The following is a 54,696-nucleotide window of genomic DNA, read 5'->3' on the forward strand; positions in this document are numbered from 1 at the left end:
CGTCTCGCCGTCGGTGAGCAGGAAGTTGAGGCGCGAGCCGGGCGCGGCCGCTTCGACGGCGGCGATCAGCTCCGCCACCGCCCGCAGCGGGTCCTCGCCCGCGGCGAGCCGGGCGCGCAGCAGTGCCCAGAGCACCGCCGAATCCGTCGGTGCCTCCAGGGTCAGCAGCTCCGTGATCGGCAGGGTCTTGGCCAGTTCGGCCAGCGAATCCGGGTAGCCGCGGACGACGCCGTTGTGGCTGAACAGCCACGGCCCGGCGGTGAACGGCGCCGCGGCCGCTTCGGTCACCGGCATGCCGGTGGTGCCGTTGCGGACCGCGGCGACGAACGCACCCGAGGTGACCGCCGCGGCCAGCGGCGGCAGCGTCTCGTCCGTCCACAGTGGAGTCGAGCGGCGGTGGCGCAGCGGCGGCGAGCCCGGGCCGGGGTACCACCCCAGCCCGAACCCGTCCGCGTTCACGGAGCCGCCGCCGCGCATGTCCGCCGGCGCGTAGGACTGCACCAGCAGCGAATGCGGGGCGCGGAAGAGCACCTCGGCGGGCGAGACCGGCTCGCCGAGGTAGCCGATGTGGCGGCACATGCGCCTAGCCCACCTCGCCGGGTGCCGCGTCGCGGGCGGTGCGGAAGCCGGCGAAGATCTGCCGCCGGATCGGGTAGTCCCAGTTGCGGAACGTGCCGCGGATCGCCGCCGAGTCGGTGCCGAACGAGCCGCCGCGCAGCACCTTGTACTCCGGCCCGAAGAACACCTCCGAGTACTCCCGGTACGGGAAGGGCGCGAAGCCCGGGTAGCCGTGGAAGTCGGTGCTCGTCCACTCCCAGACGTCGCCGATGAGCTGGTGCACGCCCGTCGGCGACGCGCCGGCCGGGTACGCGCCCGCCGGCGCCGGCCGCAGGTGCCGCTGGCCGAGGTTGGCGTGCTCGGCGCCCGGTTCCTCGTCACCCCAGGGGAACCGGCGCGACCGGCCGGTGGCCGGGTCGAACCGCGCGGCCTTCTCCCACTCCGCTTCGGTCGGCAGCCGCCGCCCGGCCCAGGCCGCGAAGGCCTCGGCTTCGTGGTAGGAGACGTGCACGACCGGCTCAGCGGCGGTGATCCGCTCGTACGCGCCGAAGCGGGTCCGCCACCAGCCGTCCTGTTCCCGCTTCCAGAACCGCGGGGCGGTGATGCCGTTCCCGGTCCGGTACGCCCAGCCCGCCGGGCTCCACCAGCGCTCGTCGTCGTAGCCGCCGCTGTCGAGGAACTCGGCGTACGCCCCGCAGGTGACCGGGACTGTGTCCAGCCAGAACGCGTCGACGGCGACCTCGTGCGCCGGGCGCTCGTTGTCCAGCGCCCACGGCTCGGCCGACGTGCCCATCGTGAACGCGCCGCCCGGCACCAGCACCTCGGCGGGCAACGCCCCGGCGCGGGCGGCGGGCGGCTCCGGCGCGTGCAGCACCGGGTCGCCCTGGCGCAGCTGGTGGGTGGCCAGCATGGTCTCGTCGTGCTGCTGCTCGTGCTGGGTGATCATGCCGAACGCGAACGCCCGCTCGGTCAGCCTGCTCCCCTGCAGCGGCACGCGCTCCAGCACGTCGAACGCCTTCTCGCGGACCTGCTTCACGTAGGCGCGCGCCTCGGCCGGCCCGAGCAGCGGCAGCTCCGGGCGGTCGGCCCTGGCGTGCTGGAAGGCGTCGTAGATGTCGTCGATGTCCGGGCGGAGCGGCTCCCGGCCGCCGACGTCGCGGACCAGCCACAGCTCCTCCTGCACGCCGATGTGCGCCAGGTCCCAGACCAGCGGCGACATCAGCTTCGAGTGCTGGCGGACCAGGTCTTCGTCGTCGACCGCGTCGGTCAGCGCCACGCTGCGCGCCCGCGCCCTCGTCAGTGCTTCGGCGGCACGGGCGCGCAGGTCCTGCGCGCTCAGGTCGTCCAGTGCTTCTGCCTCTGTGCTCATGCTTCACTCCTCGATCGGGACACGCGCCCCTGCACGCTCTCGCTGATCTCGGTGATCGATTCGTCCGCCAGCCCGGTCTCGCCCAGCTCGGCGCAGCCGAGGTCGGCCAGCGCGGCCGCCACGGCGGCCAGCCCCGGATCGTCCATCCCGCACCGCGCCGCGGTGCTCCACCGGCCCGCCACCGGGGCGCACAGGTCGAGCACCTTGTCCACAGTGGACGGGCGGGCCAGCAGCGCCGTGACGAGCGCGACCGGCGGCAGCCACGCGTCCGGCGGCTGCGCGTCGAGGTACCGGATCTCCAGGTACCCCTGCGGGCGGACCGGGGTGAACATCGTCGTGAGGTGGTAGTCGAGGTCCGCCGATGTCGGCTTCGGCAGCAGGGCGGCCGCGCCCCTGCCGTCGATCCAGTCGGCGAACGTCAGCCCCTCCGGGGCGTCCCACGGCCGGTCGCCGCGGGGCAGCACCAGCAACGGCGTGTCCATCAGCCGGGCGGCCCACTCCGCCGCGGGTTCACCGCCGACCCTTTCGGTGCGCGACCGGGCCGCTTCGGTGTCGTGCACCGCCAGCCAGCGGGCCGAGGCGAACCCCGTGTCGCGCCCGGCGTGGACCCGGGAGTTGGCGAAGAGGGCCAGCAGCGGCGGGCCCATGGCGTGGGCGGCCGCCCAGCGGAAGGCGTGCTGGTCGGCCTCCCCCGCGTCGACGCACACCTGCAGGCCCGCGGTGCTGCACATCATCGCGATGCCGCCGGGGCCGATCCCCGCGAACCGGCGTTCCATCGCCGCGTAGCGCGGCGTGCGCAGGAGCCTGCGCGGCGCGCGGTGCGCGTCGATGCCGGTTTCGCCGAGTTCGAGCCCGTGCCGGGCGAGGAGGGTGCGCAGGTGGCGCAGATCGGCCGAGACGACCGCGTCGAGCTCGCGGAGCGTGGCCTGGGGAGGGGTGGAGATTTCGACTTGGCAGCCGGGTTCGAGGCTGACCGGGCTGCCGGCCGGGAGGGGCGTGGCGGGGCTGTCGGGACGCAGTGTCCGCGGGGTGTGGGCGCCCAGCGCCGTGGCCAGTTCGTCGGGGTCGAGGGGTCTTGCCGGGTCGTCGGCGTGGTGCACGGTGAACTCCAGCTCCACGCCGGTCAGGCGGGGTGGCCCGTGCTTGAAGCACACCGATGCCACGTACGCCTCCCCGGCCGCGCGGTCCGCGAGGACCCGCGCGGTCTGGTTCGACGCACTACCCGACTTCTCGGGAAAATCGTGCACCGTAGACGCTTCTGTCATGTCCGTTTCCTAGTCCCGTGTGGTGGAACTTCTTGACTTCGGACGCTACACGCGGGGTACGACAAATTCAGGGCTCGTCTTGCCCCGCAAGACGGCATCACCACTCCGTAAGAACTCCCGGATCAGGGCAAAGCGGACTCGGTGCCCAGTCCCAATTCGGCCGCCGAAGCGCGCACGGCCTCGATCACCAGGTGCAACGCGGGCCGCCGGAACGCGGTCCGCCGGTAGGCGATCGACACCGTCCGGAGCAACGGCGTGGTGAGGGTGACGACGTCGATCCCCGGCGGCCGCAGCAGGCGCAGGCCGAGGTCCGAGACCAGCGTGATGCCCAGGCCGGCGCCCACCATCGCCATCGCCGTCGACTGCTCCTCGACCTCGTGGTTGATCTTCGGGGCGAACCCGTGCCGCTGGCAGGCGGTGCGCATCGCGCGGCCGAAGTGCGACTTGGCGCTGGCGAGGATCCACGGGTGCTCGGCGAGGTCGTCCAGCGACGCCGACCCCGAGGGCACCGCCCCCCGCGGCACCGCGGCGTGCAGGCGTTCCACGGCCACGACCGCGCGCTCCAGCCCGGCGTCCCACGCCATCGGCGAGTCCGAGTAGTCGATGACGAACGACAGGTCGAGGCTGCCGTCCCGGACCGCCTCGGCGGTGTCCTCCGGCGCCAGCTCGCGGGTACGGACCTCGATCCCGGGGTGATCGCCGGCCAGCGCGGTCAGCGCCGTCGGGAGCAGGCCGGAGGCCACCGACGCCCACACCCCGGCGGTCAGCCGGACCGTGCGGGCCTCCTGCGCCTCCTCAAGTGCCAAGGTCGCGCGCTCCACCGAGCCGAGGATCTCTTCCGCGTGCTCCGTGAGCAGGGTGCCCAGCTCGGTCAGCTGGACCCGGCGGCCGAGCCGTTCGAACAGCTTCGCGCCCACGTCGCGTTCCAGCTGCGCGAGCTGCTGCGATACCGCCGAAGCGGTGTAGTGCAGCGCGGCGGCCGCCGCCGTCACGGTTCCCCGGCGGTGCAGCTCGCGAAGCATCCTCAAGCGGTGCAACGAAAGCTCCATACACAAAACCTAAACGAGATCGTGCAGGTTCGTTAAATGGACGCGGCCGCCACCCGGAGCGCACTCTCGTGGAGGCGGCCAGGACGGCCGCCCCGGACCCCCTGGAGGTGAGTGGCCTGATGACCCCGCGCAACGCCGAACCGCTGATGCGGCTCACGTGGACCGATTCCGTCACCGGCGCGCACGGCTACCTGGTCGTGCACAGCTTGGTCTCGGGGGTCGCCACCGGCGGCACCCGGATGCGGGCGGGCTGCACGATGACCGAGGTGGAGGACCTCGCCCGGGGCATGGCCAACAAGACCGCCACCTTCAACCTGCCGGTCGGCGGGGCCAAGGGCGGCATCGACTTCGACCCGAAGGACCCGCGCGCGTTCGGCGTCCTCAAGCGGTTCTGCTCGTTCCTGCGGCCGTGGCTGGACGCCCACTGGGTGACGGCGGAGGACCTCGGCGTCCCGCAGCACCTGATCGACGAGGTGTTCGCCGAGCTCGGGCTGGAGCAGTCGTACCACGCCGCGATCCGCCGTTCGGCCGACCCGGCTCGTACCCTGCGCCGGGTCCAGGCGGGCCTCAACGCGCCGGTGCCCGGCGGGCTGCTGCTCGGCGACGTCGTCGGCGGCTACGGCGTGGCGCAGTCGTGCCTCGGCGTCGCGGCGGCCTGGGACTGGGACGTCCGCGAGACGACGGTGGCGATCCAGGGCATCGGCACGATGGGCGGCGGCGCGGCCTGGTACCTGCACGAAGCGGGGATGAAGGTGGTCGCGGTGGCCGACGCCGCGGGCACGCTGTACGACCCGGTCGGGCTCGACGTCCCGGCGCTGCTGGACCTGCGCGACCGCTTCGGCGAGGTCGACCGGTCGCGGCTGCCGGCCGGGGTGCGTTCGCTCCCCCGCGAGACGATCGTCGGTATCGACGCGGACATCTTCGTGCCGGCCGCGATCTCCTACGCGCTGCGCCCGGACAACGAGAACCTGGTCAAGGCTTCGGTGGTCGTCGAGGCGGCCAACGCGGCGACGACGCCGGAAGCGGAAGCGGCGCTCTCCGCGCGGGGTGTCGCGGTGGTGCCGGACTTCGTGGCGAACGCGGGCGCGGCGGCCTGGGCGTGGTGGCTGCTGCTGGGCGAGGTCGGCGCCGACCCGGCCGACTCGTTCCTGCGGCTGCGCACCGAGATGCAGGCGAAGGTCGCGCTGCTGCTGGCCGAGTGGCGGATGGACCGGCTGCCGCTGCGCATCACCGGGCTCCGGCTGGCCGAGGCCAACCGGAGCGAGCGCACCGAAGCGGCGCTCGCCCCGGAGGGTGAGCCGCAGCTGCTCATCCCCTAACGGCTCGCGAAGCGGTCGGTCGCGCCGATCAGGACCTCCTGCATCGACGCGGCCGACACCGTGTGCCCGACGTCGTCCAGCAGCACCAGCTCGCTGCCCGGCCAGGCGTGGTGCAGCAGCCACGGCGTCCCCACGAGGTTGTTCGTGTCCAGCACGCCCTGGGCCAGCACGGCGGGGATGCCCGCGAGCTTGCCGGCGTCGCGCAGGATCTCGCCGTCGGGCAGGAACGCGCGGTTGCTGAAGTAGTGCGTGACGAGCCGGGCGAAGCACAACCGGTACGCCGGGTCCTCGAAGACGTCGTGCGGCGGCACGCCGGGGAGCATGGCGTCTTCCCAGGCGCACCAGCCGTCGGCCGCCTTGTGGTGGATCGCCGGGTCCGGGTCCATGAGCAGCCGGTGGTAGGCGGCGGACAGGTCGCCGTCGCGCTCGCTTTCGGGGACTCCCTGCCGGAACTTCGCGAACCCCTCCGGGAAGTACGCGCCGAGCCCGCGGATGAGCATTTCGATCTCGACGTGGCGGTCGGTCGCCAGGCCCATCAGGACGATCTCGCTGACCCGGCCGGTGTGGCGCAGGGCGTAGACCAGGCTGAGCACCGACCCCCAGGAACCGCCGAACAGCAGCCACTTCTCGATGCCGAGGTGCTCGCGAAGGCGTTCGAAGTCGGCCACCAGGTGGTCGGTGGTGTTGGCGGACAGGTCGGCGACGGGGTCGCCGGCGTACGGGGTGCTGCGCCCGCAGCCGCGCTGGTCGGCCAGGACGATGCGGTAGCGCGCCGGGTCGAAGAACCGCCGGACGTTCGCCGAGCAGCCGGAACCGGGCCCGCCGTGCACGACGAGCGCCGGCTTCCCGGCCGGGTTGCCGCAGGTCTCCCAGTAGATCTGGTGCCCGTCGCCGACGTCGAGCCTGCCGTGTTCGTACGGTTCGATCTCGGGGTACAGCATCGGCGCGTCCTTTCACCCGGAATGCAACAGCGCTGTCACATTAGCTCCGGAGAACGATCCGCGCGCGGTCTTTTCCGGGTCAGCTCAGGGTGCCGGCCAGCTCGTCGAGCGTCTCGGCCAGTTCGCGCGGGCCCGCCGGGCCGATGTGGATGACGGCGTCGTCGCCCGACCCGGTCGTGTAGCTGAGGTAGCGGCCCCAGTCCGTGTCGGCGTAGTGCAGCGGCTGCTGCAGGCAGGTGTGGCGGCCGACGTCGTCGCGCCGGCCGACGTAGAGCTCCCCGCTGCCCGACACCGGCCGCTGCACGAGGCTGACGACGTCGGCGACGGCCGGGGGCAGCGGGTAGGCCTCCTGGCCGCGGCGGGCCGCTTCGGCCAGGTCCGCGACCCGGACGGTGCGCGGGTGCCCGCCACCGGGTCCGACCGGCGGCAGCTGCTCGACGAGGGACTCGGCGAGCCGGTTCCGGTCGATCTCCTGCACACCGACGTGCGCGCCGTCGGAGACCGCGAGGATCGCCTGCAGCCCTTTCGCGGCGGCGAGCACGCCGTAGGTCTGTCCTTCGACGCCGACCCAGCCGTAGCACTCCCGCGCGGGGCTGACCAGCAGCGGGAGCCAGTCCAGGAAGTCGACGGTGACCCGGCCGCGGACGTCGACGAGCCCGGCTTCCGCCAGCGCGGCGTCGATCCGCTTGCCCGCCTCGTCGCGCTCCTCGTCCGACAGCCAGATCGGCTCCGGCCGCAGGGTGATGTGCAGCTGGCCCGCCTGTTCGCGCTCGGCCAGCGCGGCCAGCGCCTCGACCGGAACGTCCACCCGGCCTGTTGCCACGTCCACCCGCCTACTCGCCGATGACCGGCGGACTGGTCCGCTGGTCGGTCCCGAAGATCGCGTCCGGGTCCGCTTCGATCAGGAAGTCCGGCCGCTGGTGCTCATCGTCTTCCTCACCCTCGCCGCGCCGGCCCCCGGGGCCCATCGGCCCCATCTGCCCGCCCCGGCCGGCGGCCGACCGCGCGGCAGCGGCCTCCGCCGCGGCCGCGTTGCCGAGGCTGCCCATGCCGGAACCGCGCCCGCTGCCGAGCCCGCGCTCCCCCGCGGCCCCGCTCCCGCTGCCCCCGGAGGTGCCGCTCCCGCCACCGACGGGACGCCCGTTCGAGTCGAGCAGCCGGCTCCCGGCGTTGCCACTGGTCGGCCCGCGTCCGCCGGTGCTCGAATTGGGGTCGTTGCCGAAGGTGTTCGAGTAGTTCTGCCCCCCACCGGTGTTGGTCGGGTAGAAGTCGATCCCCCCGGTCCCGGGCGGCGTACCCCCGGGCCGTTCGGTCGTCTGCCCGGGCCGTGTGGTGGTCGTGGTCGGCCGGCCGGTGCCGGTGGTGTGGGTGTCGTCGCCGGGCGTGTCGGTGGTGCCGGGCCGATCGGTACCCCCGGGCCGGTCCGTGCCACCCGGGCGATCGGTGCCCCCGGGCCGGTCGGTGCCGCCCGGCTGGTCGGGTCCCCCGGTGCGCCCGGGGTCGACGCTGCTGGTGGAGGTGTGGTCGGTGCTCCCGTCGCCGGGATCGCCGCCCCCGCCTTCGGGGTACCACTTGTTCTTGTCGGTCGGCTCGACGATCCGGCCGGGCCCGTTCGGGGTGTTCACGGCGATGGCGGCCCCGTCGGACTCGAGGACGCCGTAGTCGGTGGGCAGCGCGGAACGCGTGCTGTCGGTGACGTTGCTGTACTGGTCCATCACGCGGACGTTGGTTTCGTTGGCCGCGTTGTACTTCGCGATCCCGGTCTGGTAGTCGTCGATGTCGTCCGCGGCCATGAAGGGACCGGCCACCGGGATGGCGGCCTTGAGCCCGGTGGTCCAGGGGTTCGGCTTCTCCGGCTTCGGCGGGATCTCCACGACGGCGTTGTTCGACTCCTGGAACACCGCCGCCTGGGTGTCCACCGAGGCGCGGGTCGCGTCGAGCGGCGCGGCGCTGTCGTGGAAGGCCCGTTCCATCGGGCCGGCACCCGCGTTCGCGGCGTCGGCCGCGTCCCCGGTCCACGCGTTCACCATCCGGGTTTGCAGCGCCTTGATGCTCGCGCCGCGCTCGGCGTAGGCGTCGGACAGCTGCGCGACGGACTCGGCCATCCGCTGCAGCCCGGACGTGTCGCCCTGTCTGAAGTTGTCGTAGATCTGCTTGCCGTCCACCCGTCATGCCCCCTTGAGTGTCTTGATGACGCTCGACGCCACCTGCGTGGCCGCGGCGCAGGAATCGTCCTGCCCCTGGTACCCCTGCGCGTACACGTCGAACGTGAGGTCGTCCGCGATGCCGACGCCGAGCCCGCACGAGCCCATCGAGCGCTCGTCCTGGGCGTCGAAGTAGACGGCCGGATAGCCCTCGACCTCCGGAGCGCGCTCGAGGAACCTGATGTACTTCCCCTGGCGGTAGCCCGCGTAGATGCCGGCCAGGCCGCCGGCGCCCTTGTCCCGGCTCCCGGTGCCCAGCGAGACGGAAAGACCGATGCCTTCGCCGCGCAGCTTCCACAGGCAGGACGGACCCGCCTCGGTGAGGACCGTGTCACCCTGCGCCTTGTATTCGCCCGCGTCGGTGTACCGCAACGAGCTCAGCACGTCCTTCGGGACGATCGCGCAGGTGTCGCCGACGTACTTGCCCGCGTCGAGCGGAGCGGCGACCTTCGGCACTTCGGGATCGGCCGGCGTGCTGCCGGTCGCCGCCGAGTCGGTGGTCGACGGGGACGCGGTACCGCCGGTCGTCGTGGTGCAAGCTGCCGCCGAGACGGCAACCAGGACGGCGATCAGACAGAGTTTGCTTCGGGACAAGTTCGGCTCGCCTATGCCTTGAAGGTGTCGGACAGGCTCTGGTCGGTGACCACGGTCTTCGACTGGGCTTCCTTGAGCTTCTTGATGTACTCCTGCGCGTACTTGCGCATGGAATCGTTCTGCCGCTGGAGCGCGAGGACCGAGTCGCCCGTGGTGGTCGCGTAGCTGCCGCTGGCCGGGTCCTGGCCGGGCGCCAGTTCGCCCGCGCGGACGATCTGGTGGATCTTGTCCCCGTCCTCGACGATCTTGTCCAAGACGTCTTCCCACTGGCCGATCAGCGACTTCAGCTCTTCGGGGTCCATCTCGAACCGGCCGCCCCCGCCGCCTCCGCCGCCGTACACGCGGCCGGGGGTGTCGAAGACGTCGCCCCACAGCGCCTGTGCCGCCTGTCCGGCTTCGCCGATGATCACGACCCGCACCTTCCCCTCAGTTCACCCATGGTGATGTGGCAAAGACTAGCCAACCGTCTCACTCCGTGTCAGCGAATCGCCGCAACGTTCAGACGATGAGGGGCGGGATCCGGTTCCCCGCGCACTCCGGGTCACAGTACGTACGTACGGATTGCGAAACTCCGGTCCCCGGTGCCAGGATTTCAGGATGCCACGCGTAAGCCAGGATCACCTCGACGCACGCCGGCGCCAGATCCTCGACGGCTCGCGCGTCTGCTTCGCGCGCTACGGCTACGAAGGTGCCACAGTCCGGCGCCTGGAGGAAGCCACCGGGCTGTCGCGCGGGGCCATCTTCCACCACTTCCGCGACAAGGAGTCGCTCTTCCTCGCCCTCGCCGAGGACGACGCCGTCCGGATGGCCGACGTCGTCGCCGAGCAGGGGCTGGTGCAGGTGATGCGCGACCTGCTCGCCGGGGGTGACCACCCGGCCGACTGGCTCGGGACGCGGCTCGAGGTGAGCCGGCGGCTGCGCACCGATCCCGAGTTCCGCGGCCGCTGGGCCGAACGGTCCGAGCAGCTCACCACCGCCACCCGGCTGCGGCTGCGGCGCCAGCGCGAAGCCGGGAAGCTGCGCGACGACGTCGACGTCGACGTCCTCACCGCGTTCCTCGAGCTCGTCCTCGAGGGGCTCGTCTCCCACCTGGCCATGGGCCTGCCCGCCGCCGGCCTCGGGCCGGTGCTCGACCTCGTCGAGGAGACCGTGCGGCGGCACCGGCAGACGACCGCATGAGCTGTCCGACACACCGGTATTCCCAGCGGTGACCGCGAAGGACACGTTAAGATTGCGCCCATATCCGCAGTACACGCCGATTTCTTGCTAGGAGTGACCGTTTCGTGCGCGCAGCGCAGTCACCCGGTGACAGTACCGGGCCGGGTGACCGACCCGGCTGTCCGATAGGTTCTCCCCCCGCCACCCGGGCGGGTGCGGAATGATCCAGATCCTCTTCGCCGTGCTCGGCGTCCTCCTCTTCGTGCTGCTGACCGTGGGCACCGGGCTCGCCGTCGCGGCCGAGTTCTCGCTGACCGCGCTGGAGCGCAGCACCGTCGACGCCAACGTGCGCCAGGTCGGCGACCGCCGGGCCCTGACCGTCCAGAAGGCGCACCGGACGCTCTCGTTCCAGCTCTCCGGCGCCCAGGTCGCGATCACGCTCACCACGCTGATCACCGGTTACCTGGCCGAGCCGCTGATCGGCGAGCTCGTCCGGCCGCTGCTCACCGGCATCGGGCTCCCCGAGGCGTTCGCCGGGGGTGCGTCGATCGTGCTCGCCCTCGTCATCGCGACGTCGCTGTCGATGATCCTCGGCGAGATGGTGCCGAAGAACCTCGCGATCGCGCGGCCGCTGCCGACCGCGCGCGCCGTCGCCGGCTACCACTCGCGGTTCTCCGCGCTGTTCCGCTGGCTCATCACGCTGATGAACAACAGCGCGAACTTCCTGGTCCGCAAGTTCGGCGTCGAACCGCAGGAGGAACTGCGGTCCGCGCGCTCGCCGCAGGAGCTGGGCTCGATCGTGCGGTCCAGCGCCGAGAGCGGCACGCTCGACACGACCACCGCGGAGCTGCTGGACCGCTCGCTGCGGTTCGGCGAACGCACCGCGGAGGAGCTCATGACACCTCGCGTGCAGCTCGAATCGCTCGGCGTCGACGACACCGTCGAGGACCTCATCGAGCTCTCGCGCCGCACCGGCTTCTCGCGGTTCCCGGTGCACGCCGAGGACCTCGACGACGTCCGCGGCGCCGTGCACGTCAAGCAGGCCTTCGCCGTCTTGGCCGCGGACCGGGCCGCCGTGCCGATCGGCTCGGTGATGCGGCCGGTGCCGACCGTGCCCGAGTCCCTGCCCGGCGACGACCTGCTCAACCGCCTGCGCGACTCCCGCTTCCAGCTGGCGATCGTCGTCGACGAGTACGGCGGCACGGCCGGGCTGGTCACCCTGGAGGACGTCGTCGAGGAGATCATCGGCGACGTCCGCGACGAGCACGACGACCGCGAAGCGCCCGCGTCGCAGCAGGTCGGCAGCGACAGCTGGCTGGTGTCCGGCCAGCTGCGCCCGGACGAGGTCACCGACGTGACCGGGTTCCGGATGCCCGACGGCGACTACGAAACCATCGCCGGGCTGATCCTCGAGCGGCTGGGCAAGATCCCCGCCGAGGGGGACGCCGCCGACGTCGACGGCTGGCGGCTCACCGTCACCACCATGGACAAGCGCCGGATCGCCGAGGTCGAAGTGGCCCCGGTCCGCGTCCCCGCGGAATCCCCGGTCGCCGAGGTGGTCTCGTGAACGACTGGCTGAACATCGCCCTCGTCGTGGTCCTGCTGCTGGCCAACGCCTTCTTCGTCGGCGCGGAGTTCACGTTGATCTCCTCGCGGCGGGACCGGCTCGAAGCGCTCCTGGAGCAGGGCAAGACGCGCGCGAAGATCGTCATCAACGCGAGCAAGCACGTCTCGCTGATGCTGGCCGGCGCGCAGCTGGGCATCACCATCTGCTCGCTGCTGCTCGGCCGCCTCGGCGAGCCCGCGATCGCGCACCGGCTCTCGGCGTTCTTCGACCTGCTGGGCCTGCCCGAGGCGCTGCTGCACGCGGTCTCGTTCGCCATCGCGCTGGCGTTCATCACCGTGCTGCACGTGCTGATCGGCGAGATGGTGCCGAAGAACCTCGCCATCGCCGAGCCGGAGCGGCTCGCGCTGTGGCTGGTCCCGGTGCACGTCGCCTGGGTGAAGCTCGCCAACCCGTTCATCTGGCTGCTGAACTTCGTCGCGAACTCGCTCCTGCGCGCGGTGAAGGTCGAGCCGAAGGACGAGCTGGAGACGGCCTACACCTCCGACGAGCTGGCCGAGCTGCTCAGCGAGTCGCGCCGGGAAGGGCTGCTCGACCAGTCCGAGCACCGGCGGCTCGCGCAGACGCTGTCTTCGGTGCAGAAGACCGTCGCCGACGTGCTGGTGCCCACCGCCGAGCTGACGACGCTGCCGTGCGGGCCGACGCTCGGCGACGTCGAGCTGGCGGTGTCCTCGACCGGCTTCTCGCGGTTCCCGGTCTGCACGGACGACGGGCGCCTCACCGGCTACATCCACGTCAAGGACGTCCTCGACCTGGCCGGGCAGGACCCGGCGACGATCGTGCCGTCCGGCAAGACGCGCCAGCTCACCGAGCTGCGCGCGGACGCTCGCCTCGACGTCGCCCTTTCGGCGATGCGCAAGGAAGGCAGCCACCTGGCGCGGGCCCTCGACACGAGCGGCAACGCCGTCGGCGTCGTCGCGCTCGAGGACCTCGTGGAGGAGTACGTGGGCACCGTCCGCGACGGCACGCACGTGGGCGCATGACCGACGTCGAGGTGCTCGCCGAACCGGTCTGGCTGGCCCGGGAGGCGGCGCACGTCGAGCGGATGCGGCGGTGGACCGGTCCGCACCAGGAGCGCCGGGCGCGCGGCGAGAAGCACCCGGTGCTGGACTTCCTGTTCACCTACTACTCGTACCGGCCGTCCCACCTGCAGCGGTGGCAGCCCGGGCCCGGCGTCGCGCTCGCCGGGCCCGCGGCGGAGCGCTTCCTGGACCGCAAGGGCTACGTCGCCACGGACGACGGCGTCGTCCTCGATCCCGCGGGCTTCACCCCGGGGAAGGCCCGGACGGCGGAGTTCGTCCTCGCCCTGCTGACCGCGACGGCGTCCCGCGCGCCGCGGCTGAGCTGCTTCGGCCTGCACGAGTGGGCGATGGTCTACCGCGAGCCCGCCGACTCGGTGCGGCACGACCAGGTACCGCTGCGCCTGGGGTCGGCCGGTACCGACGCCGTCGTGGAGTCGCTGGACATCCGCTGCGGGCACTTCGACGCGTTCCGCTTCTTCACCGGCCCCGCGCGGCCGCGGAACGAGCTGACGCCGTCGAGGGAGACGCAGATCTCCCTGGAACAGCCCGGGTGCCTGCACGCGAACATGGACCTGTTCAAATGGGCTTACAAGCTGGACCCGTTCGTGCCGGCCGAGCTGGTGGCGGACTGCTTCGAGCTGGCGGTGGCGATCCGCACGCTCGACATGCGGGCGAGCCCGTACGACCTGGCCGCGCTCGGCTATCCGCCGGTGCGCATCGAGACGGCCGAAGGGCGGGCCGAATACGCCCGCGCGCAGGCCGGGTTCGCGCGCCGGGCAGCACCGGTGCGTCAGCGCCTGATTGCGCATTGCAATCGCCTGGTCAGGTGAGTACCCGCAGCGCGTGCAACTGTGAGTCAGATTATTCTCTCTCCGATACTCACCTGTTAGGGTGATAACGGTTTGGTTGCATCGCAGCGCGTGCTTGTCATGCGCTCACCCCCGAAAGGATGACGATGGGGCGACACTACCGGGAAGAGGAGCCGGTGCCGCACCCTCAGGACCGCACTTCGCGCCCGGGGACTCCCCGCGGTGAGAGCTCCGGTTCACACCCGGTCGAGGGCCGCAGCGAGGCTTCGGGCGCCGTCCGGAAGCCCAAGCGCAGCTCCATCTCGGAGGCGTTCGGGATCGCGGGCCGCCCCACCGGATCGCGGGCTCCCGGCCGCGGCGAAGCTTCCGGCGCGTACCCCGTCGCGGGGCGCGGCGAGTACCCGGCCGTGGGCCGTGCCGAGACCTCCGGTTCCCACCCCGTCGCCCGCCCGCCCGCCGGGCGCGGCGAAACCAGTGGCGCCTATCCGGCCGTGGGCCGCGGTGAAGCCTCGGGTTCGTACCCGGCCGCCGGCCGCAACGCCCCCTCCGGCGCCTACCCCGCCGCCGGGCGCGACGACGTCACCGACGTGTACCCGGCCACCGGGCGTGGCGAGCGATCCGGCGCGTACCCGGTCGTCGGCCGCGACGAACACACCGGTTCCCGCCCCGCCACCGGCCGGGGTGAAACCAGCGGCGCCTACCCCACCGCCAGCCGCGACGAACACTCCGATTCCCGCCCCGCCACCGGCCGGGGTGAAACCAGCGGCGCCTACCCCACCGCCAGCCGCGACGAACACCCCGGTTCCCGCCCCGCCACCGGCCGCGGCGAAGCCAGCGGCGCCTACCCCGCCGTCGCCCGGCGTGGCGAAGCGTCCGGCAACTACCCGATCACCGCGCGGCGCGAACCGGCGTCCCGCCGCGGCGAAGCTTCCGGCGCCTACCCGGTGGCCGGCCTCGGCGAAGCGGGCAGCGCCGCCGCCGATGAGGCCAAGTCGGCCGGCCCCCGCACCGCGCGGCGCGGTGAGTCCCGTGCGGCCCGGCGTGCCGAAAGCGCCGCCGAGCGGACCGAGGTCATCACCCGCCCCGACGAAGGCGACTACCCCACCCCCGCACGGATCGAGGCGTCCGACTCCTCCCGGACCCTCACCCGCGGCACCCGCGCCAAGCGGCGCGCCGAAAGCACCGAGACCAGCGAAAACACCGCCCCGCCCCGCCGCAGCGAGGGGACCGGCTCGCACCGGACCATCGGCAAGGGCGAGGCGACCGGCTCGCACCGGATCGTCGGCAAGAAGGCCCCGCGCCGCCGGATCGCGACCTGGCCGATCGCCTGCCTGGTGCTCGCCGCCCTGATCGGGCTCGGCATCGTCGGGTGGAACTGGGCCGACAGCGAGCTGAACAACCGGGCCGAGGCGCAGGCCGCCAGCTGCTCCGGGGGCACCTCGCACATGCGGATCGTCGTCACCCCGAGCGCGCAGAAGCCGCTGACCGCCGCCGCCGACCGGTGGAACCAGGCCGCCACCGTCGTGCACGGGCAGTGCGTGCACGTGATGATCGAGGCCAAGCCGTCTTCGCAGGTCCTCGACGCGCTGGTCGGCCGGGCCAACCTCGACTCCATCGGCGGGCTCCCGGCCGCCTGGCTGCCCGAATCGTCGTACTGGGTGAGCGAGCTGACCACCAAGAAGCCCGAGATGATCGGCTCGGCGGCGCAGTCGGTGGCCAACGCCCGCTCGGCGGACTACCCGTTCATCGGTCTCTCCGGACAGGGCATCGACGACACCGTCCTGCGCGCCGCCCAGACCTTCCGCGAGTACCTCGAGCAGCCCGCTCAGCAGGCCGACTTCGCCGCCGCCGGGATCAAGTCCGCCTAGACGCGCGTGCCGTTGTCGAGCTCGGCGACGACGGCCAGGTCGTCGTCGGCCAGCTCGAAGTCGAAGATCCCGAACTGCTCGCGGGTCCGCGTGGTGGTGGCCGAGGCCGCCACCGCGACCGTGCCGGCCTGCAGGTGCCAGCGGAGCACGATCTGCGCCGGCGTCTTGCCGTACTTCGCGGCGAGCGCGGTGACCGTCTCGTCGGCCAGGAGACCGGCGTTCGCGGCCGGGCTCGACGCGGCCGTCACGATGCCCCGCTCGGCGTGGAACTCCCGCAGCGGCAGCTGCTGCAGCCACGGGTGCAGCTCGACCTGGTTGACGGCGGGGACCGACCCGGTCGCGTCGATCAGCCGGCGCAGCTCGGCGACGCCGAACCCGGCCACGCCCAGCGCCCGGACGCGGCCGTCGGCGCGCAACCGGCTCAGCGCGCGCCAGGTGTCGGGGAAGGCGCCCTTCGTGCCGTCGAGCAGACACAGGTCGACCTGCTCGAGCTGCAGCTCGGCCAGCGCCTGGTCGGCGGCGCGGCGGGCGGCGTCGTAGCCCTGCGCGGGCACTTTGACGCTGACGAACAGTTCTTCGCGGGGCACGTCCGCCGCGGCGAGGGCGGTGCCCACCGCCGGCTCGGTGCCGGGCGCGGTGTCGATGCCGCGGTAGCCGGTGTCGAGGGCGATGCGGACGGCCCGGCCGGTTTCGGCCGCAGACAACCCCGCGACACCGAACAGCAGCTGGGGGATGCGGACTCCGTCGGACAGGGCGAGCGAAGGCGGGACGGCCATCAACCGGTGATCCTCACTTCGGATGCTGCGCGGGTGCGGCCCATCATCCCACCGACGCGGCCCGCTCGCGCAGGTGTGCCGCCGTCGCCGGGTCGGCCGGGTAGAACGACTCGATCACCAGTTCCGCCACGGTGACGTCCAGCGGGGTGCCGAACGTGGCCACCGTGCTGAAGAACGTCAGGTCGGTGCCTTCGTGGCGGAACTTCAGCGGCACGAAGATGTCACCCGGTCCAGGGACCTCCACCTCGGGCACCGGCTGGTCGCACGGGTACTCGCGCAGCTCCGCCAGGAGGTCGGCGAGCCCGGCGTCCGCGGTCTGCCCGACCTGGCGCCGCAGCCGGCCCAGCAGGTGCGCCCGCCACTCCCCCAGGTTCAGGATGTGCGGGGCCATGCCTTCGGGGTGCAGGGTCGCGCGCAACACGTTGGTGGTCAGCTCGGGCGCGATGCCGGCGACGAAGAGCCCGATGCTGGCGTTGGCGTCGACGAGGTCCCAGTTCCGGTCGACGACGGCGGCCGGGTACGGCTCGTGCCCGGCGAGCAGCTGCCGGACGGCCTGGCGGACGGCGCTCATCCCGGGGTCCCCCAAGGCGTTCTCGGTGTAGGCGGGCGCGTACCCGGCGGCGAGGAGCAGCCGGTTGCGCTCGCGCAGCGGGACTTCGAGGTGCTCACCGAGCCGCAGCACCATGTCCCGGCTCGGCTTGGACCGGCCGGTCTCCACGAAGCTGAGGTGGCGGGTGGAGACGTCCGCCGAGATCGCCAGGTCGAGCTGGCTGATCCGGCGCCGGTCACGCCATTCCCGCAGCAGCTCACCCACCGGCCGCTGCCGCGCGGCCGCCTGCACCGTAGTCGTCACGCGAGCGACGCTACGACGATCGCGGGGTGGCTGCCATTACTTCGGGGGTAATGGCAGCCGCGCGCCGGGACGGCACCAGCCGGTGAGCCGGTCCATCAGGTCGAGGACCTCGTCCTCGGCCGGATCATCGGTTCCTTCCGGAGCTGCGGCGCAGATGGCGTCACGGGCGCCGTAGCAGGCCCGCATCAGGCCGGCGGGCGTCACGCCTCGCTCGAACCCGGCAGTGGCGAGCTTTCTTCCACGCGGCGAAGTTTCGCGGAACCGGGCCGGAGAACGCCAGCGCATTACCTCCCGCGTAATCGACGGGCCGCCGTCGCGCCGCCAGAGTGGGTCCCAGCGCAGGACGACGAAGACCGTTGTCCCCCAACGAAAGGAACCAACCATGAGCGACGTTCGCGGCCTCGTCGAGCAGTACATCGCCGTCTGGAACGAGACCGACGGGGACAAGCGGCGCGCCCTCATCGCCGACGTCTTCACCGAAGGGGCCGGCTACACCGACCCGCTCGGGGCCGTCGCCGGGCACGACGGGATCGACCAGTTCGTCGGCGGGGCGCAGCAGCAGTTCGCCGGGCTCACCTTCAGCCTGCCCGCCGACCCGGACGCCCACCACGACCTCGCGCGGTTCCAGTGGTACCTCGGCACCCCCGGGGCCGAGCCGGTCGCCATCGGGTTCGACGTCGTCGAGCTGGAAGGCGGGAAGATCGCGAAGGTGCACGGCTTCCTCGACAAGCTCCCCGGCTGACCGGACGGCGTGCGGGCTCCCGGGCAGGGGAGCCCGCACGCGGTGCCGCTACCTCTTCAGCGCGCCCCGCCAGCGCACGGTCGGGCGCAGCTTCTCCGGGTTCACCCGGTGCTTGTTCGCGCCGACGATGTCGAACATCGACTCGATGAGCGTGTCGGACAGCAGGTGCGGCTCCAGGCCCAGCCCGACCAGCCCGGTGTGCTTCACGTTGTAGTAGTGCTCCGGCGCCTCGGTGCGGGGATTCTCCAGCTGCTCGATCTGCACCGGGCCGGGGAACCGGTCGGCGACGAGCTCGGCGATGGCGGCCACCGACAGGCTCTCGGTCATCTGGTTGAACACCCGGAACTCCCCCGCCTCGGCGGGGTGCTCGACGGCGAGGCGGATGCACTCGACGGTGTCGCGGATGTCGATCAGGCCGCGGGTCTGCGCGCCCTTGCCGTACACGGTCAGCGGCTGGCCCAGCACGGCCTGGATGACGAACCGGTTCAGCACCGTGCCGAACACCGCGTCGTAGTCGAACCGGGTGGCCAGCCGCGCGTCCAGCGCCGTCTGCGGCGTCTGCTGCCCGTACACGACGCCCTGGTTGAGGTCCGTGGCCCGCAGCCCCCAGGCCCGGCACGTGAATTCGATGTTGTGCGAATCGTGCACCTTGGTCAGGTGGTAGAACGATCCCGGCCGTTTCGGGAACAGCACGCGGTCTTTGCGCCCGTTGTGCTCGAGGTCGAGCCAGCCCTCTTCGATGTCGACGTTCGGCGTGCCGTATTCGCCCATCGTGCCCAGTTTGACCAGGTGGATCGCGGGGTTGAGCTCCGCGATCGCGTAGAGCAGGTTCAGCGTCCCGACGACATTGTTGTGCTGGGTGTACACCGCGTGTTCGCGGTCGATCATCGAATACGGCGCCGACCGTTGCTCGGCATAGTGGACGATGGCGTCGGGCTCGAACTCGCGCACCGCGCCGAACAGGAATTCCGCGTCCAGCAGGTCGCCTTCGTAGCTGGTGATCGCGTGTCCCGACACTTCGTGCCAGGCGGCGATCCGGTCCTTCAGCGATTCGATCGGGACCAGGCTTTCGACGCCGAGTTCGTCGTCGTAGCCGCGCCGGGCGAAATTGTCGAGAACCGCCACCTCGTGGCCTTTGTCCGATAAGTGCAGCGCGGTCGGCCAGCCCAGATATCCGTCACCGCCGAGAACCAGCACCCGCATTGTGCCGCCTTTCCTGCTCGTTCAAGAACCCGACGCTATCGATCAGGTGCTGATGAGCACCTGGCAAAGAGCTGTGAATCTCCTATGCGTAGGGGGGTCGGACGGCGGCGCGACCGGCACCCGGGGAGGATGGGGACATGACGACCGTAACCAACGGCGTGCGGCCCCGCACGGCGGAGAAGACCCGCCGCCGCGGCTGGGCCCGGCTGGCCCGCGCCGCCGCGACGTCGGTCGCCGCCACGGTGCTCAGCCAGGTCGTCCTGCTCGCCGTCCTCGCCACCGGCGGTGCCGCCGCGCTCGCCGGTGCGCTGGCGTGGGCGGCCGGGGCGGTGCTGAACTTCCTGGTCACCCGCCGCTGGGTGTGGGGCCGCACCGGGCGGCCGCGCGTCCGGCGGGAACTGCTGCCCTACCTGGCCGTCATCGGTCTCGGCGGCCTCGCCTCGATCGGGCTGACGACGCTGGCCGGTTCGCTGCTGGCGCGGGCGGACGTGCCGCACTTCTGGTGGGTCGTGCTCGTCGACGGCGCGTACGTGGGCAGCTACGCGGTGGTGTTCGTCCTCAAGTTCACCCTGCTCGACCGCGTCGTGTTCGGCCGCGGCGCAGCACGTACCCCCGCCACCACGTCCCGGTCATGACGCGGGCGTAGTTCGCGCCGTAGACCAGGCTGCCGCCCTTCTTGCTCTTGCCCGCCTTGCGCAGCCGCATGCTCATCGGCAGCTCGGTGACCCGGGCGCCGCGCGCGGTGACGCCGAGCAGCAGCTCCGACGACTGGTACTGGGGCTCGTTGAGCGGCACCGAGCAGGCCAGCTCGGCCGGCATCGCGCGGAAGCCGAAGGACGTGTCGGTGATCCGCCGCGCGGTCAGCACCGACGCCAGCGCGGCGAACACCCGCACGCCGAGCCACCGGACGCGGCTGTCGGCCTCCTCGTGCCCGAGCCGCCGGGACCCGGTGACGAAGTCCGCCGTGCCCTCGACGACCGGGCGAGCCAGCGCTTCCAGCTCGCTGTTGTCGTACTGCCCGTCGGCGTCGGTCGTGACGATGTACTCGGCGCCGCACTCCGCCGCCAGGTGGTAACCCAGGCGCAGCGCGGCGCCCTGGCCGCGGTTGCGCGGCGCCACGCACACGTACGCGCCGCGCGCCTCGGCGATCGCGGCCGTGTCGTCGGTCCCGCCGTCGACGACGACGAGGACGTCCACCGGCATCCCGAGGCACCGGTCCGGCATCTTCTCCAGGACCTCGCCGATGCCGCCGGCCTCGTTGTAGGCGGCGATGACGACGGTCAGCGGAGCCAGCGCCAGCTCCGGGTGGCGGCGGTGGAACTCGGCCAGCGCCCCGGCGTCGACGTCGTCGGGGAAGGCGGCGAGGCGCCTCCGGCCGGCCGAGGTCAGTGTCGTGAAGCCGAGCGCGCCGGCCACCGGGAACAGCACCAGCGCCGGGATCTGGTAGCGCCAGGAGAACTGGAACACCGCCGAGGCGAAGAGCAGCACCAGCCCGCTCGACGCCGCCAGCAGCGCGCCCGCCCGGGCCCGGTCCAGGGGCTTCTTGCGCCGGAAAACGGTCAGCAGGCCGAGCAGCGCGCCGATGCCGAGCACTCCACCGGAGACGTACCCGCCGCCCAGCTGGTAGTCGCGCAGGACCTTCGCCAGCGGCTGGTCGACGCTCGCGACGACGCCGTCGTTCTGCCGGGTGACCAGGTCGATCAGCGACTGGTCGGCCCACTGCGGGTAGGTCGGCTGGAACTGCCACCGGTCGAGCGGCACGTCGGCCGGGTCCTGTTCGCGGCTCCAGGCGAAGCTCTTGGCGAAGTCGCCCAGGATCGCCGCGGCGACGTCGCCGGGCTGCTCCTCCAGGACGTCGATCGCGAACTCGTGGGCCAGCGCGGCCTTGTCGGCGCCCGGCGGGAGCGGGCCCGGCCAGTTCGGGTCGAGGTCGGCGTGCGTGTAGTTGTCCACCAGCCGGGTCTCGCGCGGCTCGGCCGGGCAGAAGACCTGCAGCGTCGGGCCGAGGTGGAGGTTCGCGCAGTCGGCGACGGCGGCGGTGCGGCCGTAGAGCATGTTGCCCGACGGGCCGGTCAGCCCCCACTTCCCGGTCTCCGAGTGCACCCGCGCCGAGTACGGCACGAGCACCGCCAGCAGGCCGAGCAGCCCGATGCCGGCCCGGCGCCAGCCCGCCCAGTGCCGCCACGCTCCCCCGGCGACGACCAGGAACACCAGCAGCGGCAGGGCGAGGGAGATGCCGATCAGCCGCGTCAGCACGCCGAACCCGAGCAGCAATCCCGCCGCGCCGGCGCGTTTCCAGCCCGGCGCACCCCGGCCGAGCAGCAGCCACAGGAGCCCGAGGAGCACCGCCTCGAAGACGACCTCGGACATGATGTTCTGCTCGATCTGCAGCTGGTAAGCGTCGAGCAGCACCGGCACCGCGGCGAGCGCCGCGACCCACGGGCGGCCGCCGAGCCGCAGCACCAGCGCGTAGGCGCCGATCGCGATCAGGATCCCGCCGGCGTGCTGGACCGCCGCCACCCACGCCAGGCCGCCGACGGCCAGCAGCGGCCGCAGCACGAGGTCGTAGCCGATCGGGTTCAGCTGGTCCGCGCGCAGGGCGTGCAGGTTGTCGAGGTAGCGGAACGAATCGATGTACAGCAGCGCGGGCCGGTAGGCGAGCCAGGTCAGCACCCGGAGGGCGATCGCCGGGACGAGGAGCAGGAGCAGCAGCCAGTGGCGGCGCAGGAACGCCGTCACGGTGTCGCGTTCGGACGGTCGAGCCCGGAGAAGTACTTCCACGCCGTGGCCAGCCCGTCGACCAGCGAGACCTCCGGGCGGTACCCGATGGTCCCCGCGCTCGCCGAGACGTCGACGACCACCGCGGGCATCTCCCCCGCCGGCGCGTCGACGTGCTCGACGGGCAGCTCGGCGCCGGTCACCTCGCGGACGGCGTCGACCATCTCCAGCACCGACACCGAGCGCCCGGCGCCGACGATCGCGCGGCCGGTGTGGCCGCTGTCGAGGGCCGAGAGGATCGCGCGGACGACGTCGTCGACGTGCACGAGGTCGCGGCGCTGGCGGCCGTCGCCGTAGACCTTGACGCCGGTGCCGGACAACGCGGCGCGCATCATGCGCGGCACGAAACTGTCCTTGTGGGACATTCCCGGGCCGTAGACGTTGGTGAACCGCAACGCGCACGTCGTCATGCCGTACGCGCCGGCGTAGCCCGAGAGCAGCATTTCGCACGCCGCCTTGGTCGCGCCGTACGGCGTCAGCGGCCGCAGCGGGAGGTCCGGGGTGATCGTCGCGGTGCCGACGTCGCCGATCACCGCGTTGGTGGAGGCGAGCAGGAACTTCGGCACCTCGCGGCGGCGGGCGAGCTCGAGCAGTTCCTGGGTGACCAGGACGTTGTCGGCGAAGGTGTCCTCGGGCAGCTCGACGGACTTCAGCACCGACGTCAGCGCGGCCAGGTGCACGATCCCCGCGGTCTCCGTGGTCACGGCCTCCTCGCGGACGGCGGCCTCGCGGAGGTCGCCGGTCACCACGCGGACCCCGTCGAGGTCATCGGGGAAGGGCACCCGGTCCACGACGGTGACCGGGACGCCCCGGTCGAGGAGGGCGCGCACGACGGCCCGGCCGATGAAGCCGCTGCCGCCGGTCACGACCACGGACGTCCGATCAGGACCGTGCGCACTCGCCATGGCGGCCAACCTACCTCCCGTTCCTGTGCGGGCCCCGTGGACCCGCGTACGCAGAAGTGCGTATGGCCGCTCCCCCGGCCGGCTTGGTGTCCTTGAGCGGTCACACAGCAATGGGGAGGAAGACCAACCATGAAACGACTCTTCACCGTTCCGGCACTGCTCCTGGCATCGCTCGCGGGAGCGCTGACCCTGTCGGCCGCGCCCGCCCAGGCGGCGACGACCGACGTCGGCGTCATCCCGTCGGGCCGGTCGTGCCCGGTCGGGACCGAGGCGATCGTCATCCGGATGGACGACGAGGACTCGGGCAACGCCAACTCGCGCGGCGGCTTCATCGGGGCGGTCAGCAGCACGAGCAACACGGAGATGTTCTTCTGCCGGGTCAACGGCGCCGCGTTCCGCGGCGTCACGCAGTCCGGCTCGTTCCGGCCCTACTCGGTGCTCAAGCTGGGCGCGAACTGCCCGAACGGCTCGCAGGAGTTCTCGCGCCGGTTCGACAACGAGGACGACAGCAACAACAACTCGTTCTCGGGCAACATCTTCCCGAACGTGAGCGACAGCAACACGCTGCTGCGGTTCTGCCTGTTCGCACCGGGGGTGGCCACGACGACGGCGTTCCCGAACGTCGGCTTCGGCTACCTCGTGTTCTCCGGGGTCGACTCGTCGGGCTTCTTCCACACCGACGACGAGGACGACAGCAACAACAACTCCTACAGCGCGCCGGCCGGGATCAGCAGCATCGCGCAGTCGATGGTGAGCGCTGGGGCGAACACCACGCTGAACGTCCGGATCGCCCGATAACACCGGTTCGTATCTCCCTCGGCTCGCCCGGGTCTTTCTTGACCGGACGAGCCGAGGGGGATTCCGGGTGAGCAGTGAACTGACGGCGCGGTGCCTGCACCGCACCCTCGAGGTGGTGCGCGAGCTGAAGGCGGCGGGCCCCGGCGAAGGCCTGGCCGCGCTGGGCCGCCTGGTCGGCTGCGACGTCGTCTCGTGCACGAGCACCGAGCACACGACCCGCCGCCTGACCGGCACGGTGACCGACCGGCCGGAGCACAACCTGATGCGCCACGCGGAGTTCCGGGCGCTGGCGCACCAGCACCCGGGGTTCGCGGCGTACCGCTCGGGGGCATTGCGGCTCGGCACGGCGGCCGCGTTGACCGACCTGGCCGACCTCCGGACGCTGCGCGGCCTGCCGTTCTACACCGACTTCTACCGGCCGCGCGGGACCGTCGACCAGCTGCTGTGCGTGGTCCAGGTCGACGATCGGCACGGGCGCGTCCTGACGCTCAGCCGGTCGCGGCCCGGGTTCTCCGCCCGCGACCACGACCTGGTCGAGCTGCTCACGCCCCACCTGGCCCAGGCGTTCGCCCGGCACGAGCGCCCGGCGGTCCGGCCGGTCCCCGGCACGGCTCCGGAGCTGACCGCCCGCGAACAGCAGGTGGCCGATCTGGTCGCGCGGGCCGCCACGGACCGCGAGATCGCCCGCCGCCTCGGCATCAGCCCGCGGACGGTCCAGAAGCACCTGCAGCGGATCTACCGCAAGCTCGACGTCACCAGCCGCACCGAACTGCTGCTCCACGTCACTGGTGAAAAGTCGTGAAGGCCTCCGGCGGTGGGCAGGAGCAGATCAGGGTGCGGTCGCCGGACGCACCGTCGATGCGGCGGACCGGGGGCCAGATCTTCGCCGCGGTGCGGCCGGCGGGGAACACCGCCGTCTCCCGGCTGTACGGGCGGTTCCAGTCGCCGGCCAGGCAGCCCGCGGTGTGCGGGGCCAGCCGCAACGGGGACTCCGCCAGCGGCCACTCCCCCGACCCGACGCGGTCGATCTCCGCGCGGATCGCGACCATCGCCGCGCAGAAGCGGTCCAGCTCCGCCAGGTCCTCGCTCTCGGTCGGCTCGACCATCAGCGTGCCCGCGACCGGGAACGACATCGTCGGCGCGTGCAGCCCGTAGTCCGCCAGCCGCTTCGCGACGTCGTCCACGGTCACGCCCGTCGCCTTCGTCAGCGGCCGCAGGTCCAGGATGCACTCGTGCGCCACGAAACCCGACCGGCCGGTATACAGCACCGGGTAGTGCTCGCCGAGGCGCCGGGCGACGTAGTTGGCGTTGGCCACCGCCACGAGCGTCGCCCGGCGCAGGCCGACGGCGCCCATCATCCGGACGTACGCCCACGAGATCGGCAGGATCGACGCGCTGCCCCAGGGCGCCGCGCTGACCGGGCCGACGCCGGTCGCGGGACCGACCGCCGGCTGCAGCGGGTGGTTCGGCAGGAACGGCGCCAGGTGCGCGCGCACCCCGATCGGGCCGACGCCGGGACCGCCGCCACCGTGCGGGATGCAGAACGTCTTGTGCAGGTTGAGGTGCGAGACGTCGGCGCCGAACCGGCCGTACTGGGCGACGCCGATCAGCGCGTTGAGGTTGGCGCCGTCGACGTAGACCTGCCCGCCCGCGTCGTGCACCGCCGCGCAGACCTCGCCGACGGTGTCCTCGTACACCCCGTGCGTCGACGGGTAGGTCAGCATGATCGCGGCCAGGTCGCCGCGGTGCTCGTCCACAGTGGACCGCAGGTGCGCGAGGTCGATGTTCCCGGTGTCGCCGCAGCGGACGACGACCACCCGCATGCCCGCCATCACCGCGCTCGCCGCGTTCGTGCCGTGCGCGCTGGCCGGGATCAGGCAGACGTCCCGCGCGTCCTCGCCGCGCGAACGGTGGTAGGCGCGGATCGCCAGCAGGCCCGCGAACTCACCCTGGCTGCCGGCGTTCGGCTGCAGGGAAACCGCGTCGTAGCCGGTGATCCGCGCGAGCCAGTCGGTCAGGTCGGCCACGACTTCGAGGAGCCCGGCGGCGTCCTCGGCGGGCGCGAACGGGTGCAGCCCGGCGAACTCCGGCCAGGTGACCGGTTCCATCTCCGCGGTGGCGTTGAGCTTCATCGTGCACGAGCCGAGCGGGATCATGCCGCGGTCGAGCGCGTAGTCCCGGTCGGCCAGCCGGCGCAGGTACCGCAGCATCGCGGTTTCCGACCGGTGCTCGTGGAACACCGGGTGCGTGAGGAACTCGCTCGTGCGCCGCAGCGGGGCCGGGAGCGCGTCGGCCGTGTCCGCGTCCAGGCCGTCCACATCGGACACCGAGACGCCGAACGCCTTCCACACGAACGAAAGCCGCTCCCGTGTGGTCGTTTCGTCGCAGGCGACGCCGACGTGGTCGGCGTCGATCCGGCGCAGGGAGACGCCGAGGTCGCGGGCCGCCGCGACGACCGCGTCGGCCCGGCCCGGCACCGCCGCGGTCACGGTGTCGAAGAATTCGCCGTGCACGACCTCCACGCCGCCTTCGGCCAGGCCGGCGGCGAGCACGGTGGCCATCCGGTGGGTCCGCAGCGCGATCGCGCGGAGCCCGTCGGGCCCGTGGTACACGGCGTACATCGACGCCATGACCGCCAGCAGGACCTGCGCGGTGCAGATGTTCGAGGTCGCCTTCTCGCGGCGGATGTGCTGCTCGCGCGTCTGCAGGGCGAGCCGGTACGCGGGCGCGCCGTCCGCGTCCTTCGACACGCCGACCAGGCGGCCGGGCAGCTGGCGCTCCAGGCCTTTCCGCACCGCGAGGTACGCCGCGTGCGGACCGCCGAAGCCGAGCGGGACGCCGAACCGCTGCGTCGACCCGATGGCGACGTCGGCGCCGAGCTCACCCGGCGGCCGCAACAACGTCAGGGCGAGGGGGTCGGCGGCCACGATCACCGCGGCGCCGTGCTTCTTGGCTTCCGCGATGGTCAGGTCGAGCTCGTGCACGGCGCCGGACGCACCCGGGTAGGCCAGCAGCACGCCGAAGAAGTCCCCGCCGAGCCCGAGTCCGGTGAGTCCCTGGGACAGGTCTTCCACGACCAGCTCGATCCCCAGCGGCTCGGCCCGCGTCCGCAGCACGGCGAGGGTCTGCGGCAGGGTGTCGCGGTCGGCGACGAACCGGTTCGACGCGGACTTCCCGGCCCGCCGCACCAGCGTCATCGCCTCGGCGGCCGCGGTGGCTTCGTCGAGGAGGGAGGCGTTCGCGATCGGCAGCGCGGTCAGGTCCGCGACCACGGTCTGGAAGTTGAGCAGCGCTTCGAGCCGCCCTTGGGAGATTTCCGGCTGGTACGGCGTGTAGGCGGTGTACCAGGCCGGGTTCTCGAGCACGTTCCGCCGGATCACGGGCGGCGTCACGGTGTCGTGGTAGCCGAGCCCGATCATCGCGGCGGTCGGGCGGTTGCGGGCGGCCAGCGCGCGCAGTTCGGCCAGCGCCTGGGCTTCGGAGGCCGCCGGGGGCAGTTCGAGCGGCTCGGCGGACGCGCGCAGCGACTCGGGGACGGCGTGCCCGGCGAGTTCGTCGAGGGAAGCGACGCCGATGACGTCGAGGATCCGGCCGAGCTGGTCCGGACCAGGCCCGATGTGCCGGTCGGCGAAGGGGGTCCCCTGCTCCAGCGAGGCGAGTGACGGGTGCACGGCGGCCTCCTGGGGGACAGCGGGGCTGAGCCGGGACCGCGGTGTCCCGGCCTCCCCACTCTGTCCGTACCCCGAAGGGCGCCTGAGAGTTTCGCCCGCGTGGTTGAGCCGGGCTTGCACCGTCGGCGGGGCCATCAGGCTGTGTCCTGACGACCCGCTTTCCAGAGGCGTCTCATCCGCGCGGTCCAGGGTGCCTGAGAGGTTCCGGGGAGGACTTGCTCCTTCGGCGCCGAGCTCAAGGTGAGGCTCGGACTCTCCCGCGCGGGTTCGTCGACCGCACCGGGAACCTTACTCCGTCCGCCGCAGCGGTGATCAACCGGTCTTGCGTGCGTTGCGGCGCTGGGTGAGCTCGTCCGGCTGGTGCGTCTCGACGACCCCGCCGTCGGCGCGTTCGGCCGGGAATTCGTGGATGGTCCCGCTGATCTCCTGCATGGCACCGCTGACCGCGATGCCGAAGACGCCCTGGCCGCCCTGGAGCAGGTCGACGATCTCCTCCGGCGAGGTGCACTCGTAGACGGTGGTGCCGTCGGAGAACAGCGTCACCCGGGCCAGGTCTCGGACCCCGCGCACGCGCAGGTGGTCGACGGCGACCCGGATGTTCTGGAGCGAGACCCCGGTGTCCAGCAGCCGCTTGACGACCTTGAGGACCAGGATGTCCTTGAACGAGTACAGCCGCTGCGAGCCGGAGCCGTGCGCCGTGCGGATGCTGGGTGCGACCAGCTTCGTCCGGGCCCAGTAGTCGAGCTGGCGGTAGGTGATCCCGGCGATCTGGCACGCGGCCGGCCCGCGGTAGCCCACCAGCTCGTCCGGCAGCGAGTTGTCGGGGAACAGCTCACCCTGCTCGCCACTCGCGACCTCAACAGGCTGCTTCTCGGAACCAGCCTCGACCACGCAAGCCTCCCCTCGCCCGACCTGACGGCCGGCGAATGACAGCCGGACGGTCCCAGGAGCGGGACCCGCCGGAGATCAATCACCACGATCCGGCCCCAGACCGTGAATCACACCGTGGCGATTTACCTCCTTCGACGGTAAGCGCCCGGACAGTGCCGGTCAACGCGACGCGCGGCAAGCCTCAACGGTCGGATGAGCCTTTGCGCCGTTCGCCGTACCCGACACACGCGGACTTAAACCCCTTGACTCGATTTACTCAGCCGAGTAACTTTTTACTCATGCAAGTAAACACCGACCTCATGGCCGAACTGGGGCTCAGCCCGGCCGAGGCCGCCCGCCGCGCGCAGATCATCGGCGCGACCATCGGCGTCCTCGCCGACCTCGGGTACCGCCGGACCACGTTCGCCAAGATCAAGGAGCGGGCCGGGCTCAGCAGCACCCGGCTCATCTCCTACCACTTCACGAACAAGGCCGGCCTGATGCAGGCCGTGCTCAGCACGGTCGTCGAGACGAAGAACGAGTACCTGGCCGAACGCACCGGCGGCGGCCTCGACCCCGCCGACCGGCCCGGCTACCTGCGGGCGCACATCGAGACGTCGATCGCGTTCCTGCGCACGTACCCGGAGTGCGTCCGGGTCCTGACGGAGCTGGCCGCCAACGCCGACGACGTCGACGGCTGGGTGATGACGAAGGTGCTGGTCGACGACCTGCGCGTGCACGGACTGGCCCGCCAGCTCAAACAGGGCCAGGCCGAGGGTGCCTTCGGCGACTTCACGCCCGAGGTGATGGCGATGTCCATCGCGCAGGCCATCGACGGCGTCGCCGCGGCCTACGCGGCCGACCCGGCGCTGGACGTGGAGAAGTACGGCCGCGAGGTGGCGGACGCGTTCGTCAAAGCGACGGCGCCGTGAGGGCCCGGTCGAGCCGCTCTTCGATGCGGGCCTTCGGGAACGCGCCGACGATCGTCTCGACCGGCTCCCCGCCGCGGAACAGGATCATCGTCGGCAGCGACATGACCTGGTAGGACCGGGTCGTCTCCGGGTTCTCGTCCGCGTTGATCTTGCGGACGGCCAGTTCCCCGGCGCGCTCGGCGGCCAGCTGCGCCAGCACCGGCCCGACCATCCGGCACGGGCCGCACCAGGTGGCCCAGAACTCGACCAGCACGGGGACGTCGCTGCCGAGGGCCTCGGCGAAGGTCGAGTCGGTGACTTCGGTGACTCCGGACATGAGCGGCTCCTTCACGGACGCGGGGATTCGGGCACGACACACGGATCGGGCGCCTGCCGGGCGAGCGCGCCGGCGAGCTTCGCGGCCAGCTCGGCGCGGATGCCGCCGAGGCGGGACAAGAGCGCGTCGGCTTCTTCGAGCTTGCGGCGGTAGACCTCGATCGAATTCGCGCAGGAGTCGCCGGTTTCGTGACCGCTGCGCAGGCACTCGACGAACGGCCGGGTTTCTTCGAGGGTCAGCCCGACCGTCTGCAGGGTCTGGATCTCCTTGACCAGCTGGAGGTCGTCCTCGTCGTATTCGCGGTAGCCGTTCGCCGAGCGACGGGCCGCGAGGAGGCCCTGGTCCTCGTAAAAACGCAGCGCACGGGTGGTGACACCCGTGCGCTGCGCCAATTCTCCGATCCGCATACCCCGACGCTAGACGTTGACGTCCGCGTCAAGGCAAGAAATCAGGTGTCCGCTCCGCGGAAGTCTTCCGGCGACACGGAGTCGAGGAACTCGCGGAACTTCTCGACCTCGTCCTCCTGCTCGTCCGGGATGATCAGGCCCGCCTCTTCCAGCACCGCGTCCACGGCGTGGATGGGCACGCCGATCCGCAGGGCCAGTGCGACCGAATCGCTCGGCCGGGCCGACACCCGGATGTCGCCGTCGAAGACCAGCTCCGCGAAGAACGTGCCTTCCTTGAGGTCGGTGATCACGACCTGCTCGAGTTCCCGGCCGAGTGCTCCGATGACCTCTTTCAGCAGGTCATGCGTGAGCGGACGGGCCGGGCGGACTCCCTGCTGCTCCAAAGCGATGGCGGTGGCTTCGACCGAGCCGATCCAGATCGGCAGGTACCGTTCGCCCTCGGTCTCCCGCAGCAACAAGATCGGCTGATTCGCGGGCAGCTCGACCCGCACCCCGACGACGCGCATTTCGCTCATCGGATTTCGCCTCCCTCTCGTGCACGGGCTTCAGCGGTGGAACGGCTTCGCGCCGCCACTGTCGACGCTACCCGTCATCCGCGCGCTGTGCTCGCTGTCCGGACTCTCTCGGTTCGCCTGCCGCAAACCCGTGCCTTCACGGTACGGCATGCGGTGCCGAACATTCAGTCATTGACATGGGACCGCAAAGAGGATCTCACCGCCCCGTTACGATCAACACCCGGCGACGCCACGGATTCCGGCCTTGACGAGGAGCGTGTGCAGCGTCACGGACAGTGCCGCCAGCTCGCGCACCACTTCGTCGGCCCTCGATTTGGCCTCCGGGTCACGATGCCGGTACACCGGGGTCACGATCTGCTCCAGCAACCCGACCTCGCGGTCGGCCGCGGCGCGGAAGGCACGCAGGTGTCTCGGCTCGATACCGAATTCGGTCATCGCCCGCACCGTCCGCGCGACCAGCACCGCGTCCGGGTCGAAGAACCCGGCGGGACCGGGCCGGACCAGGCCGTACTGCTGCAGCTCGGCCAGCGCGGCCGCGTCGATGCCGGCCTGCTCCAGGAGCTCCTCCTGGGTCAGGCGCAGCTCCTTGCCCGTGGTGAAGTCGTCCGCCACGGGCAAGCCGACGTTCTCGGCCGGTGCGTCGATCGGCACCAGCCGGCGCGGCGGGCGGGGCAGGGCCGCGGCGGGCTCGGCACCCGAGTCCGCCGCGTCCAGCTGTTCCTTGATGACCTTCAACGGGAGGTAGTGGTCCCGCTGGGCGGCCAGGACGAACCTGAGACGCTCCACGTCCGCCGCGGCGAACTGCCGGTACCCCGAAGGCGTCCGGCCCGGCTGGACCAGGCCTTCGGCTTCGAGGAACCGGATCTTGGAGATGGTGACATCGGGGAAGTCGCCGCGCAGCTGCGCGAGAACGGCCCCGATGCTCAACCCGTCGCGTTGTGGCCGTCCGGCCGCCGTCACTGCGCCCCCTGGCCCCCGTGCCCCGGGCCGGTCAGGAAGACCAGGCGGAACTTCCCGATCTGGACCTCGTCGCCGCCGGCGAGGACGGCCTGGTCGACCGGCTCGCGGTTGACGTAGGTGCCGTTGAGGCTGCCGACGTCGATGACGACGAACTCGCCGCCCTCACGCCGGAACTCGGCGTGCCGGCGGGAGACCGTGACGTCGTCCAGGAAGATGTCGCTGTCCGGGTGCCGCCCGGCGCTGGTGGTGTCGCGGTCGAGCAGGAACCGCGAACCCGCGTTGGGCCCGCGCTTCACGACCAGCAGCGCCGAACCCGCCGGGAGGGCGTCGACACCCTGGACGGGCGCCTCCGCGGCGGGGGCGGGCTCGTGGCCTTCGACTTCGGCCAGGAAGTCTGCCCGGAAGACAGAGGTCCGCTCCGGAGACTGCTCCGGGGGAACGCCGCCGGGCCCGTCGTTCGTGCTCACCTGAGCTCTCCTCCACACATGCTGTGTTGCCTAGTACTCAAGAACGTGTAGCTGCCAACGTACCGTGCCTGATCGATTCTCCGAGCCCCGGCTCCCCGAACCGGCGCAGTGCTGGTCCGACCGGGTGGGAGTGGGCTTCAGCCCTTGGTCAGCGCGTCGTACGCCTCGGCTTCGAGCAGGGCTTCCAGACCCGCCGGGTCGTCGAGCCGGATCTCGATCAGCCAGCCCTCGCCGTAGGGGTCGCTGTTGATCAGTTCCGGCGACTCGGCGACCCCGTCGTTCACCGCGACGACCTCGCCGTCGACCGGCGCGAACAGCTCGGAGACGCTCTTCGTCGACTCGACCTCGCCGAAGACGTCGCCCGTGCTGAGCTGGCGGCCGACCTCGGGCAGGTCGACGAAGACGACGTCGCCCAGCTGGTCCTGCGCGTACTCGGTGATGCCCACGCGGACGAGCGTCTCCTCGCGGGTGGCGACCCACTCGTGTTCCTCGGTGTAGCGAAGCTCTTCAGGAGCGGACACCGCCGGTCCCCTTTCATGCCCTCACTGGCGAAACGTGCTGGGCGAAGTCTTACACCCACACGGCGCAACCGCCCGGCCCGGGCCCGGCTCAGTCGTCCCGGGCCCCGCGCAGGGCGTTGCGCGCCTGGAGGACGTAGAGCACGCCGGACCAGACGTACAGGACGCCACCCCAGATGGTGAAGGCGTAGCCGATCGGCCGGGCGACCGAGGCGACGTCGGAGCCGCCCTGCGCGAGCAGCAGGAACGGGAAGGCGTACATCAGCACGAAGGTGGCGCCCTTGCCGATGTAGGTGACCTCCGGCGGCGCGAACCCGCGGCGGCGCAGCGTCAGGACGCAGACGCCGAGGACGGCTTCGCGCAGGAGCAGCGGGACGACGACCCACCAGGGGATGATCTCGCGGGCCAGGAACGCGATGAGCGTGGCGAGGATGTACAGCCGGTCGGCGGCGGGGTCGAGCAGCTGCCCGAGCCGGGACATCTGGTTGAGCCACCGGGCGAGCTTGCCGTCGAGCCAGTCGGTGAGCGCGCTGAAGACGAGGACGGCGAGCGCCCAGCCGTCCTCCTCGGGGCCGAGCAGCAGCCAGAGGAACACCGGCACGCCGGCCAGCCGCAGCAGGGACAGGATGTTGGGAACGTTCATCGCCTGCCGCAGCAGGGACGGCTCGGGGGCGCCCGCCTGAGCGGCGGGTTCGGGCGCGGCTGTGCTCACCGGGCCATTAAACAGCGGGGTGGGGTGGCGGCGCCGGGTGGTGCGGCGGCGCGGCCGGGCGAGCCGTCGGGCGCCGCGGCCGGTTCCGATGTCATGAACGACTCGTTCACCGCACCGGACGACATGAACGACTCGTTCATGACGTTCCTGCGGGCCCGGAACTCAGCCGTCCGGAGCGGGCCGCCGCGGTCACGGCGGCCCGGCCGGGGTTCAGCTCGCGCGGCGGTGGCTCCACCCGCGGCGCTGCAGCTCGGCGCTGGTCAGCGACTCGGGGCGGCCGCGGTAGTCGGTGCCCATCCAACGGGCGCGGCCGGCTCGTCCCTCGAGGACGTAGGGGCGGCCGCAGCACCAGACGACGGTGCAGGGAACGGTCGGCGGACTGGACGGGTCTTCGGTGCTGGTGGCAGCTTCGGCGTTCATGACTCTCACGGGCTCGGGGCGGGTTTCGGGGACGGGAGCTCTTCTTGCCTCCCACCAAGATCTTCGGCACGCGGAGCCGGATTGTTAACCGGCACGGCGGGAATTAGACCGATCGATTCGAGATGGCAGCCTGAGGTTTCGGAGCGTGAACGGAATGTTAATCGTCCATTGTGGACGGTCTTCCGGTGGCCACCGGACCGGGCCGCCACCCGGCTGGAGTAATCTCCGGCACACCCGTGGGCGCGTCGCCCCTCGGTGCCTCGCCCGGATGGGCCAGAATGACCGGGCCAGCCAGCCGGGGAGGAAGGATCGCGGTGCCCCACCCGACCACCACGAAGATGTGGCTCGTGGCCTGCCTCGCCGTGCCCGTGCTCGCCGCCTGCTCCGCCGAACAGGCGGCCCCGGCGCCGGCGCCGTCACCCTCGGTGTCGAGCGAGGCGCCCGCGACGACGTCCGCCGGTACTCCCCCGCCGCCGCCCGCCGCGGAGAGCTCGGCCGCGGTGCCGTCCGCGCCGAAGCCCGCCGGGGCACCGCCGTCGGTTCCCGGCTCCTGCGGGACGGTGACCGCCGCCAGCGGGCTCACGCTCTACGTCTTCGACAGCGGCTCCGCCGGCGTCAGCTGCGTCGCGGCGACGAAGCTCGTCGGCGACTTCCACCGCAAGATCGCCGGCCGCCAGGGCGCGGGGTCGAACGACGCGGTGAACGAGACCGTCGACGGCTGGCTGTGCACCTCCGGGCCGCCCGCCGCGCAAGGCGGCACCACCTGCACCAAGGGCGAGCAGACGGTGTTCGCCGCCGTCGTGCCGTCCGAGTGATCCCCGCCGAACCGTTCCGCTCCTGAAGGGCCCATGAAGACTCTCGCCTACCCCTTGCTGCTCGTCGCCGCGTCCGCCGCACTGGCCGGGTGCGGTGGCGGTGACCCGGCCCCCGCTGCCCCGGCCTCCGTTCCAGCGGCCGCCGCGGCGGCGGAGTCGACGGCGCCCGGCGTCCCGTGCGGCGACGTCACCGGCGCCGGCGGCGCGAAGACGGCGGTCGTGGCCCACGGCAAGGTCGACTGCGCCGCGGCCACGAAGCTGCTGACCGACTACTTCGCGAAGCTGACCCCGGCCGAGGCGAACTCGCCCGACGGCCCCGGCCCGGTCGTCCTCGACGACTGGACCTGCGGCAGCGGCGCCAACGACCCGGTGACGGCGTGCTCGACCGAGGACGGCCGCCAGGTCGAGGGCACCCGCGGCTGACAAAGCGCCCCAATGTGGCGTTGGTTGCGTCCAGCGCACCCAATGTGGCGTTCGGTGCGTCCAGCGCACCGAACGCCACATTGGGGCGCTTGAGCCGGGCGGTCAGGACTTGAGGTCCGGGAAGTCCTCTTCGCGGAACTCCGTGCCCGCGCCCCGTGCCGGGTCGCTCTCCCGGCCGCGCAGCTCGACGCGGCGGATCTTGCCCGAGATCGTCTTCGGCAGCTCCGCGAACTCGAGCCGCCGGATCCGCTTGTACGGCGCCAGGTGCTCGCGGCAGTACGCCAGGATCGACCGGGCCGTCTCCGCGTCCGGGGAGAAGCCGGTGGCCAGCACGACGTACGCCTTCGGCACGGCCAGCCGGATCGGGTCGGGGGCCGGGACGACCGCCGCCTCCGCCACGGCTTCGTGCTCGATCAGCACGCTCTCCAGCTCGAACGGCGAGATCCGGTAGTCCGACGCCTTGAACACGTCGTCCGTGCGCCCCACGTAGGTGATGTAGCCCCGTTCGTCGATCGAACCGACGTCGCCGGTGTGGTAGTAGCCGCCGCCGAAGGCCGCCGACGTGCGCTCGTCGTCGTCCGCGTACCCGGTCATCAGGCCGACCGGGCGGTGCCGCAGGTCGAGGCAGATCTCGCCCTCGTCCGCCCGCTCGCCGCTGACCGGGTCCACCAGCGCCACCACGAACCCCGGCAGCGGGCGGCCCATCGAGCCGGGGACGACGTCCTGGCCCGGCGTGTTCGCGATCTGGACGCTGCTCTCCGTCTGGCCGAAGCCGTCGCGGATGGTCACGCCCCACGCCTTCTTGACCTGGTCGATCACCTCGGGGTTGAGCGGCTCCCCCGCCCCGACGACCTTCTTCGGCGGTGTCTTCAGCGCCGTCAGGTCGGCCTGGATGAGCATCCGCCACACCGTCGGCGGCGCGCAGAAGCTCGTCACGCCGCACCGGTCCATCTGCGCCAGCAGCGCGCCCGCGTCGAACCGGTTGTAGTTGTAGAGGAACACCGTCGCTTCGGCGTTGAAGGGCGCGAAGAAGTTGCTCCACGCGTGCTTCGCCCAGCCCGGCGAAGAGATGTTGAGGTGGACGTCGCCCGGCTGCAGCCCGATCCAGTACATCGTGGACAGGTGGCCCACCGGGTAGGAGACGTGCGTGTGCTGCACCAGCTTCGGCTTCGCCGTGGTGCCGGAGGTGAAGTAGAGCAGCAGCGGGTCGCCGGCCTTCGTGGGCCCGTCCGGGGTGAACTCGGGCGACTCGGCGAACGCGGCCGAGTACCGCTGCCAGCCCTCGACCGGCTCCCCGACCGCGATCCGCGTGTAGCCGCCTTCGACGTCGGCGAACTTCCCGGCGTCCACCGAGCGGACCACGACGTGCTTGGCCGCGCCGCGCTCGACGCGGTCGGTCAGGTCGGCGGGGCCGAGCAGCGTCGACGCGGGGATGATGACGGCGCCGAGCTTGATCGCGGCGAGGATGGTCTCCCACAGCTCGCCCTGGTTGCCCAGCATGAGGATCAGCCGGTCGCCGCGGCGGACGCCGAGCCCGCGCAGCCAGTTCGCCACCTGGTTGGACCGGCCGGACAGCTCCGGGTAGGTCCAGCGGTTCTCGGTGCCGTCCTCTTCGACGATCCAGAGCGCGTTCCGCCCGGCGTTGTCGGGGTCGTGCGCCACCACGTCGAACCAGTCGATCGCCCAGTTGAACTCGTCGAGCTCCGGCCAGGCGAAGTCCCGGTAGGCCGTGTCGTAGTCCTCGCGGTGGGTCTGCAGGTAGTCCCGCGCCACCCGGAACGCGTGGTGGACCTCCGAAGCGCTCACGCTGCTGCCTCCTATTCGCCCTTGAACTCCGGCGAGCGGCGCTCCATGAAGGCCTGGACCGCTTCGCCGAGGTCCTTGCTGGGCAGGAACGCCGAGTTCCACGCCGCGACGTACCGGAGGCCGTCGGCGACCTGGCGCTCGGTGTTCGTCGCCAGTACCTGCTTCGTACCCTGCACCACGAGCGGCGGGTTCGCAGCGATGTCGCCGGCGAGTTCCCGCGCGGCCTTCAGCAGCGCGTCCTGGTCTTCGTACACGTCGTTGACGAGGCCGATCTTCTCCGCGCGTGCGGCGTCGACGTCCTTGCCGGTCAGGGCGAGCTCCCGCAGGTGCCCTTCGCCGATGATCGAGGCGAGCCGCTGGAGGCTGCCGAGGTCGGCGACGATGGCGACGCGCACCTCGCGGACGCTGAACTTCGCGTCCGCGCTGGCCAGCCGGATGTCCGCGGCGGCGACGACGTCGACCCCGCCCCCGATGCACCAGCCCGAGACGGCCGCGACGACCGGTTTGCGGCATTCCGCGATGGAGCTGACCGCCGCCTGCAGCGACCGGAGCTGGTCGAGGAACGCCGTCCGCGGGCCCGCGAGGCTGTCCCCGCCCAGCATCGGCGCCCAGTCGCCCATCATCGCCGGCAGGTCGAGACCGTAGGAGAAGTGCTTGCCGCTGCCGGTGAGCACCACGGCCCTGACCTGCGGGTCGGCGTCCAGCGCGCGGAACACCAGGGGCAGCTCGCGCCAGAAGTCCGGGCCCATCGCGTTGCCCTTGGAGGGTCCGAGCAGCGTCACTTCGGCCACGTGGCCGTCGACGTCGACCTTCAGGGAGACGAGGTCGGGCAGACTGTCAGCAGTAGCGGTCATGGGGTCATCTTGACCCATGCCCGCGACGAGCCGCCATTGGCACGTTGTCAATTGACGCGCGAGTCACTGTGCCGACGTCGTCACGGGATGTTTTCCTGGACGTAGGCGACCACGAGCGGGGAGGACGGTGGGACATGAGCCCGGCCAGCAGCGCGACCTTGATCGAGCCGGAGCCCCCGGCCGCGCCCGCCCGGCGCGCGTCCCGCCCGATCGAGCTGACCGGCTCGTTCGACCACGAGGGCCACCGGCTCTGGTACACCGAGTTCGGCAGCGGCGACCGCGTCGTCGTGCTCACCCACGGCATCATGCTGACCCGCCGCATGCACGCCCCGCTGGCCCGCCGGCTGGCCCGCGCGGGCTTCCGGGTGGTCACGCTCGACCTCCTCGGCCACGGCGACTCCGACCGGCCGACCGAGTCCTGGCTCTACTCGATGCCGTCGTTCGCGGAGCAGACCCTGGCGCTGCTCGACCACCTCGAAGTCGAGTCCGCGGTGATCGGCGGGACGTCCCTGGGCGCGAACGTCTCGCTGGAAGTCGCGGTGCAGGCACCTTCGCGGGTCCGCGGGCTGATCGTCGAGATGCCGGTGCTGGACAACGCGATCGTCGCGGGCCTGTTCACGTTCGCCCCACTGCTGATGGCGGCCCGCTTCCTGCCGGTCACGGTCCAGGCGGTGGCGCTGGCGGCGTCCCTGGTGCCCCACGGCAACCAGTGGGTCGACGTCGTGACCGACACGCTCTCCCAGCGCCCGGCGCCGATGGCGGCGCTGCTGCACGGCGTGCTGTTCGGCCGGATCGCGCCCCCGAAGGCGGTCCGCCGCAAGATCGCGAACCGCGCGCTGGTGATCGGCCACCAGGGCGACCCGATCCACCCGTTCGGCGACGCGGACACCTTGGCGGTCGACATGCCGGACGCGGAGTTCGTCCAGGCCCGGAGCCCGGTCGAGCTGAGGTTCGACCCGACCAGGCTGTCCGACGCGATCCGGGACTTCGCGGCGAGCTGCTACGAGGACTGAACCGGCGCCAGGCCGGCCACCGGGCCGATCACGATCACCGCGGGCGGGCGGACCCCCGACGTCGCCGCGTCCGTGACCACCGTGTCCAATGTGGATCGCAGCGTGCGCTGGGTGCGCATCGTGCCGTCCTCGATGATCGCCACCGGGGTGTCCGCAGGGCGGCCGCCGTCCAGGAGGGCCTTCGCGAACTGCGGAAGCCGCTCCACGCCCATCATCAGCACGATCGTGCCGCGCATGCGGGCCAGCAGCTCCCAGTCGACCAGCGAGCGGTCGTCGCCCGGGGCCACGTGGCCGGAGACCACCACCACCTCGTGGGCCACGCCGCGGTGGGTGACCGGGACGTCCGCCACGGCCGGGACCGCGAAGGCGCTCGTGATGCCCGGGACCATCGTCACCGGGACGCCGGCCTCCGCGCAGGCGAGGACCTCTTCGAAGCCGCGGCCGAACAGGTACGGGTCGCCGCCCTTCAGGCGCACGACGAACTTGCCCTCTTTGGCGCGCTCGACCAGCGTCTGGTTGATGACGTCCTGGCTGGCCGCGCGGCCGTACGGGATCTTCGCCGCGTCGACGACCTCCACCTCGGGGGCGAGCTCGTCGAGCAGCTCGCGGGGCGCCAGCCGGTCGACCACGACGACGTCCGCGCGCGCGAGCAGGCGCCGGCCGCGGACCGTGATCAGCTCCGGGTCGCCCGGGCCGCCGCCGACCAGCGCGACGCCGGGCAGGGTGCCCTCCGGGTGCGGGGTGCGGCCGTCCTCGATCGTGCCGTTGTGGAGGCCGTCGAGCATCGAGTCGCGCACGGCCGCCGAGCGCAGCGGCTCGCCGCCGGAGAGCACGCCGAACAGGAGGCCGCCGTGTCGGCCGGACGCCGGGGTCACCGCGGAACCCGACTCGCCTTCGTCGGCGCGCACGCAGAACACGCGTTCACGCTCGGCCTCGGCGCAGATCTCGGCGTTCACCGCCGGGTCGTTCGTGCAGGCCAGCGCGTACCAGGCCGCCTCGAGGTCACCGGGGGAGTAGCCGCGTTCGTGCCAGACGAGCTCGCCCGCGTCCACCATCCCCTGCACCGACGGCGTCGTGTGCGGCGACACCAGTTCGACGCGGGCCCCGGCGCTGATCAGCCGGGGCAGCCGCCGCTGGGCCACGGAACCGCCGCCGAACATCACGACGCGGCGGCCGGTGAGCTGGAGGCCGGAAAGGTAGTGCGGGTCATCCATGGGCGGGAGTTTATTGGCGGTTCACCCCGGCGCCAGCCCAGCGTGGGTCATGCCACGCGGAAGACCGGCGGGCAGGGCCCGGCCGGCGGCCGGTCGCAGGCGGTTCACCCGCGCCGACGCCGCCGGCCGGGCCGGTGGCGCGAGACCGGCCGGCCCGGCGAGGACGGGCGTGACCACGGGCCGGGCGCGCGCCGCGGCCCCCTGGACCGGGTCGTCCCGTGCGACACCTCTTCCGGGCGCCCGTGATCGCGCCCGCCCGGGATTCAGCTCGCGCGGCCCGAAGCCGGGTACGGCAGCAGGGCCATCTCGCGCGCGTTCTTGATCGCCGTGGCGACCTGTTTCTGTTGCTGCGGCGTCAATCCCGTCACCCGGCGGGCGCGGATCTTGCCGCGGTCGGAGATGAACTTCCGCAGCAGGTCGACGTCCTTCCAGTCGACGTGCGTGATCCGGTTGGCGTGCAACAGGTTCACCTTGCGCTTGCCCGGGCGGTCCCGGTCCGGCTTCGGCATCCGGCTCACCAGCTCGACTTCGAGACGCCGGGGAGTTCCCCGTTGTGCGCGGCCTGCCGCATCTTCACCCGCGACAGCCCGAACTTTCGCAGGTACCCGCGCGGGCGCCCGTCGGCGGTGTCGCGGTTGCGGATCCGGGTGGGGCTCGCGTCGCGCGGCAGCTTCTGCAGCGCGACCACGGCCGCACCCTTCTCCTCGGGGGACGACGAAGGCGAGGAAACGACGGCCTTGAGCGCGCGGCGGCGTTCGACGTACCGGGCCGCGACCACCTTCCGCTGCTCGTTCTTGGCGATCTTCGACTTCTTGGCCATCAGCGCTCTTCCTTGAACTCGACGTGCTTGCGCGCGACCGGGTCGTACTTGCGCAGCACCATCCGGTCGGGGTCGTTCCGCCGGTTCTTCTTGGTCACGTACGTGTAGCCGGTGCCCGCGGTGGACCGCAGCTTGATGATCGGGCGGACGTCGGTGCTCTTCGCCATTACAGCTTCACTCCCCTTGCCTTCAGTTCGGCGACGACGGCCTCGATGCCGCGCTTGTCGATCGTCTTCATGCCCTTGGCGGAGACGCGCAGCCGCACCCAGCGGCCTTGGCTGGGCACGAAGTAGCGACGGTTCTGCAGGTTCGGCTCCCAGCGCCGCGAAGTGCGGCGGTGCGAGTGCGAGACCTGCTTGCCGTAGCCCGGCTTGCGGCCGGTGACCTGGCACACGGCGGACACGGACCCTCCCGAGTTGGTAGTGGTTTTCGTTTTCATCTACGCTACGCACCGTACCCCGCCCGTATTCCTGGAGCACCAGTGACCCCACACCCCCGCGTCCCGCTCGTCCTCGTGAGCGGCCTCGCCCCGGGCCCCAACGCCGCGCTCGCCGAGCTGCTGCGCGTGGCCGGGCCCGGCACGGCCGTCGTCCACCACGACCTGCGCGAGATCCACTCCGGCGTCGTCCGCCGCCGGCTGCGGCTGGAGCAGCGCGACCAGCTGACCGTCCTCGAGCTGGCCCACGGCTGCGTGTCCTGCACGCTGCGCGAGGACCTCCTCCCCCTGCTGCGCCACCTGGCCCGGCTGCCGCAGGTCCGCCGGATCGTCGTCCGGCTCGACGAGGCGATGGAGCCGGAGCCGGTCAGCTGGGCGATCCGCAACGTACTGGTCGGCGACCACCCGGTCAGCGACGACGTCGAGCTCCGGGCGGTGCTCACGGTGATCGACTGCGCGACCTTCCTGGCCGACGCCACGGGCGACGACGTCCTGGCCGAGCGGAACCTGCAGGCCAGCCCGGAGGACGAGCGCACGGTCGCCCAGGTGGCGCTCTCGCAGGTCGAGTTCGCCGACGTCCTGGTGCTGGCCGGCGCGGCCACCGACGCTTGGACCGCCGCGAAGGCGTCCGCGGTGCTCGACCGCGTCGCGCCGTCGGTCCCCCGCGTCGAACTCGCGCGGGTCGACGGGCACAGCGTGCTCGACGCCGTTCCGGCCGGCGCGCGCCGCGGCGAGGTCACCGACATGCACGGGGCGCTGCTGCGCGGCCAGCCGCCGCTGCACGCCGACTGCGGCATCGGCCTGGTCACCTTCACCGCCCAGCGCCCGTTCCACCCCGAACGCCTCCACGACGCCCTCGACGTCCTCCTGGACGGCGTGGTCCGCACCCGCGGCCGCGCCTGGGTGGCCAGCCAGCCCGACGTCGCGTTCTGGATCGAGTCGGCGGGCGGCGGCCTGGGCATCGGCCACGCCGGTCCGTGGCTCGCGGCGCCGGACGGTCCCGAATGGACGGACGTCTCCCCCGAACGCCGCACCCTGGCGTCGCTGCGCTGGCACCCGGTGCACGGCGACCGGGCGCAGGAGCTCGTCGTGGTGACGGACCAGACAACGCCCGACGAGATCGACGCGGCCCTGCGCGGCGCTCTACTGACCGACGAAGAACTCGCCGCCGGACCCGCGGAGTGGCAGCGCTACCCCGACCCGTTCGGCGACTGGCACGAAGAGCCGTGCGAAGACACCGAACCCGACGCGGCGCGGCACGACGCGACCGCGGCGAACCGAAAGGAAGACCAGTGAGGACCGGCATCCACCCCGACTACCACCCCGTGGTGTTCAAGGATTCGTCCACCGGCGACGCGTTCCTGACCCGCTCCACCATCACCTCGGACAAGACGATCGAGTGGTCCGACGGGAACACCTACCCGCTCGTCGTGGTCGACATCAGCTCGTGGTCGCACCCGTTCTGGACCGGCACCCAGCGCATCATGGACAGCGCCGGGCAGGTCGAGAAGTTCCACCGCCGCTACGGGAAGCGGGGTGCGCGCTGATGGCCGTCCCGAAGCGCAAGAAGTCGCGGAGCACCACCCGATCCCGGCGGGCGCAGTGGAAGGCCGCCCCGGTGGACCTGGTGCCGATCAGGGTCGACGGCGAGACGAAGCTCGTCCCGCGGCGGCTGATCCGGCACTTCCACTCGTGAGCGTTCCGGTCACGGTGCTGTCGGGCTTCCTCGGCGCGGGCAAGACGACGCTGCTCAACCGCATCCTCGCCGACCGCGGCGGGGTGCGGGTGGCGGTGATCGTCAACGACATGAGCGAGGTCAACATCGACGCGGCGCTCGTGCGCTCGCGGGAGCGCCTCGTCGAGCTGACCAACGGGTGCATCTGCTGCACCCTGCGGGAGGACCTCCTGGAGGAAGTGGCGGCGCTGTGCGCGGACGGCCGCTTCGACCACGTGCTCATCGAGTCGAGCGGGATCTCCGAGCCGATGCCGGTGGCGGCGACGTTCACGTTACTGGCGGGGGTCGCCCACCTCGACACGATGGTGACGGTGGTCGACGCGGCGAACTTCGCCCGCGAACTGGCGGCCGGCGACGCGCTGGCCGAGCGCCGGCTCGACCAGTACGAGGACGACGAACGGACGGTCAGCGACCTGCTGGTCGACCAGGTCGAGTTCGCCGACGTCCTGCTGCTGAACAAGACCGACCTGGTCCCGGCCGCCGAGCTGGACCGCCTGGCGGCCACGCTGCGGCGGCTCAACCCCGCCGCGGACGTCGTCACGGGCAGCTTCGGGGAGGTGCCGCTGGAGCGTGTCTTCGGCACCGGCCGCTACGACGCCGTGCGGGCTCAGGAAGCGCCCGGCTGGGTGGCCGAGCTGAACGGCGACCACGTGCCGGAGACCGAGGAGTACGGGATTTCCAGCGTGGTGTTCCGCGCTTCGCGGCCGTTCGATCCGGCGGCGCTGTGGGACTTCGTGACGCGGCGGTTCGATTCGGGCGAGTTCGGGACGGTGCTGCGGTCCAAGGGGTTCTTCGCGCTGGCGTCCCGGCCGGGGGTGACCGGGCTGTGGTCGCAGGCGGGCGCGGTGGCCCGGTTCGAACCCCAGGGCGTCGCGGAGGAGCCGCGGCAGGAGCTGGTGTTCATCGGTGTCGACCTCGCCGGGGACAGGCTGCTGGCCGCACTGCGCGACTGCCTGGGCGCGCCGACCGGACCGGACCCGTTCCCGGAGTGGGGCCCGGTCCACGTCCACGGGTAAGCGCCCACCCGCGGCCGGGTCAATGGTCGTCGTAGTGGTCTTCGTGGCTCGCGTGGCGGTGCCCGTCGTGGAGGTAGTCGACGTGGTCGCCGTGGGGTACCGCCACGTGGCCGCAGCCTTCGCCGTGGGCGTGCTCGTGGCCGGTGTGCGGGACGTGACCGTGGATCTCGCACTCGTCGAAGTGGCCGTCGTGCGCGCGGTGCAGGTGGCCGTCGTGGGCGTAGTCCACGTGGTCGCCGTGCGGGACTGCCGCGTGCCCGCAGCCCTCGCGGTGCACGTGGTCGTGGCCGGCGTGTTCGACGTGCGGGATCACCATCGGCTTCTCCTCCCGGGCTGTGTCCACTTCGGACGCTAGCCCGGGCGCCCGCGCCGGGCCGGGCGAAAGCTCCCGGCTCACCCGATAGCGACCACTCCGTCCGAGTTGATCAACCCAGGTTTATCAGTCTAGGTTGACGATCGTGACGGACGAAGACCTCCTCCAGGCGAGCACCGACCTGCGCGTCGCCCTCGGGCGGCTGGTGCGGCGGCTGCGGCAGGGGTACGTCGTCGGCGAGCTGACCCTGCCCGAGCGGTCGGTCCTGTCCCGGCTCGACCGCGAGGGCCCGGCCACCCCGGGCTGCCTCGCCGACCTCGAACGCGTCAAGCCGCAGGCCATGGGCGTCACCCTCGCCGGGCTGGTCGAACGCGGGCTCGTCGAACGGCGCAAGGACGACTCCGACGGCCGCAAGGTGCTGATGTCGGTCACCGGGGCCGGGGTCAAGCTGCTCACCGACCGCCGCTCGGCGACCACCGGGAAGATGGCGGCCGCGCTGGCCGGGCAGTTCACCGAGGCCGAGCGGCACGAGCTGATCACGGCCATCCCGCTCATCGAGCGGCTGGCGGACCACCTGTGAGCTACAAGTGGGTCGCGCTGTCGAACACCACGCTCGGCGTCCTGATGTCCGCGCTCGACGGCTCGATCGTGATCATCTCGCTGCCGGCGATCTTCCGCGGCATCGGCCTCGACCCGCTCGCGCCCGGCAACATCGGCTACCTGCTCTGGATGATCCTCGGCTACCTGCTCGTGCAGGCCGTGCTGGTGGTGACGCTCGGGCGGCTCGGCGACATGTTCGGCCGGGTCAAGATGTACAACCTCGGCTTCGTCGTGTTCAGCGCCGCGTCGGTGGCGCTGTCGTTCGACCCGTTCCACGCCGGCGGCGGCGCGCTGTGGCTGATCGGCTGGCGGATCGTGCAGGCCGTCGGCGGGTCGATGCTGACGGCGAACTCGGCGGCGATCCTCACCGACGCGTTCCCGGCGCGGCAGCGCGGGATGGCGCTGGGCGTCAACCAGATCACCGCGCTGGCCGGGCAGTTCCTCGGCCTGGTCGTCGGCGGGCTCCTCGCCGAAATCGACTGGCGCGCGGTGTTCTGGGTCAGCGTGCCGTTCGGGCTGCTCGGCACGATCTGGTCGATCCGCAGCCTTCGCGAGGTCGGGACGCCGAAGCGCGCCAAGGTCGACTGGGGCGGCAACGTCACCTTCGCGGCCGGCACCGCGTTGCTGCTGGCCGCGATCACGTACGGCATCCAGCCCTACGGCGGCGCGGCGACCGGCTGGGGCAGCCCGTGGGTGCTCGGCGGCATCGGCGCCGGCGTGCTGCTGCTCCTGCTGTTCGGCGTCATCGAGACCAGGGTGGCGGCACCGATGTTCCAGCTTTCCCTGTTCAAGATCCGCGCCTTCGCCGCCGGCAACGTCGCCGCGTTGCTGACTTCGGTCGCCCGTGGTGGCATGCAGTTCATGCTCATCATCTGGCTGCAGGGGATCTGGCTGCCCCTGCACGGCTACGACTACGAGCGCACGCCGTTGTGGGCCGGCATCCACCTGCTGCCGCTGACCGTCGGGTTCCTCCTCGCGGGCCCGGTGTCGGGGTACCTGTCCGACCGGTTCGGGGCGCGGCTGTTCTCCACCGGCGGGCTGCTGCTGGTCGCGGCGGCGTTCCTCGGCCTGCTCACGCTGCCGGTGGACTTCCCCTACCCCCTGTTCGCCGCGCTGCTCGTGGTCAGCGGGATCGGCCAGGGCATGTTCTCCGCGCCGAACACCTCGGCCATCATGAGCAGCGTCCCGACCGAACAGCGCGGCGTCGCCTCGGGCATGCGGGCGACGTTCCAGAACTCCGGCACGTCGCTGTCCATCGGCGTGTTCTTCTCGCTGATGATCGCCGGGCTCGCGTCGTCCCTCCCGCAGACGCTCACCAGCGGGTTGCAGGCCCACGGCGTCCCGGCGCCCGTCGCCGACGGCGTCGCCCGGCTGCCGCCGGTGAGCACGCTGTTCGCGGCCTTCCTCGGCAGCAACCCGGTCGGGCACCTGCTCGGCCCGGACGTCCTGGCCGGGCTCGCGCCCGCCGACCGGGCCACCCTCACCGGCGGGGAGTTCTTCCCGCAGCTGGTGTCCGGCCCGTTCCACCACGGCCTGGTGGTCGTGTTCACCGCGGCCGCGGCGATGGCCGTCGTCGCCGCGGTGGCGTCCGCCTCGCGCGGCAAGCGCTACTTCCACACCCCCGAGGGATCGAAGGAGAACCGATGACCGACGAGATCGTCGCCGGGACCGTCACCATCACCGGCCACGGCGGGGACGAGCTCGAGGCGTACCTGGCCAAGCCGACCGACGAGACCCCGCGCGGCGGGGTCGTGGTGATCCACCACATGCCCGGCTACGACGCGGCGACGAAGGAGATGGTCCGCCGCTTCGCCGTCGAGGGCTACAACGCGCTCTGCCCCAACCTCTACACGCGCGAAGCACCGGGCGCGGACCCGGACGACGCGGCGGCGACGGTCCGCGCGTCCGGCGGCGTCCCGGACGACCGCCTGGTCGGCGACGTCTCCGGCGCGGCCGACTACCTCCGCGCGCTGGAGACCGCGAACGGCCGGATCGGCGTCATCGGCCACTGCTCCGGCGGGCGCCAGGCTTTCCTGGTCGGGTGTTCGCTGGACGTCGACGCGGCGGTCGACTGCTACGGCGCGTTCGTCGTCAACGACCCGCCGGAGGCCATGAAGCAGATGAAGCCGCTGCTCGGCCTGGCGTCGCAGCTGTCGTGCCCGCTGCTGGGCATCTTCGGCGCCGACGACCAGTTCCCCGGCCCCGACGAGGTCGCGGTCCTGGCGGCCGAGCTGGAGAAGCTGGGCAAGGAGCACGAGTTCCACACCTACGCGGGCGCCGGGCACTCGTTCTTCTCCGTCGACCGCCCGAGCTACCGCCCCGAAGCCGCGACGGACGGCTGGGAACGCATCCTCGACTTCTACGCCCGCACGCTCACCGCCTGAGAGGACAGCTCATGTGCACCTACCTGACCGAGAAGTTCGCCCTCGAAGGCAGCGGCAAGGGCGCCCGCGGCTGGTTCCGGCTGACCGAGGGCACCGTGTACGTGGACCACCCGGTCCACGCGCCGTACGGCCACACGGTCAACATCGACTTCCGCAACCCGGAGCTGGGCGCCTCGGCGCGGGTCGCCCTCGAACTCACCGAAGAAGACGCACTGGCCCTGGCGGACGCGATCCACGCGGCGGTCAAGTCCGCCCCCGCGGGGCTGGCTTCGCGGAACCAGTGATTCAGGGTGTGTAGAGCGCGCCCAGGAACTCCAGCAGGAGACGCTCCCGCAACGGCGCCGATGCCGTTGCGAGGAGCGCGTTGATCGGGGCCATCCGGTCCGGCAGACCGGCGGCGCCGCCGAGGCCCGCGGCCGCGAGAAGGCCCGCGAACTGCTCCGACGTCAGCGTCGCCGGGTCGAGGGCGGCCACGAACTCCGCCACCGCCGGGTCGATGACCACGGGGCCGGCCGACCGCGCCGCGTCGACCGAAGCCGCGAGGTCGGTCAGGAACTCCTCCTCGCTGCCGTGGTTCGCCGCCGTCACCGTCAGGTGCAGGTTCACCGGGGACGCCAGGTGGGCGAACTGCGGCTGGACGTACCAGCCGCGCACCTTCATCTCGTCCGCCACCGTGAACAGGTCGAAGCCGTCGTCGCCGGTGAACGCGATCAGCGTCGAGATCGGGTCGCCCAGGACGCGCAAACCGTCGATGTCGGCGATCCCGGCCCGGATGCGCGACACGGCGGAACGCGCCGACGAAGCCAGGCCGAGGTAGCCGTCCTCGCCGAGGTGGCGGACCACCGCCCAGGCCGCCGCGAGGGGGCCGCCCGAGCGGGTGCTCTGGATCGTCGTGTTCAGCATCGTGTAGCCGGGCCAGGACGCGCTCGCGAAGTAGTGCGAGCGCCGCAGTTCCGCCGACGCGTGCAGCAGCACCGACGTGCCCTTCGGGCAGTACGCGTACTTGTGCAGGTCCACCGAGATGCTCGTGACGCCGGGGACGCGGAAGTCGAACGCCGGGACGTCCGCGCCGAGGCGGGCGAAGTACGGCAGCACCCAGCCGCCGATGCACGCGTCGACGTGCATCCGGACCCCGCGTTCGAGAGCCGCGGCCGCGATCTCCTCGATCGGGTCGAGGACGCCGTGCGCGTACGACGGCGCGCTCGCCACCACCAGCACCGTCGAGTCGTCGATCGCCGCCGCCATCGCCGCCGGGTCGGCGCGGAACGTCACCGGGTCGACCGGGACATCGATCCGGCGGAGCCCGAACAGGTGCGCCGCCTTGTGGAACGCCGCGTGCGCGGTGGTCGGCAGCACGATCGACGGCGCCGCGATCTCCGGGTGCGCGTCGCGGGCCGCGAGGACCGCCAGCAGGCACGACTCCGTGCCACCGGACGTCACCGAGCCGACGACACCGGGCACCGAGCCGAGCACCGACGAAGCCGCCGCGACGAGGTCGTTCTCCATGCGCAGCAAGCTCGGGAACGCCGTCGGGTCGAGGCCGTTGGCCGACGACGCCAGCGCGTGCGCGGCAGCACCCAGGGAGTCCACTTCGGACAGCCCGCTGTCGTACACGTACGCCAGGGTGCGGCCGCCGTGGGTCGGGAGGTCGCCCGCGCGCAGTTCCCGCAGCGCCGCGAGGACGTCCTCAGGCGGGTTCATGGCGCGGCTCCAGGACCTTGCGCCGCAGCAGCGGCAGGGCCAGTGCGATCAGCACGCCGGGGATGATCGACGACCCGATCAGGATCGCCACGATCGCGCTGTGCGGCTGGAAGACCGTGGCGTCCGTGCTCGACACGTACCCGCCGAACGCCAGGATGAGCGCCCACAGGCCGCCGCCGAAGGCCAGCCCGAGCGTCTCCCCCGCGGTCCACACGCCGGCCGCGATCCCGGCGCGCGTCTCGCCGGTGCGCTCCTCCTCGGCCGTGATCAGGTCGGGCAGGATCGCCAGCGGGAACACCGAGATCCCCGCGTACCCGACCCCGCACAGCGCCACGAACACGAACGACGCGAACAGCGGGATCGACTGCGCGAACACCAGGCCCAGCAGGCCGATCGCGAAGGCCGCGGTGGCCAGGCGGAAGCCGTTGAGCTTGCCGACCCGGTCGCCCAGGCGCGGCCACAGCGGCATGGTGACCAGCGCCGGGCCGACGAAGATGACGAACAGGATCGTCCCGTAGCCCTCGCTGCCGAGGATCCGCTGGGCGAAGAACGGGATCGCGGCGAGCACCGTGCCGATGCCCAGCGCCTGGATGAAGTACGTCCCGAGCAGCCAGCGGAACGGCCGCCAGCCGGCCAGCGTCCGCACCAGCTCCTTGAGGCTCACCGTGTTGGGCCGCAGCGAGCCGACCGGCGCGTCCTTCAGCCCGAAGTACACCAGCAGCGTCGCGGCCAGCACGATCAGCCCGATCACCACCGCCATCACCCGGTAGCCGGTGACCCCGCCGATGCCGGTGCTGATCGCGGGGGCACCGCCGCCGCAGATCAGGATCGTCACGGCCAGCACGCCGATCCGGACGCTGGTGAGCTTCGTGCGCTCGGTCGCCGACTCGGTCAGCTCGGCGGGCAGCGCGTTGAACGGCACCTGGAACAACGCGTACGCCGTGGCGCACGTGGCGAAGGCGATCGCCACGTACAGCGCGTCCGGCAGCGGGCTCCCGAACCCCGGGTGGGCGAACATCGCGGCGAACAGGATCGCGACGCCGATGCCGCCGATCAGCAGGAACCGCCGCCGGCTGCCGGTCTTGAGCAGATCGGCGTCGGACAGCCGGCCGGCGATCGGGTTGAAGAGCACGTCCCAGGCCTTGGGCACGAACACGATCGCGGCGGCCCAGCCCGCGGGCACGGCCATCGTGTCGGTCAGGTACTTGACCAGGACGAGGCCGGGGACCGTCCCGAAGGACCCGGTGACGAACGAGCCGAGCGAATAGCGGAACCTCGTCCGGCCGGACAGCGTCGTCATGGTCCTCCTCGCAGAGCGGATCCCGATGCTGCGATCAGTAGTGGATCTCGGCCCGCACCGGGTAGTGGTCGGAGGGAATCGTGCCACCGTCGTAATGCACCAGCCGTACCGGGCCGACCTCGGCGCGTCGCACCGAGCCGACGTAGTCCAGCGAATCGCGGTAGGTCGCCGGGACGGACTTCGCCGCGGCCGGGTTGGTCGCCGCGTCGAAGGTGTACTCCCCCGCGCCGGTCGTGCGCAGCGTGCCGCCGAGCGCCGCTCCCCCCTGCTCGGCCTGGGTGCGCCCGGCCGCGTCGCGGCGGTCCTGCCCGGCCCAGTACTCGATGTTGAGGTCGCCGGCGACGGCCACGGCGTCCCCCGCCGGGACGCGGGCCGCCGTCAGGTCGCGGAGTTCGCCCAGCTGCGCCAGCCGGACCGCGTGCGCCTTGGGCAGCGTCTCGGGTCCCTCGTCGGCCTGCAGGTGGGTGCCCGCGAGCCAGAGCGCCTTGCCGTGCGCGAAGATCCGGACCAGCGCGGCCCCCTTATTCGACAGGTAGTCGGCGGTGCCGGAGTAGGAGTTCCGGTAGACGAGCTGGTGCCTCTCGGTGATCGGGTACTTGCTGAGGACGGTGACCCCGCCGTTGACGACGACCGGCGAGTTCGAGCAGTTCCCGCTCACCGACGTCCAGCCCGGCGACGTCGAACAGGACTGCCCGACCAGCGGCGTCCGGAACGGGTAAGCGTCCACGAGCCGGTCTCGCAGGTCCTCGGCCTGCGCGCTGAACGCTTCTTCGAGCACGACGACGTCGGTGTCCTGGGTGCGGATGACTTGTTCGGCGGCCTGCGCCCGGGCTTCCTTGTCGGAGGTGTTCGGGTTGGCGATCCACGGGAGCTGCCAGAGGTTGAAGCTCAGCACGCTCACCGTGGCGTCCGCGGCCCGGGCGGGCGCGGCGGTGAGGGCGGCGATGACGACGGCGGCGGCGAGAATGGCGGTCCTGCGCACGCGGGGTCCTTTCAGGAGACGAGGAAGGCGCGGGAGGTCCCGCCGAGCTGGGCGATGGCGCCGGTGATCCCGTGCTTCCAGGCGCCGAAGTGGACCACCCGGTACTTGCCTGCCGGGGTGTTCGCGGGGATGTCCCACGTGACTTCGGCGCGGGACTCGCTCACGAACGTCCGGGTCCAGCGGAACTTCGTGGCCCAGTCGCCGTCGTCGGCGTAGCGGACCCAGCGGCCGTCCGCGTACCGCTGGATCTCCAGGAACGTCCCGTCGCGGCGCAGGTCGTTCTTCGGGTGGCCGGTCACGAACGCGACCGCGACCTGCTCGCCGCGCCGGTAGCTGCTCTTCGCGTCGGTGACGACGTCGCCGAAGCTCTTGAGCAGCGGAGCGCTGTCGAAGACGACCCCGGGCTGGAAGTTGACGAGCTTGCCGCGCAGGTCGCGCGGAACCGGGCCGTGCGGCACCTCGGTACCCGCCTTCAGCGCGGCGGCGAGCTTCGCGAACTCCTGCTGGTACGCCGGGAGCGTGTAGCGGCCGAAGAGCGTCGACGCGCCTTCGTACTGCTGCGAGTCGTACTCCTCCGGCGTCGTCACGTACTGGCTGTAGGCGTTCGAGTAACCCTGCATCAGGACGTTCTCGAGCGGCACGCCGAGCGTCGACGCGACGGTCTTCCGGATCCGCAGCCCGGCGACGATCGTGTACTCGGCGGGCCCGGCGACCAGGTGCAGCTGCCCGATCCGGACGATCTGCAGCGGCAGCACCTCCGGCGCCCACGGGTACGGCTTCATCGCGCCGAACGGCACGGCGACGACCTTCGGCGCCTGCGCGTCCGCCAAGGCCTGCGGGATCGGCGCGTCGATGCCGCCGAGCCAGTCGATGAACGGGTTCTTGACGCCCTCCGGCAGCGGCAGGCCCGGGCCGTCTTCGGTGCTGCCGGCCAGCATGGAGACGCCGATCGCGGCGGTGCACGTGCGGTGCGGGCGGCCGTCCGGGGTGAACTCCGGGCCGACGTCGACGGCGGACATGTCCACGTACGTCAGCCGGTGGTCGACGCCGCCGGTGATCGGCTCGGCCGCCGCGTCGAACGCGCGTTTCGCCGCCTGGAACTGGAGTTCGCCGATGCGCCGGGTGTTCTCGAACTCCGTCTCGGGCGTGCCGGGCTGCAAGTTCAGGTTCGGCGTCATGTCGCCGGAGTTGGTCTGGGCGAAGGCGGCGACGAACCCGGGCGGGCCGTCGAGGTAGCGGACACCGGCGTGGTCGTGCTCCCACGCGTAGGCGGCGTACCCCTTGTTGTCGCTGCTGATCAGGTGGTTGCCGTTGCTCATCGACGTGCCGTGGGTGGCGAACCAGGTGATCGCGCCGACGTCCCGGCCGCCCTGGCGGAACCGCAGCACGGTCACCGCGGGGTCGATCGAGAGCGGGAAGTGGTCCTTGTCGGGGTTGCGCTCGAAGGCGACGCGGGACCGGTTGGCGCTGGCCTCGGTCAGCTCCGTGCGGCCGAGGCTGAGCTCGCCGGGCTTGAGGTCGTCGTGGGCCCGGCCGATCGCGTCGACGATCCCGGCGACGACGGCGTCGTAGGTCTGCTGCTGGAAGCCGAGGATCGACAGGTCGTACGCCGCGTAGTGCGAGTCGCCGCCGCACGCCGAGTGCGTGTGGGTGGCGTTGAGCAGGACGTTCTGCTCGCTGTAGCGGTCGCCGTACTTCCGGGCGAGCTCGCGCAGGACGCCCTGGTGGACGGACTGGAACAGCGCGCCCAGCTCGGCGGTGACGAAGACGATCCGGCGGGTGCCGTCGTCGACGATGTAGGCGCGCGCCCGGGTGCGCAGGTGGATGCCGGCGGTCTGCTGCTGCGGCATGGAGTAGCCCATCATGCCGTTCTCGGCCGCGGGCCCGGTGACGTCGCCGATGCCCACGCCCACCTGCAGCGCCGGTTCGGCAGCCTCGGCGGTTCTCGCCCCGAGCGCGGCGGCGAACGGGAGCGCGGTGGCTCCGGCCAGCACGGTACGACGACTCACCCGCATACGGTCTCCCGACTAACGTGAACGACTTTCGCGTTAGTCGGGACCGTACGTGACCCCGGTTACCCGGGCAACCCGGCAAAAGTGCCGACCCCGAGAGCCATGAGGGGCACCCTCATGGCTTCAGAGCCAGAGCCTCGGCAGATTCCCGGTCCGGTGACGACGCTCCACCAAGGTCGCGAATGACTCATTGGGGACCTCGGAGGTTCCCAATGAGTCATTCGCGACATCACAGCGGCCACCGGCGGCTCGCAAGGCCATGAACGGGTCGTTCACCTCGCCAGACGTCATGAACGACCCGTTCACGACGACCCGCGACCCCGGGCAGACGCGCACGACTTGCCGGGGGCCCCAGCTTTTCGAGCCATGAGGGTGCCGGAAAGTCCCCTTCAGGCCCGGTCAGCCCAGCGCGTCGGCGATCTTCGTCAGCGTCGCCGCGTCCCCGCGCAGCAGCAGCTGCGTCACCACCGTTTCCTCCCAGGCCTGCAGCTCGTCGCGGATCTTCGCCGGCGGCCCGATCAGCGAGGTGTCCTCGACCAGCGACGTCGGGATCGCGGCCGTCGCCTCCTCCTTGCGCCCGGCCAGGTACAGCTCCTGCACCTTGTCCGCCACGTCCTCGTACCCCAGCCGGGCGAAGACGTCGTGGTGGAAGTTCACGCTCTTCGCGCCCATCCCGCCGATGTACAGCGCCAGCGACGGCTTGATCCACGACGCCGCCTCCTCGACGTCGTCGTGCACGAGCACCGGGATCGAGCACGGGACCTCGAACGTCTCCAGGGTGTGCCGCGCCCCTTCCCGCGCGAAGCCCTCCTCCAGCGCCGCCTTGTAGAACCCGTTGCTCTTGGGCGAGAAGAACAGCGGGAGCCAGCCGTCGCCGATCTCCGCGGCCAGCGCGACGTTCTTCGGGCCCTCCGCGGCGAGGTGGATCGGGATCTCCGTGCGCAGCGGGTGCACCGTCGGCTTCAGCGCCTTGCCCAGCCCCGTCCCCCCGCGCAACGGCAGCTGGAAGTGCTGGCCGTCGAGCGTCACCGGGGCCTCGCGGGCGATCACCTGCCGGACGATGTCCACGTACTCCCGCGTCCGGGCGAGGGGCTTCGGGTACGGCTGGCCGTACCAGCCCTCGACGACCTGCGGGCCGGACGCACCCAGCCCGAGCACCATCCGGCCGCCGGAGAGGTGGTCGAGGGTCATCGCGCTCATCGCCGTGGCCGTCGGGGTGCGCGCGGACATCTGCACGATGTTCGTGCCGAGGCGGATCCGGCTGGTCGAGGCGCCGTACCAGGCCAGCGGCGTGAACGCGTCCGAGCCGTACGCCTCCGCCGTCCACACCGAGTCGAAGCCGAGCTCCTCGGCCTTGACCACGGCCTCCAGCGCGCCCGGGGTCGGGCCGCTGCCCCAGTACCCGACGTGGAATCCCAGCTTCACGAATGCCTCCTAGACGTTCGGCGCGTAGTGCTCGGGCTTGCCCCGCTCGGACAGCGGGGGCAGGTTCCTCCGTGGAGTCTCGACCACCGGCGCGCCGGGAGCCACCTCGCCGCGCCCGCGGCGCCAGCCGGCGCGGGCCCGCGGGTGGTAGCGGCGGTCGTGCGGGACGAGCTTGAACACGGCGTTGATCAGCTTCCCGGCCCGCCGGTGCCGGCGCGCGTCGC

At 72.0% G+C, this 54,696-nt stretch carries 61 protein-coding genes and 1 riboswitch (2 of these 62 running past the window's edge); of the genes, 22 read left to right on the top strand and 39 right to left on the bottom strand.

Translation table 11 applies throughout. The annotated features are described in order from the left end of the window. From egtC to AB5J73_RS37120, 4 genes are all read right to left on the bottom strand, one after another. Nucleotides 1-579, bottom strand: partial view of an ergothioneine biosynthesis protein EgtC gene (egtC, locus tag AB5J73_RS37105; RefSeq protein WP_370963477.1) — the 5' portion only. It extends 177 nt beyond the left edge of the window; 579 of the gene's 756 nt are visible here — the first part of the coding sequence; the start codon lies at nt 577-579; the stop codon falls past the left edge of the window. A 4-nt stretch (nt 580-583) separates the two neighbouring features. After that, the gene (egtB, locus tag AB5J73_RS37110; protein WP_370963478.1) at nt 584-1,927 is read right to left on the bottom strand and encodes an ergothioneine biosynthesis protein EgtB; all 1,344 of its coding nucleotides are present in this window, start codon (nt 1,925-1,927) and stop codon (nt 584-586) included. Then, the gene (locus AB5J73_RS37115; RefSeq protein WP_370963479.1) at nt 1,924-3,192 is read right to left on the bottom strand and encodes a glutamate-cysteine ligase family protein; all 1,269 of its coding nucleotides are present in this window, start codon (nt 3,190-3,192) and stop codon (nt 1,924-1,926) included. Before AB5J73_RS37115 ends, egtB begins: the two co-directional genes overlap by 4 nt. 122 nt (nt 3,193-3,314) lie before the next feature. Continuing rightward, nucleotides 3,315-4,241 carry a LysR substrate-binding domain-containing protein gene (locus AB5J73_RS37120; RefSeq protein ID WP_370963480.1) on the bottom strand — a complete coding sequence of 309 codons (927 nt, stop codon included), beginning with the start codon at nt 4,239-4,241 and terminating at the stop codon, nt 3,315-3,317. A gap of 119 nt (nt 4,242-4,360) precedes the next feature. Here AB5J73_RS37120 and AB5J73_RS37125 point away from each other — a divergent pair, with 119 nt between their 5' ends. Then, nucleotides 4,361-5,560, top strand: a complete 1,200-nt coding sequence (locus AB5J73_RS37125) for a Glu/Leu/Phe/Val dehydrogenase dimerization domain-containing protein (protein ID WP_370963481.1) — start codon at nt 4,361-4,363, stop codon at nt 5,558-5,560. Here AB5J73_RS37125 and pip read toward each other — a convergent pair. The 5 genes from pip to AB5J73_RS37150 all read right to left on the bottom strand — a co-directional run bounded on the left by pip (nt 5,557) and on the right by AB5J73_RS37150 (nt 9,709). Then, a complete protein-coding gene (gene pip / locus AB5J73_RS37130; RefSeq protein WP_370963482.1) occupies nt 5,557-6,501 on the bottom strand; it encodes a prolyl aminopeptidase in 945 nt (314 codons plus the stop codon). The two genes, AB5J73_RS37125 and pip, sit on opposite strands and share 4 nt — an antisense overlap. 79 nt (nt 6,502-6,580) lie before the next feature. Beyond that, nucleotides 6,581-7,309: an ESX secretion-associated protein EspG gene (locus AB5J73_RS37135; RefSeq protein ID WP_370973448.1), complete on the bottom strand. Its 729-nt coding sequence runs from the start codon at nt 7,307-7,309 to the stop codon at nt 6,581-6,583. Between the two features lie 25 nt (nt 7,310-7,334). Beyond that, nucleotides 7,335-8,666 carry a hypothetical protein gene (locus AB5J73_RS37140; protein WP_370963483.1) on the bottom strand — a complete coding sequence of 444 codons (1,332 nt, stop codon included), beginning with the start codon at nt 8,664-8,666 and terminating at the stop codon, nt 7,335-7,337. 3 nt (nt 8,667-8,669) lie between these two features. After that, a complete protein-coding gene (locus AB5J73_RS37145) occupies nt 8,670-9,299 on the bottom strand; it encodes a DUF3558 domain-containing protein (RefSeq protein WP_370963484.1) in 630 nt (209 codons plus the stop codon). 11 nt (nt 9,300-9,310) lie between these two features. Beyond that, nucleotides 9,311-9,709 carry a hypothetical protein gene (locus AB5J73_RS37150; protein ID WP_370963485.1) on the bottom strand — a complete coding sequence of 133 codons (399 nt, stop codon included), beginning with the start codon at nt 9,707-9,709 and terminating at the stop codon, nt 9,311-9,313. A gap of 187 nt (nt 9,710-9,896) precedes the next feature. Between AB5J73_RS37150 and AB5J73_RS37155 the strand changes: the two genes are divergently transcribed. The 5 genes from AB5J73_RS37155 (at nt 9,897) to AB5J73_RS37175 (ending at nt 15,780) form a co-directional block, all read left to right on the top strand. Next, a complete protein-coding gene (locus tag AB5J73_RS37155; protein WP_370963486.1) occupies nt 9,897-10,478 on the top strand; it encodes a TetR/AcrR family transcriptional regulator in 582 nt (193 codons plus the stop codon). A 199-nt stretch (nt 10,479-10,677) separates the two neighbouring features. After that, complete coding sequence (locus AB5J73_RS37160; RefSeq protein WP_370963487.1) at nt 10,678-12,024, top strand: hemolysin family protein; 1,347 nt, start codon at nt 10,678-10,680, stop codon at nt 12,022-12,024. Then, complete coding sequence (locus AB5J73_RS37165; RefSeq protein ID WP_370963488.1) at nt 12,021-13,064, top strand: hemolysin family protein; 1,044 nt, start codon at nt 12,021-12,023, stop codon at nt 13,062-13,064. Before AB5J73_RS37160 ends, AB5J73_RS37165 begins: the two co-directional genes overlap by 4 nt. Beyond that, a complete protein-coding gene (locus tag AB5J73_RS37170) occupies nt 13,061-13,933 on the top strand; it encodes a 3-methyladenine DNA glycosylase (protein ID WP_370963489.1) in 873 nt (290 codons plus the stop codon). Before AB5J73_RS37165 ends, AB5J73_RS37170 begins: the two co-directional genes overlap by 4 nt. A gap of 125 nt (nt 13,934-14,058) precedes the next feature. Then, nucleotides 14,059-15,780, top strand: a complete 1,722-nt coding sequence (locus AB5J73_RS37175) for a hypothetical protein (protein ID WP_370963490.1) — start codon at nt 14,059-14,061, stop codon at nt 15,778-15,780. On the opposite strand, the gene AB5J73_RS37180 is transcribed toward AB5J73_RS37175, so the two are convergent. Genes AB5J73_RS37180 through AB5J73_RS37190 form a run of 3 tightly spaced genes read right to left on the bottom strand, consistent with a single transcriptional unit; the run spans nt 15,777 to nt 17,613 of the window. Further along, entirely contained in the window at nt 15,777-16,556 is a 780-nt protein-coding gene (locus AB5J73_RS37180) for an aldo/keto reductase (RefSeq protein ID WP_370963491.1), read from the bottom strand. The two genes, AB5J73_RS37175 and AB5J73_RS37180, sit on opposite strands and share 4 nt — an antisense overlap. A 43-nt stretch (nt 16,557-16,599) precedes the next feature. Further along, nucleotides 16,600-17,409: a helix-turn-helix domain-containing protein gene (locus AB5J73_RS37185; protein WP_370963492.1), complete on the bottom strand. Its 810-nt coding sequence runs from the start codon at nt 17,407-17,409 to the stop codon at nt 16,600-16,602. A gap of 36 nt (nt 17,410-17,445) precedes the next feature. After that, a complete protein-coding gene (locus AB5J73_RS37190; RefSeq protein WP_370963493.1) occupies nt 17,446-17,613 on the bottom strand; it encodes a hypothetical protein in 168 nt (55 codons plus the stop codon). Between the two features lie 178 nt (nt 17,614-17,791). Here AB5J73_RS37190 and AB5J73_RS37195 point away from each other — a divergent pair, with 178 nt between their 5' ends. Next, nucleotides 17,792-18,151, top strand: a complete 360-nt coding sequence (locus AB5J73_RS37195; protein ID WP_370963494.1) for a nuclear transport factor 2 family protein — start codon at nt 17,792-17,794, stop codon at nt 18,149-18,151. A gap of 48 nt (nt 18,152-18,199) precedes the next feature. Here the strand turns inward: AB5J73_RS37195 and AB5J73_RS37200 are convergent, their stop codons facing one another. Beyond that, complete coding sequence (locus AB5J73_RS37200; protein ID WP_370963495.1) at nt 18,200-19,354, bottom strand: NAD-dependent epimerase/dehydratase family protein; 1,155 nt, start codon at nt 19,352-19,354, stop codon at nt 18,200-18,202. Between the two features lie 137 nt (nt 19,355-19,491). On the opposite strand from AB5J73_RS37200, the gene AB5J73_RS37205 reads away from it, so the two are divergent. Further along, nucleotides 19,492-19,989, top strand: coding sequence for a GtrA family protein (locus AB5J73_RS37205; protein WP_370963496.1), 498 nt, complete (start codon nt 19,492-19,494; stop codon nt 19,987-19,989). On the opposite strand, the gene AB5J73_RS37210 is transcribed toward AB5J73_RS37205, so the two are convergent. Then, the gene (locus AB5J73_RS37210; RefSeq protein WP_370963497.1) at nt 19,919-22,093 is read right to left on the bottom strand and encodes a glycosyltransferase; all 2,175 of its coding nucleotides are present in this window, start codon (nt 22,091-22,093) and stop codon (nt 19,919-19,921) included. The genes AB5J73_RS37205 and AB5J73_RS37210 overlap by 71 nt on opposite strands. Then, the gene (locus AB5J73_RS37215) at nt 22,090-23,037 is read right to left on the bottom strand and encodes an NAD-dependent epimerase/dehydratase family protein (RefSeq protein ID WP_370963498.1); all 948 of its coding nucleotides are present in this window, start codon (nt 23,035-23,037) and stop codon (nt 22,090-22,092) included. The genes AB5J73_RS37210 and AB5J73_RS37215 overlap by 4 nt, the downstream gene beginning before the upstream one ends. Before the next feature lie 129 nt (nt 23,038-23,166). Here AB5J73_RS37215 and AB5J73_RS37220 point away from each other — a divergent pair, with 129 nt between their 5' ends. After that, entirely contained in the window at nt 23,167-23,835 is a 669-nt protein-coding gene (locus AB5J73_RS37220) for a hypothetical protein (protein WP_370963499.1), read from the top strand. 67 nt (nt 23,836-23,902) lie between these two features. After that, nucleotides 23,903-24,637 carry a LuxR C-terminal-related transcriptional regulator gene (locus tag AB5J73_RS37225; RefSeq protein WP_370963500.1) on the top strand — a complete coding sequence of 245 codons (735 nt, stop codon included), beginning with the start codon at nt 23,903-23,905 and terminating at the stop codon, nt 24,635-24,637. Here AB5J73_RS37225 and gcvP read toward each other — a convergent pair. Then, the gene (gcvP, locus tag AB5J73_RS37230; RefSeq protein WP_370963501.1) at nt 24,618-27,506 is read right to left on the bottom strand and encodes an aminomethyl-transferring glycine dehydrogenase; all 2,889 of its coding nucleotides are present in this window, start codon (nt 27,504-27,506) and stop codon (nt 24,618-24,620) included. The genes AB5J73_RS37225 and gcvP overlap by 20 nt on opposite strands. Before the next feature lie 171 nt (nt 27,507-27,677). Further along, nucleotides 27,678-27,776: riboswitch (glycine riboswitch) on the bottom strand. A 42-nt stretch (nt 27,777-27,818) separates the two neighbouring features. Further along, nucleotides 27,819-28,397, bottom strand: coding sequence for a MerR family transcriptional regulator (locus AB5J73_RS37235; RefSeq protein ID WP_086864861.1), 579 nt, complete (start codon nt 28,395-28,397; stop codon nt 27,819-27,821). 278 nt (nt 28,398-28,675) lie between these two features. On the opposite strand from AB5J73_RS37235, the gene AB5J73_RS37240 reads away from it, so the two are divergent. Next, nucleotides 28,676-29,308: a TetR/AcrR family transcriptional regulator gene (locus AB5J73_RS37240; protein WP_370963502.1), complete on the top strand. Its 633-nt coding sequence runs from the start codon at nt 28,676-28,678 to the stop codon at nt 29,306-29,308. Here AB5J73_RS37240 and trxA read toward each other — a convergent pair. The 8 genes from trxA to AB5J73_RS37280 all read right to left on the bottom strand — a co-directional run bounded on the left by trxA (nt 29,289) and on the right by AB5J73_RS37280 (nt 33,623). After that, complete coding sequence (trxA, locus tag AB5J73_RS37245) at nt 29,289-29,624, bottom strand: thioredoxin (protein ID WP_370963503.1); 336 nt, start codon at nt 29,622-29,624, stop codon at nt 29,289-29,291. The genes AB5J73_RS37240 and trxA overlap by 20 nt on opposite strands. 11 nt (nt 29,625-29,635) lie before the next feature. Further along, nucleotides 29,636-30,031: a MerR family transcriptional regulator gene (locus tag AB5J73_RS37250; protein ID WP_370963504.1), complete on the bottom strand. Its 396-nt coding sequence runs from the start codon at nt 30,029-30,031 to the stop codon at nt 29,636-29,638. A gap of 41 nt (nt 30,032-30,072) precedes the next feature. Continuing rightward, nucleotides 30,073-30,546 (bottom strand): bifunctional nuclease family protein, encoded by a 474-nt coding sequence (locus AB5J73_RS37255; RefSeq protein WP_009078856.1) that lies wholly within the window; start codon nt 30,544-30,546, stop codon nt 30,073-30,075. A 213-nt stretch (nt 30,547-30,759) separates the two neighbouring features. Next, entirely contained in the window at nt 30,760-31,506 is a 747-nt protein-coding gene (locus tag AB5J73_RS37260) for a MerR family transcriptional regulator (protein ID WP_370963505.1), read from the bottom strand. Then, nucleotides 31,503-31,973, bottom strand: a complete 471-nt coding sequence (gene garA, locus AB5J73_RS37265) for a glycogen accumulation regulator GarA (protein WP_086864865.1) — start codon at nt 31,971-31,973, stop codon at nt 31,503-31,505. The genes AB5J73_RS37260 and garA overlap by 4 nt, the downstream gene beginning before the upstream one ends. A 137-nt stretch (nt 31,974-32,110) precedes the next feature. Then, nucleotides 32,111-32,494 carry a glycine cleavage system protein GcvH gene (gcvH, locus tag AB5J73_RS37270; RefSeq protein ID WP_370963506.1) on the bottom strand — a complete coding sequence of 128 codons (384 nt, stop codon included), beginning with the start codon at nt 32,492-32,494 and terminating at the stop codon, nt 32,111-32,113. A gap of 88 nt (nt 32,495-32,582) precedes the next feature. Beyond that, nucleotides 32,583-33,203 (bottom strand): CDP-alcohol phosphatidyltransferase family protein, encoded by a 621-nt coding sequence (locus AB5J73_RS37275; RefSeq protein WP_370963507.1) that lies wholly within the window; start codon nt 33,201-33,203, stop codon nt 32,583-32,585. A gap of 210 nt (nt 33,204-33,413) precedes the next feature. After that, nucleotides 33,414-33,623: a hypothetical protein gene (locus AB5J73_RS37280; protein WP_370963508.1), complete on the bottom strand. Its 210-nt coding sequence runs from the start codon at nt 33,621-33,623 to the stop codon at nt 33,414-33,416. A 314-nt stretch (nt 33,624-33,937) separates the two neighbouring features. On the opposite strand from AB5J73_RS37280, the gene AB5J73_RS37285 reads away from it, so the two are divergent. After that, the gene (locus AB5J73_RS37285; protein WP_370963509.1) at nt 33,938-34,438 is read left to right on the top strand and encodes a hypothetical protein; all 501 of its coding nucleotides are present in this window, start codon (nt 33,938-33,940) and stop codon (nt 34,436-34,438) included. A gap of 33 nt (nt 34,439-34,471) precedes the next feature. Next, complete coding sequence (locus AB5J73_RS37290) at nt 34,472-34,861, top strand: hypothetical protein (RefSeq protein WP_370963510.1); 390 nt, start codon at nt 34,472-34,474, stop codon at nt 34,859-34,861. A gap of 102 nt (nt 34,862-34,963) precedes the next feature. Here AB5J73_RS37290 and AB5J73_RS37295 read toward each other — a convergent pair whose 3' ends face one another. Together AB5J73_RS37295 and AB5J73_RS37300 are read right to left on the bottom strand one after the other, a co-directional pair. Continuing rightward, nucleotides 34,964-36,667 carry an AMP-binding protein gene (locus AB5J73_RS37295; RefSeq protein WP_370963511.1) on the bottom strand — a complete coding sequence of 568 codons (1,704 nt, stop codon included), beginning with the start codon at nt 36,665-36,667 and terminating at the stop codon, nt 34,964-34,966. An 11-nt stretch (nt 36,668-36,678) separates the two neighbouring features. After that, complete coding sequence (locus AB5J73_RS37300; protein WP_370963512.1) at nt 36,679-37,521, bottom strand: crotonase/enoyl-CoA hydratase family protein; 843 nt, start codon at nt 37,519-37,521, stop codon at nt 36,679-36,681. 134 nt (nt 37,522-37,655) lie between these two features. Here AB5J73_RS37300 and AB5J73_RS37305 point away from each other — a divergent pair, with 134 nt between their 5' ends. After that, nucleotides 37,656-38,534: an alpha/beta fold hydrolase gene (locus AB5J73_RS37305; protein ID WP_370963513.1), complete on the top strand. Its 879-nt coding sequence runs from the start codon at nt 37,656-37,658 to the stop codon at nt 38,532-38,534. Here the strand turns inward: AB5J73_RS37305 and cobA are convergent. The 5 genes from cobA to rpmB form a co-directional block, all read right to left on the bottom strand. Further along, nucleotides 38,522-39,748, bottom strand: coding sequence for a uroporphyrinogen-III C-methyltransferase (gene cobA, locus AB5J73_RS37310; protein ID WP_370963514.1), 1,227 nt, complete (start codon nt 39,746-39,748; stop codon nt 38,522-38,524). The genes AB5J73_RS37305 and cobA overlap by 13 nt on opposite strands. Before the next feature lie 263 nt (nt 39,749-40,011). Continuing rightward, complete coding sequence (gene rpsR / locus AB5J73_RS37315) at nt 40,012-40,266, bottom strand: 30S ribosomal protein S18 (protein WP_370963515.1); 255 nt, start codon at nt 40,264-40,266, stop codon at nt 40,012-40,014. Then, nucleotides 40,263-40,568 (bottom strand): 30S ribosomal protein S14, encoded by a 306-nt coding sequence (gene rpsN, locus AB5J73_RS37320; RefSeq protein WP_370963516.1) that lies wholly within the window; start codon nt 40,566-40,568, stop codon nt 40,263-40,265. Before rpsN ends, rpsR begins: the two co-directional genes overlap by 4 nt. After that, nucleotides 40,568-40,735, bottom strand: coding sequence for a 50S ribosomal protein L33 (gene rpmG, locus AB5J73_RS37325; RefSeq protein ID WP_003091682.1), 168 nt, complete (start codon nt 40,733-40,735; stop codon nt 40,568-40,570). Before rpmG ends, rpsN begins: the two co-directional genes overlap by 1 nt. Then, nucleotides 40,735-40,971, bottom strand: coding sequence for a 50S ribosomal protein L28 (rpmB, locus tag AB5J73_RS37330; RefSeq protein WP_086860064.1), 237 nt, complete (start codon nt 40,969-40,971; stop codon nt 40,735-40,737). The genes rpmG and rpmB overlap by 1 nt, the downstream gene beginning before the upstream one ends. 78 nt (nt 40,972-41,049) lie before the next feature. Here rpmB and mrf point away from each other — a divergent pair, with 78 nt between their 5' ends. The 4 genes from mrf to AB5J73_RS37350 are packed head-to-tail and all read left to right on the top strand — an operon-like array spanning nt 41,050 to nt 43,755. Further along, nucleotides 41,050-42,300: a ribosome hibernation factor-recruiting GTPase MRF gene (mrf, locus tag AB5J73_RS37335; RefSeq protein ID WP_370963517.1), complete on the top strand. Its 1,251-nt coding sequence runs from the start codon at nt 41,050-41,052 to the stop codon at nt 42,298-42,300. Next, nucleotides 42,297-42,551 (top strand): type B 50S ribosomal protein L31, encoded by a 255-nt coding sequence (locus AB5J73_RS37340; RefSeq protein WP_370963518.1) that lies wholly within the window; start codon nt 42,297-42,299, stop codon nt 42,549-42,551. The genes mrf and AB5J73_RS37340 overlap by 4 nt, the downstream gene beginning before the upstream one ends. Then, nucleotides 42,551-42,700, top strand: a complete 150-nt coding sequence (rpmF, locus tag AB5J73_RS37345) for a 50S ribosomal protein L32 (RefSeq protein WP_370963519.1) — start codon at nt 42,551-42,553, stop codon at nt 42,698-42,700. Before AB5J73_RS37340 ends, rpmF begins: the two co-directional genes overlap by 1 nt. Further along, complete coding sequence (locus tag AB5J73_RS37350) at nt 42,697-43,755, top strand: GTP-binding protein (RefSeq protein WP_370963520.1); 1,059 nt, start codon at nt 42,697-42,699, stop codon at nt 43,753-43,755. Before rpmF ends, AB5J73_RS37350 begins: the two co-directional genes overlap by 4 nt. A gap of 19 nt (nt 43,756-43,774) precedes the next feature. Here the strand turns inward: AB5J73_RS37350 and AB5J73_RS37355 are convergent, their stop codons facing one another. Next, the gene (locus AB5J73_RS37355) at nt 43,775-44,071 is read right to left on the bottom strand and encodes a hypothetical protein (RefSeq protein ID WP_370963521.1); all 297 of its coding nucleotides are present in this window, start codon (nt 44,069-44,071) and stop codon (nt 43,775-43,777) included. A gap of 142 nt (nt 44,072-44,213) precedes the next feature. On the opposite strand from AB5J73_RS37355, the gene AB5J73_RS37360 reads away from it, so the two are divergent. The 4 genes from AB5J73_RS37360 to AB5J73_RS37375 are packed head-to-tail and all read left to right on the top strand — an operon-like array spanning nt 44,214 to nt 47,336. Next, nucleotides 44,214-44,648, top strand: coding sequence for a MarR family winged helix-turn-helix transcriptional regulator (locus AB5J73_RS37360; protein ID WP_370963522.1), 435 nt, complete (start codon nt 44,214-44,216; stop codon nt 44,646-44,648). Beyond that, nucleotides 44,645-46,315 carry an MFS transporter gene (locus tag AB5J73_RS37365; RefSeq protein ID WP_370963523.1) on the top strand — a complete coding sequence of 557 codons (1,671 nt, stop codon included), beginning with the start codon at nt 44,645-44,647 and terminating at the stop codon, nt 46,313-46,315. The genes AB5J73_RS37360 and AB5J73_RS37365 overlap by 4 nt, the downstream gene beginning before the upstream one ends. Beyond that, nucleotides 46,312-47,052 (top strand): dienelactone hydrolase family protein, encoded by a 741-nt coding sequence (locus tag AB5J73_RS37370; RefSeq protein ID WP_370963524.1) that lies wholly within the window; start codon nt 46,312-46,314, stop codon nt 47,050-47,052. Before AB5J73_RS37365 ends, AB5J73_RS37370 begins: the two co-directional genes overlap by 4 nt. Before the next feature lie 11 nt (nt 47,053-47,063). After that, entirely contained in the window at nt 47,064-47,336 is a 273-nt protein-coding gene (locus AB5J73_RS37375; protein ID WP_370963525.1) for a DUF6295 family protein, read from the top strand. 1 nt (nt 47,337) lies between these two features. Here the strand turns inward: AB5J73_RS37375 and AB5J73_RS37380 are convergent, their stop codons facing one another. The 6 genes from AB5J73_RS37380 to AB5J73_RS37405 all read right to left on the bottom strand — a co-directional run. Continuing rightward, the gene (locus AB5J73_RS37380; protein WP_370963526.1) at nt 47,338-48,753 is read right to left on the bottom strand and encodes an aspartate aminotransferase family protein; all 1,416 of its coding nucleotides are present in this window, start codon (nt 48,751-48,753) and stop codon (nt 47,338-47,340) included. Further along, nucleotides 48,740-50,053 (bottom strand): MFS transporter, encoded by a 1,314-nt coding sequence (locus AB5J73_RS37385; protein ID WP_370963527.1) that lies wholly within the window; start codon nt 50,051-50,053, stop codon nt 48,740-48,742. Before AB5J73_RS37385 ends, AB5J73_RS37380 begins: the two co-directional genes overlap by 14 nt. A 34-nt stretch (nt 50,054-50,087) precedes the next feature. Next, entirely contained in the window at nt 50,088-51,035 is a 948-nt protein-coding gene (locus tag AB5J73_RS37390; RefSeq protein ID WP_370963528.1) for a sphingomyelin phosphodiesterase, read from the bottom strand. Between the two features lie 11 nt (nt 51,036-51,046). Continuing rightward, a complete protein-coding gene (locus AB5J73_RS37395; RefSeq protein ID WP_370963529.1) occupies nt 51,047-53,050 on the bottom strand; it encodes a neutral/alkaline ceramidase in 2,004 nt (667 codons plus the stop codon). A gap of 396 nt (nt 53,051-53,446) precedes the next feature. Next, the gene (locus AB5J73_RS37400; RefSeq protein ID WP_370963530.1) at nt 53,447-54,472 is read right to left on the bottom strand and encodes an LLM class F420-dependent oxidoreductase; all 1,026 of its coding nucleotides are present in this window, start codon (nt 54,470-54,472) and stop codon (nt 53,447-53,449) included. 9 nt (nt 54,473-54,481) lie between these two features. Then, nucleotides 54,482-54,696: the final stretch of an oxygenase MpaB family protein gene (locus tag AB5J73_RS37405; protein ID WP_370963531.1), read on the bottom strand. Its footprint extends 706 nt past the window's final position; the window shows 215 of its 921 coding nt (coding positions 707-921); its start codon lies beyond the right edge, outside the window — the gene reads right to left on this strand; the stop codon is at nt 54,482-54,484.

This window comes from Amycolatopsis sp. cg9 (assembly GCF_041346945.1).
Taxonomy (GTDB): domain Bacteria; phylum Actinomycetota; class Actinomycetes; order Mycobacteriales; family Pseudonocardiaceae; genus Amycolatopsis.

Bases quoted from the DNA above. Each gene is read 5' to 3' on its own strand.
- egtB (WP_370963478.1), bottom strand. From the start codon at position 1,927: ATGAGCACAGAGGCAGAAGCACTGGACGACCTGAGCGCGCAGGACCTG.
- AB5J73_RS37115 (WP_370963479.1), bottom strand. From the start codon at position 3,192: ATGACAGAAGCGTCTACGGTGCACGATTTTCCCGAGAAGTCGGGTAGT.
- AB5J73_RS37120 (WP_370963480.1), bottom strand. From the start codon at position 4,241: ATGGAGCTTTCGTTGCACCGCTTGAGGATGCTTCGCGAGCTGCACCGC.
- AB5J73_RS37125 (WP_370963481.1), top strand. From the start codon at position 4,361: ATGACCCCGCGCAACGCCGAACCGCTGATGCGGCTCACGTGGACCGAT.
- pip (WP_370963482.1), bottom strand. From the start codon at position 6,501: ATGCTGTACCCCGAGATCGAACCGTACGAACACGGCAGGCTCGACGTC.
- AB5J73_RS37155 (WP_370963486.1), top strand. From the start codon at position 9,897: ATGCCACGCGTAAGCCAGGATCACCTCGACGCACGCCGGCGCCAGATC.
- AB5J73_RS37160 (WP_370963487.1), top strand. From the start codon at position 10,678: ATGATCCAGATCCTCTTCGCCGTGCTCGGCGTCCTCCTCTTCGTGCTG.
- AB5J73_RS37170 (WP_370963489.1), top strand. From the start codon at position 13,061: ATGACCGACGTCGAGGTGCTCGCCGAACCGGTCTGGCTGGCCCGGGAG.
- AB5J73_RS37175 (WP_370963490.1), top strand. From the start codon at position 14,059: ATGGGGCGACACTACCGGGAAGAGGAGCCGGTGCCGCACCCTCAGGAC.
- AB5J73_RS37180 (WP_370963491.1), bottom strand. From the start codon at position 16,556: ATGGCCGTCCCGCCTTCGCTCGCCCTGTCCGACGGAGTCCGCATCCCC.
- AB5J73_RS37195 (WP_370963494.1), top strand. From the start codon at position 17,792: ATGAGCGACGTTCGCGGCCTCGTCGAGCAGTACATCGCCGTCTGGAAC.
- AB5J73_RS37200 (WP_370963495.1), bottom strand. From the start codon at position 19,354: ATGCGGGTGCTGGTTCTCGGCGGTGACGGATATCTGGGCTGGCCGACC.
- AB5J73_RS37205 (WP_370963496.1), top strand. From the start codon at position 19,492: ATGACGACCGTAACCAACGGCGTGCGGCCCCGCACGGCGGAGAAGACC.
- AB5J73_RS37215 (WP_370963498.1), bottom strand. From the start codon at position 23,037: ATGGCGAGTGCGCACGGTCCTGATCGGACGTCCGTGGTCGTGACCGGC.
- AB5J73_RS37220 (WP_370963499.1), top strand. From the start codon at position 23,167: ATGAAACGACTCTTCACCGTTCCGGCACTGCTCCTGGCATCGCTCGCG.
- AB5J73_RS37240 (WP_370963502.1), top strand. From the start codon at position 28,676: ATGCAAGTAAACACCGACCTCATGGCCGAACTGGGGCTCAGCCCGGCC.
- trxA (WP_370963503.1), bottom strand. From the start codon at position 29,624: ATGTCCGGAGTCACCGAAGTCACCGACTCGACCTTCGCCGAGGCCCTC.
- AB5J73_RS37250 (WP_370963504.1), bottom strand. From the start codon at position 30,031: ATGCGGATCGGAGAATTGGCGCAGCGCACGGGTGTCACCACCCGTGCG.
- AB5J73_RS37255 (WP_009078856.1), bottom strand. From the start codon at position 30,546: ATGAGCGAAATGCGCGTCGTCGGGGTGCGGGTCGAGCTGCCCGCGAAT.
- AB5J73_RS37280 (WP_370963508.1), bottom strand. From the start codon at position 33,623: ATGAACGCCGAAGCTGCCACCAGCACCGAAGACCCGTCCAGTCCGCCG.
- AB5J73_RS37290 (WP_370963510.1), top strand. From the start codon at position 34,472: ATGAAGACTCTCGCCTACCCCTTGCTGCTCGTCGCCGCGTCCGCCGCA.
- AB5J73_RS37300 (WP_370963512.1), bottom strand. From the start codon at position 37,521: ATGACCGCTACTGCTGACAGTCTGCCCGACCTCGTCTCCCTGAAGGTC.
- AB5J73_RS37305 (WP_370963513.1), top strand. From the start codon at position 37,656: ATGAGCCCGGCCAGCAGCGCGACCTTGATCGAGCCGGAGCCCCCGGCC.
- cobA (WP_370963514.1), bottom strand. From the start codon at position 39,748: ATGGATGACCCGCACTACCTTTCCGGCCTCCAGCTCACCGGCCGCCGC.
- rpsN (WP_370963516.1), bottom strand. From the start codon at position 40,568: ATGGCCAAGAAGTCGAAGATCGCCAAGAACGAGCAGCGGAAGGTGGTC.
- rpmG (WP_003091682.1), bottom strand. From the start codon at position 40,735: ATGGCGAAGAGCACCGACGTCCGCCCGATCATCAAGCTGCGGTCCACC.
- rpmF (WP_370963519.1), top strand. From the start codon at position 42,551: ATGGCCGTCCCGAAGCGCAAGAAGTCGCGGAGCACCACCCGATCCCGG.
- AB5J73_RS37355 (WP_370963521.1), bottom strand. From the start codon at position 44,071: ATGGTGATCCCGCACGTCGAACACGCCGGCCACGACCACGTGCACCGC.
- AB5J73_RS37370 (WP_370963524.1), top strand. From the start codon at position 46,312: ATGACCGACGAGATCGTCGCCGGGACCGTCACCATCACCGGCCACGGC.
- AB5J73_RS37375 (WP_370963525.1), top strand. From the start codon at position 47,064: ATGTGCACCTACCTGACCGAGAAGTTCGCCCTCGAAGGCAGCGGCAAG.
- AB5J73_RS37380 (WP_370963526.1), bottom strand. From the start codon at position 48,753: ATGAACCCGCCTGAGGACGTCCTCGCGGCGCTGCGGGAACTGCGCGCG.
- AB5J73_RS37385 (WP_370963527.1), bottom strand. From the start codon at position 50,053: ATGACGACGCTGTCCGGCCGGACGAGGTTCCGCTATTCGCTCGGCTCG.
- AB5J73_RS37395 (WP_370963529.1), bottom strand. From the start codon at position 53,050: ATGCGGGTGAGTCGTCGTACCGTGCTGGCCGGAGCCACCGCGCTCCCG.